Source organism: Streptomyces sp. NPDC016851 (assembly GCF_055562795.1).
This window is the reverse complement of the sequence record NZ_JBVHEP010000003.1, coordinates 113,165-170,835: the sequence shown is the minus strand read 5'-3', so window position 1 is coordinate 170,835 and position 57,671 is coordinate 113,165. Positions and strand designations below refer to the sequence as shown.

At 72.1% G+C, this 57,671-nt stretch carries 42 protein-coding genes, 1 pseudogene and 1 riboswitch (2 of these 44 running past the window's edge); of the genes and pseudogenes, 28 read left to right on the top strand and 15 right to left on the bottom strand.

Going from position 1 to position 57,671, the window contains the following annotated elements:
• The 4 genes from ACZ3I3_RS06000 to ACZ3I3_RS05985 all read left to right on the top strand — a co-directional run.
• Positions 1-727: the 3' portion of a polysaccharide deacetylase family protein gene (locus ACZ3I3_RS06000; RefSeq protein ID WP_467362940.1), read on the top strand. It extends 20 nt beyond the left edge of the window; only the last 727 of its 747 coding nucleotides appear in the window; the start codon falls outside the window, past its left edge; its stop codon occupies positions 725-727.
• 339 nt (positions 728-1,066) lie between these two features.
• Positions 1,067-1,375 (top strand): co-chaperone GroES, encoded by a 309-nt coding sequence (gene groES / locus ACZ3I3_RS05995; RefSeq protein WP_003974211.1) that lies wholly within the window; start codon positions 1,067-1,069, stop codon positions 1,373-1,375.
• A 116-nt stretch (positions 1,376-1,491) separates the two neighbouring features.
• Positions 1,492-3,117 carry a chaperonin GroEL gene (groL, locus tag ACZ3I3_RS05990; RefSeq protein WP_467362939.1) on the top strand — a complete coding sequence of 542 codons (1,626 nt, stop codon included), beginning with the start codon at positions 1,492-1,494 and terminating at the stop codon, positions 3,115-3,117.
• Between the two features lie 172 nt (positions 3,118-3,289).
• Positions 3,290-4,342, top strand: a complete 1,053-nt coding sequence (locus ACZ3I3_RS05985) for a hypothetical protein (protein WP_467362938.1) — start codon at positions 3,290-3,292, stop codon at positions 4,340-4,342.
• Positions 4,343-4,632: 290 nt separating this feature from the next.
• Here ACZ3I3_RS05985 and ACZ3I3_RS05980 read toward each other — a convergent pair whose 3' ends face one another.
• A complete protein-coding gene (locus ACZ3I3_RS05980) occupies positions 4,633-5,340 on the bottom strand; it encodes an ester cyclase (protein ID WP_467362937.1) in 708 nt (235 codons plus the stop codon).
• Between the two features lie 95 nt (positions 5,341-5,435).
• On the opposite strand from ACZ3I3_RS05980, the gene ACZ3I3_RS05975 reads away from it, so the two are divergent.
• The gene (locus tag ACZ3I3_RS05975; protein ID WP_467362936.1) at positions 5,436-9,041 is read left to right on the top strand and encodes a hypothetical protein; all 3,606 of its coding nucleotides are present in this window, start codon (positions 5,436-5,438) and stop codon (positions 9,039-9,041) included.
• On the opposite strand, the gene ACZ3I3_RS05970 is transcribed toward ACZ3I3_RS05975, so the two are convergent.
• Positions 9,010-9,783, bottom strand: a complete 774-nt coding sequence (locus ACZ3I3_RS05970; protein ID WP_467362935.1) for an SDR family NAD(P)-dependent oxidoreductase — start codon at positions 9,781-9,783, stop codon at positions 9,010-9,012. The two genes, ACZ3I3_RS05975 and ACZ3I3_RS05970, sit on opposite strands and share 32 nt — an antisense overlap.
• Before the next feature lie 119 nt (positions 9,784-9,902).
• A complete protein-coding gene (locus ACZ3I3_RS05965) occupies positions 9,903-10,571 on the bottom strand; it encodes an MOSC domain-containing protein (RefSeq protein WP_467362934.1) in 669 nt (222 codons plus the stop codon).
• 80 nt (positions 10,572-10,651) lie between these two features.
• On the opposite strand from ACZ3I3_RS05965, the gene ACZ3I3_RS05960 reads away from it, so the two are divergent.
• Positions 10,652-11,548 carry a LysR family transcriptional regulator gene (locus tag ACZ3I3_RS05960; RefSeq protein ID WP_467362933.1) on the top strand — a complete coding sequence of 299 codons (897 nt, stop codon included), beginning with the start codon at positions 10,652-10,654 and terminating at the stop codon, positions 11,546-11,548.
• A 108-nt stretch (positions 11,549-11,656) separates the two neighbouring features.
• Here the strand turns inward: ACZ3I3_RS05960 and ACZ3I3_RS05955 are convergent, their stop codons facing one another.
• Positions 11,657-11,986, bottom strand: a complete 330-nt coding sequence (locus ACZ3I3_RS05955) for a WhiB family transcriptional regulator (RefSeq protein WP_107455880.1) — start codon at positions 11,984-11,986, stop codon at positions 11,657-11,659.
• A 380-nt stretch (positions 11,987-12,366) separates the two neighbouring features.
• Here ACZ3I3_RS05955 and ACZ3I3_RS05950 point away from each other — a divergent pair, with 380 nt between their 5' ends.
• From ACZ3I3_RS05950 to ACZ3I3_RS05935, 4 genes are all read left to right on the top strand, one after another.
• A complete protein-coding gene (locus tag ACZ3I3_RS05950; protein WP_003948568.1) occupies positions 12,367-12,978 on the top strand; it encodes a response regulator transcription factor in 612 nt (203 codons plus the stop codon).
• 643 nt (positions 12,979-13,621) lie between these two features.
• Positions 13,622-14,209: a sigma-70 family RNA polymerase sigma factor gene (locus ACZ3I3_RS05945; RefSeq protein WP_010036508.1), complete on the top strand. Its 588-nt coding sequence runs from the start codon at positions 13,622-13,624 to the stop codon at positions 14,207-14,209.
• 154 nt (positions 14,210-14,363) lie between these two features.
• On the top strand, positions 14,364-15,869 hold the full coding sequence (guaB, locus tag ACZ3I3_RS05940; protein WP_356925116.1) for an IMP dehydrogenase: 1,506 nt from the start codon (positions 14,364-14,366) through the stop codon (positions 15,867-15,869).
• Positions 15,870-15,973: 104 nt separating this feature from the next.
• Positions 15,974-17,098 (top strand): GuaB3 family IMP dehydrogenase-related protein, encoded by a 1,125-nt coding sequence (locus ACZ3I3_RS05935; RefSeq protein ID WP_086844453.1) that lies wholly within the window; start codon positions 15,974-15,976, stop codon positions 17,096-17,098.
• A gap of 479 nt (positions 17,099-17,577) precedes the next feature.
• Here ACZ3I3_RS05935 and ACZ3I3_RS05930 read toward each other — a convergent pair whose 3' ends face one another.
• Positions 17,578-18,786 carry a nucleotide sugar dehydrogenase gene (locus ACZ3I3_RS05930; RefSeq protein WP_467362930.1) on the bottom strand — a complete coding sequence of 403 codons (1,209 nt, stop codon included), beginning with the start codon at positions 18,784-18,786 and terminating at the stop codon, positions 17,578-17,580.
• A gap of 290 nt (positions 18,787-19,076) precedes the next feature.
• Between ACZ3I3_RS05930 and ACZ3I3_RS05925 the strand changes: the two genes are divergently transcribed.
• Positions 19,077-20,783: a glycerol-3-phosphate dehydrogenase/oxidase gene (locus ACZ3I3_RS05925; RefSeq protein WP_467362929.1), complete on the top strand. Its 1,707-nt coding sequence runs from the start codon at positions 19,077-19,079 to the stop codon at positions 20,781-20,783.
• An 87-nt stretch (positions 20,784-20,870) separates the two neighbouring features.
• Here ACZ3I3_RS05925 and ACZ3I3_RS05920 read toward each other — a convergent pair whose 3' ends face one another.
• Positions 20,871-21,914 (bottom strand): serine hydrolase domain-containing protein, encoded by a 1,044-nt coding sequence (locus ACZ3I3_RS05920; protein ID WP_467362928.1) that lies wholly within the window; start codon positions 21,912-21,914, stop codon positions 20,871-20,873.
• Positions 21,915-22,098: 184 nt separating this feature from the next.
• Here ACZ3I3_RS05920 and ACZ3I3_RS05915 point away from each other — a divergent pair, with 184 nt between their 5' ends.
• The 8 genes and pseudogenes from ACZ3I3_RS05915 to ACZ3I3_RS05880 all read left to right on the top strand — a co-directional run bounded on the left by ACZ3I3_RS05915 (position 22,099) and on the right by ACZ3I3_RS05880 (position 37,135).
• Positions 22,099-24,144 carry a serine/threonine-protein kinase gene (locus ACZ3I3_RS05915; protein WP_467362927.1) on the top strand — a complete coding sequence of 682 codons (2,046 nt, stop codon included), beginning with the start codon at positions 22,099-22,101 and terminating at the stop codon, positions 24,142-24,144.
• 153 nt (positions 24,145-24,297) lie between these two features.
• Positions 24,298-26,838 (top strand): protein kinase, encoded by a 2,541-nt coding sequence (locus tag ACZ3I3_RS05910; RefSeq protein WP_467362926.1) that lies wholly within the window; start codon positions 24,298-24,300, stop codon positions 26,836-26,838.
• Between the two features lie 167 nt (positions 26,839-27,005).
• Positions 27,006-28,808: a serine/threonine-protein kinase gene (locus ACZ3I3_RS05905; RefSeq protein WP_467363364.1), complete on the top strand. Its 1,803-nt coding sequence runs from the start codon at positions 27,006-27,008 to the stop codon at positions 28,806-28,808.
• Between the two features lie 92 nt (positions 28,809-28,900).
• Positions 28,901-30,118 (top strand): annotated as a pseudogene (locus ACZ3I3_RS05900) (serine/threonine-protein kinase); the annotation flags it as partial.
• A 130-nt stretch (positions 30,119-30,248) separates the two neighbouring features.
• On the top strand, positions 30,249-31,898 hold the full coding sequence (locus ACZ3I3_RS05895; protein ID WP_467362925.1) for a serine/threonine-protein kinase: 1,650 nt from the start codon (positions 30,249-30,251) through the stop codon (positions 31,896-31,898).
• 61 nt (positions 31,899-31,959) lie between these two features.
• Positions 31,960-33,564: a serine/threonine-protein kinase gene (locus tag ACZ3I3_RS05890; protein ID WP_467362924.1), complete on the top strand. Its 1,605-nt coding sequence runs from the start codon at positions 31,960-31,962 to the stop codon at positions 33,562-33,564.
• 137 nt (positions 33,565-33,701) lie between these two features.
• On the top strand, positions 33,702-35,330 hold the full coding sequence (locus ACZ3I3_RS05885; protein ID WP_467362922.1) for a succinic semialdehyde dehydrogenase: 1,629 nt from the start codon (positions 33,702-33,704) through the stop codon (positions 35,328-35,330).
• 17 nt (positions 35,331-35,347) lie between these two features.
• Positions 35,348-37,135 (top strand): GMC family oxidoreductase N-terminal domain-containing protein, encoded by a 1,788-nt coding sequence (locus tag ACZ3I3_RS05880; RefSeq protein WP_467362920.1) that lies wholly within the window; start codon positions 35,348-35,350, stop codon positions 37,133-37,135.
• Positions 37,136-37,225: 90 nt separating this feature from the next.
• Here ACZ3I3_RS05880 and ACZ3I3_RS05875 read toward each other — a convergent pair whose 3' ends face one another.
• Complete coding sequence (locus ACZ3I3_RS05875) at positions 37,226-38,218, bottom strand: LAETG motif-containing sortase-dependent surface protein (RefSeq protein WP_467362918.1); 993 nt, start codon at positions 38,216-38,218, stop codon at positions 37,226-37,228.
• A 214-nt stretch (positions 38,219-38,432) separates the two neighbouring features.
• On the opposite strand from ACZ3I3_RS05875, the gene ACZ3I3_RS05870 reads away from it, so the two are divergent.
• Positions 38,433-39,569 (top strand): hypothetical protein, encoded by a 1,137-nt coding sequence (locus ACZ3I3_RS05870; RefSeq protein WP_467362917.1) that lies wholly within the window; start codon positions 38,433-38,435, stop codon positions 39,567-39,569.
• A 569-nt stretch (positions 39,570-40,138) separates the two neighbouring features.
• Here ACZ3I3_RS05870 and ACZ3I3_RS05865 read toward each other — a convergent pair.
• Complete coding sequence (locus ACZ3I3_RS05865; RefSeq protein ID WP_356925102.1) at positions 40,139-40,459, bottom strand: chorismate mutase; 321 nt, start codon at positions 40,457-40,459, stop codon at positions 40,139-40,141.
• Positions 40,460-40,747: 288 nt separating this feature from the next.
• On the opposite strand from ACZ3I3_RS05865, the gene guaA reads away from it, so the two are divergent.
• Positions 40,748-42,328 carry a glutamine-hydrolyzing GMP synthase gene (gene guaA / locus ACZ3I3_RS05860; protein ID WP_467362916.1) on the top strand — a complete coding sequence of 527 codons (1,581 nt, stop codon included), beginning with the start codon at positions 40,748-40,750 and terminating at the stop codon, positions 42,326-42,328.
• 4 nt (positions 42,329-42,332) lie between these two features.
• On the opposite strand, the gene ACZ3I3_RS05855 is transcribed toward guaA, so the two are convergent.
• Positions 42,333-42,806: a pyridoxamine 5'-phosphate oxidase family protein gene (locus ACZ3I3_RS05855; protein WP_467362915.1), complete on the bottom strand. Its 474-nt coding sequence runs from the start codon at positions 42,804-42,806 to the stop codon at positions 42,333-42,335.
• A gap of 221 nt (positions 42,807-43,027) precedes the next feature.
• Here ACZ3I3_RS05855 and ACZ3I3_RS05850 point away from each other — a divergent pair, with 221 nt between their 5' ends.
• Positions 43,028-43,822 carry a class II aldolase/adducin family protein gene (locus ACZ3I3_RS05850; RefSeq protein WP_356925099.1) on the top strand — a complete coding sequence of 265 codons (795 nt, stop codon included), beginning with the start codon at positions 43,028-43,030 and terminating at the stop codon, positions 43,820-43,822.
• Positions 43,823-43,834: 12 nt separating this feature from the next.
• Here ACZ3I3_RS05850 and ACZ3I3_RS05845 read toward each other — a convergent pair whose 3' ends face one another.
• Positions 43,835-44,731 (bottom strand): DUF4429 domain-containing protein, encoded by an 897-nt coding sequence (locus ACZ3I3_RS05845; protein ID WP_467362914.1) that lies wholly within the window; start codon positions 44,729-44,731, stop codon positions 43,835-43,837.
• A 225-nt stretch (positions 44,732-44,956) separates the two neighbouring features.
• On the opposite strand from ACZ3I3_RS05845, the gene ACZ3I3_RS05840 reads away from it, so the two are divergent.
• Together ACZ3I3_RS05840 and ACZ3I3_RS05835 are read left to right on the top strand one after the other, a co-directional pair.
• Positions 44,957-46,243, top strand: a complete 1,287-nt coding sequence (locus ACZ3I3_RS05840; RefSeq protein ID WP_467363363.1) for a hypothetical protein — start codon at positions 44,957-44,959, stop codon at positions 46,241-46,243.
• A gap of 160 nt (positions 46,244-46,403) precedes the next feature.
• The gene (locus tag ACZ3I3_RS05835; protein WP_467362912.1) at positions 46,404-46,934 is read left to right on the top strand and encodes a DoxX family protein; all 531 of its coding nucleotides are present in this window, start codon (positions 46,404-46,406) and stop codon (positions 46,932-46,934) included.
• Between the two features lie 55 nt (positions 46,935-46,989).
• On the opposite strand, the gene ACZ3I3_RS05830 is transcribed toward ACZ3I3_RS05835, so the two are convergent.
• Entirely contained in the window at positions 46,990-47,229 is a 240-nt protein-coding gene (locus ACZ3I3_RS05830; protein ID WP_467362911.1) for a hypothetical protein, read from the bottom strand.
• Complete coding sequence (locus ACZ3I3_RS05825; RefSeq protein WP_467362909.1) at positions 47,216-48,691, bottom strand: PspC domain-containing protein; 1,476 nt, start codon at positions 48,689-48,691, stop codon at positions 47,216-47,218. The genes ACZ3I3_RS05830 and ACZ3I3_RS05825 overlap by 14 nt, the downstream gene beginning before the upstream one ends.
• A gap of 177 nt (positions 48,692-48,868) precedes the next feature.
• Between ACZ3I3_RS05825 and ACZ3I3_RS05820 the strand changes: the two genes are divergently transcribed.
• Both ACZ3I3_RS05820 and ACZ3I3_RS05815 read left to right on the top strand, forming a co-directional pair.
• Positions 48,869-50,167 carry an ATP-binding protein gene (locus tag ACZ3I3_RS05820; protein ID WP_467362907.1) on the top strand — a complete coding sequence of 433 codons (1,299 nt, stop codon included), beginning with the start codon at positions 48,869-48,871 and terminating at the stop codon, positions 50,165-50,167.
• Positions 50,164-50,907 carry a LuxR C-terminal-related transcriptional regulator gene (locus ACZ3I3_RS05815; RefSeq protein ID WP_467362905.1) on the top strand — a complete coding sequence of 248 codons (744 nt, stop codon included), beginning with the start codon at positions 50,164-50,166 and terminating at the stop codon, positions 50,905-50,907. Before ACZ3I3_RS05820 ends, ACZ3I3_RS05815 begins: the two co-directional genes overlap by 4 nt.
• Before the next feature lie 17 nt (positions 50,908-50,924).
• On the opposite strand, the gene ACZ3I3_RS05810 is transcribed toward ACZ3I3_RS05815, so the two are convergent.
• The gene (locus ACZ3I3_RS05810; protein WP_467362904.1) at positions 50,925-51,992 is read right to left on the bottom strand and encodes a C40 family peptidase; all 1,068 of its coding nucleotides are present in this window, start codon (positions 51,990-51,992) and stop codon (positions 50,925-50,927) included.
• A 419-nt stretch (positions 51,993-52,411) separates the two neighbouring features.
• Here ACZ3I3_RS05810 and ACZ3I3_RS05805 point away from each other — a divergent pair, with 419 nt between their 5' ends.
• Positions 52,412-52,765: a hypothetical protein gene (locus ACZ3I3_RS05805; RefSeq protein WP_467362902.1), complete on the top strand. Its 354-nt coding sequence runs from the start codon at positions 52,412-52,414 to the stop codon at positions 52,763-52,765.
• Here the strand turns inward: ACZ3I3_RS05805 and ACZ3I3_RS05800 are convergent.
• Positions 52,743-53,756, bottom strand: a complete 1,014-nt coding sequence (locus ACZ3I3_RS05800) for an SLAC1 family transporter (protein ID WP_467362901.1) — start codon at positions 53,754-53,756, stop codon at positions 52,743-52,745. The genes ACZ3I3_RS05805 and ACZ3I3_RS05800 overlap by 23 nt on opposite strands.
• Before the next feature lie 110 nt (positions 53,757-53,866).
• On the bottom strand, positions 53,867-55,048 hold the full coding sequence (locus ACZ3I3_RS05795; protein WP_467362899.1) for a C40 family peptidase: 1,182 nt from the start codon (positions 55,046-55,048) through the stop codon (positions 53,867-53,869).
• A gap of 8 nt (positions 55,049-55,056) precedes the next feature.
• Positions 55,057-55,230: riboswitch (cyclic di-AMP (ydaO/yuaA leader) on the bottom strand.
• 289 nt (positions 55,231-55,519) lie between these two features.
• Between ACZ3I3_RS05795 and pcrA the strand changes: the two genes are divergently transcribed.
• On the top strand, positions 55,520-57,671 hold the 5' portion of the coding sequence (gene pcrA / locus ACZ3I3_RS05790) for a DNA helicase PcrA (RefSeq protein WP_467362898.1). 329 nt of this gene lie beyond the right edge of the window; only the first 2,152 of its 2,481 coding nucleotides appear in the window; it begins with the start codon at positions 55,520-55,522; its stop codon lies beyond the right edge, outside the window.

The window sequence follows — 57,671 nt, the reverse complement described above, 5'->3', positions numbered from 1 at the left end:
CGCCGTGGTGTGCGCGGGCGCGATCCTGCTGGCGGGCTGCGCCGGGGCCCCGGCGGAGCACACGGGCGCGGACGGCAGGGGCCGGTCCCCGGCACACGCGTCGAGCGACGTCCGCGGGCCGGACCGAGGCGACCGGGACAGTCTCCCGCCCGTCGTGGACCACGTCCGCACCCGCGACCGGGTGGTCTTCCTGACCTACGACGACGGCGCCGAGCGCGACCCCGGCTTCGTCACCCTCGTCCGCGAACGGCGGCTGCCGGTCAGCATGTTCCTCACGGACAGCGTCGTGGGTCCCGGCTACGGCCACTTCGCCCGCCTGCGCGCGGTCGGCGCGTCCATCCAGAACCACACCCTCGACCACCCCGCGCTGCGCGGCCTGCCCTACGCCGGCCAGCGCGCCGAGATCTGCGGCCAGCAGCACAAGCTCCGCTCCCGCTTCGGCATCCGCCCCCGCCTTTTCCGCCCGCCCTACGGCACGTACGACACCGCGACCCTGCGCGCCGCCGCCGACTGCGGCATCCGGGCGGTCGTCCTGTGGCGGGCGTACCTGAACCCCGACGGCACCCTGACGTACACCCGCGGCAAGCCCGCCCTGCGCCCCGGCGACGTCATCTCGGTGCCGTCCGGTGAGAGTGCGTCCCTCACGCTCACGGAACGGACTCGGCGCCTGCTGAGGGAGATCGAGGGCAAGGGGCTGCGGGTGGGGCGGCTGGAGGACTACCTCTGACGTCTCGGCCGGCGGTTTCGGTCAGCCCGTCCGGCGCTTGAGGACGAGGCCGTCCAGGCCGAAGCGGGGGCCCGGGGGCGGCAGCCCCCGGAAGACCAGGACACCGACGCCGGGCACCTGCACAAACGTACGGCGACCTCGGAACCGGCCGACGCGCCGCCGGCAATTGGCACTCCGCTTGACCGAGTGCTAATCGCAGTCATAGTCTCGGCTCTGGCACTCCCCACTGGAGAGTGCCAACACAGCGACGGGCAGGTCCGGCACCCGCGACGACGGATCCACCTGGTCGCCACCTCAGACAGTTAACCCCGTGAGATCTCCGAAGGGGGAGGTCGGATCGTGACGACCACCAGCTCCAAGGTTGCCATCAAGCCGCTCGAGGACCGCATCGTGGTCCAGCCGCTCGACGCCGAGCAGACCACCGCCTCTGGCCTGGTCATCCCGGACACCGCCAAGGAGAAGCCCCAGGAGGGCGTCGTCCTTGCCGTGGGCCCGGGCCGCTTCGAGGACGGCAACCGTCTTCCGCTCGACGTCTCCGTCGGCGACGTCGTGCTCTACAGCAAGTACGGCGGCACCGAGGTGAAGTACAACGGCGAGGAGTACCTCGTCCTCTCGGCCCGTGACGTGCTCGCGATCGTCGAGAAGTAATTCACCCCAAGCACATTGCTTTGAGCTGCGCCCCTGGCCCCCCGCGATCGATAAGAAGCCGGGCGCCCGGGGCGCAGTGCCGTTAACCCTGATTCCGGAAGAGGGCTCACGCTCCCATGGCGAAGATCCTGAAGTTCGACGAGGACGCCCGTCGCGCCCTCGAGCGCGGCGTCAACAAGCTTGCCGACACGGTCAAGGTGACGATCGGCCCCAAGGGCCGCAACGTCGTCATCGACAAGAAGTTCGGCGCCCCCACCATCACCAACGACGGTGTCACGATCGCCCGCGAGGTCGAGATCGAGGACCCGTACGAGAACCTCGGTGCCCAGCTGGTCAAGGAGGTGGCGACCAAGACCAACGACATCGCGGGTGACGGTACGACCACCGCGACCGTGCTCGCCCAGGCGCTCGTGCGCGAGGGCCTGAGGAACGTCGCCGCCGGTGCCTCCCCGGCCGCCCTGAAGAAGGGCATCGACGCCGCCGTCGCCGCGATCTCCGAGGACCTGCTCGCCTCGGCCCGCCCGATCGACGAGAAGTCCGACATCGCCGCCGTCGCCGGGCTGTCCGCCCAGGACCAGCAGGTCGGCGAGCTCATCGCCGAGGCGATGGACAAGGTCGGCAAGGACGGTGTCATCACCGTCGAGGAGTCCAACACCTTCGGTCTGGAGCTGGACTTCACCGAGGGCATGGCCTTCGACAAGGGCTACCTGTCGCCGTACTTCGTGACGGACCAGGAGCGCATGGAAGCCGTCCTGGACGACCCGTACATCCTCATCACGCAGGGCAAGATCTCCGCCATCGCGGACCTCCTGCCGCTGCTGGAGAAGGTCATCCAGTCCAACTCCTCCAAGCCGCTGCTGATCATCGCCGAGGACGTCGACGGCGAGGCCCTGTCGACCCTCGTCGTGAACAAGATCCGCGGCACCTTCAACGCCGTCGCGGTGAAGGCCCCCGGCTTCGGCGACCGCCGCAAGGCGATGCTGCAGGACCTGGCGGTCCTCACCGGCGCCACGGTCGTCTCCGAGGAGGTCGGCCTCAAGCTCGACCAGGTCGGCCTGGACGTGCTCGGCTCCGCCCGCCGCGTCACCGTCACCAAGGACGACACCACGGTCGTCGACGGCGCCGGCAACAAGGACGACGTGCAGGGCCGCGTCGCCCAGATCAAGGCCGAGATCGAGACCACCGACTCCGACTGGGACCGCGAGAAGCTCCAGGAGCGCCTCGCGAAGCTGGCCGGCGGCGTGTGCGTCATCCGTGTGGGTGCCGCCACCGAGGTCGAGCTCAAGGAGCGCAAGCACCGTCTGGAGGACGCCATCTCCGCGACCCGCGCCGCGGTCGAGGAGGGCATCGTCTCCGGTGGTGGCTCCGCTCTGGTCCACGCCGCCAAGGTCCTCGAGGGCAGCCTCGGCAAGACCGGCGACGAGGCCACCGGTGTCGCGGTCGTCCGCCGCGCGGTCGTCGAGCCGCTGCGCTGGATCGCCGAGAACGCCGGCCTGGAGGGCTACGTCATCACCTCCAAGGTCGCCGAGCTCGACAAGGGCCAGGGCTTCAACGCCGCCACCGGCGAGTACGGCGACCTGATCAAGGCCGGCGTCATCGACCCGGTCAAGGTCACCCGCTCCGCCCTGGAGAACGCCGCCTCCATCGCCTCCCTCCTGCTCACGACCGAGACCCTGGTCGTCGAGAAGAAGGAAGAGGAGGAGCCGGCGGCCGGAGGCCACAGCCACGGCCACTCCCACTGAGGCATGACGGCTGAGGGCTGACGGCGTCAGCCCGCCCGAGCCCGAGCGAAGGCCCGGCACCCCGGAGACGGGGCTGCCGGGCCTTCGCCGTGCCGTCCTCCGCCGGTCAGGGAACCGCGCCGGGGCCGGCGACGGTCTACCCACAGAGCAGTCGGATCATGAGGGGGTAGGGATGAACCAGGTGCTCTACGGGGAACGGTCCCGCAACCCGCTGGCGCGGACGATGCGGCTCACCGAGGACGGACTGCGCAGGGGCGGCAGGACGACCCCGCTGGACGAGCTGAACCTCGCCGCCATGGCAGAAGCGTTCCTGCGGGGCTGCTGGCTCGGGGGCGGGGGCGCCGAACGCCCCCTGGGGATGCTGCCCCAGGGCCCCGGCGTAGTCCCGGTCACCCGCGTGACCGGCACCACCACCCCCCTGAAGGCCCGTCAGGCTGCCGACTTCGCCCGCGCGCTGGGCGAACTGGCGGTACGCAGGTGCGGCGGGCCGGACCACGTGGCCGACCTCGCCGCACAGGCACAGGCGGAGGGCGTGCCGCTGTGGATCGCGCGCCGCCATGCGCCAGGCCCGGCCGGACGGGTGACCGTCGCCGTGGACCGGCGCTCGGTACGCGTGGACGTCTGGGGCCCGCACGCCCCCGCTGTGCGCCTGCGGGCACCGTACGGTTACCGCCCCGACACCGCCGACCGGGCCAACGGCCTGGTCATGACCGTCGGTGACATCACCGCACAGCTCGAACTGCGCAAGAAGGTGCGCAAGTCCAAGAGCAAGGTCGAGATCCGCCTGCCGGACCGGCTCTGGACCCTGCGCCGCGAGAACGCGGAGAGCTCGTGGCTGCTGCGCGACGACCAGCGGGTCGCGCTGCTGACCCGCCCCTCACGGTGGCCCGGCCCCCCGCCCGGCTCGGTGCTGCTGCCGCTGGCCGACGTGCACCACGAGAGCCCCGACCCCCTGGACGCCGTCATGGCCCACGCGGTCGCGGTGTCCTTCGGCCTCGGTGACACCACGGGCCTGGCCAGGTTCCGCGCCGTGAAATCCCGCCCTGCCAGGGACGGGGACACCTGGGACCGCCCCTGGTACAGCAACCTCGGCAGGGACCGCGACGACAACGAGCCCGGCGGCGGCGACGGCTGGGGCAGTGACGGCGGGGACGGGGGCGATGGGGGCGGGGGCGGCAGTGACGGCGGCGGTGGGGACGGAGGAGGCGGTGGCGGAGGCGACTAGCCGTCCGGCGGCCGTATCCCCTTCCGCGTCCTGAGCTCGGGTCCGGGTCCGCGCCCGGGACCGGAAAATCGTCCAGGGATGGTCATCCTCCCCTGACGACAGGTGCAGAATCCCAGTCGTCCCTCTGACACCGACGCCCGGAGTCTCGGCTGCGGCGGCTCCATGAGGCCCGGCCGCTGAACATCGAGGAGGCGGCAACAGCAGGCACTCCGACCAGGGTGTGGCCACCGCACACCCTGGCGTGTGCGCACCATCGCCGCGCGGATCGGCTGACCGAAGGAGTACCGAGGTCACAGCTCCGTAGGCTCCAGAGCCCCCAGCTGCTGCATCAGCCCCAGCCGGTCGTACTGCCACCAGCCCTCGGCGAGCTTCCCGTCCGGCGTGCAGCGGTGGATGGTCGTCCCGGTCATGGTGACGTCCTTCCCGGTCGGCGGAATCCCGAGGAAGTCACCCTTGTGCCTGCCCCGGAAGGTCCACCGGGTGCACACCCGGTCACCCTGGGCGATCTGGTCCTCGATCGTGAACGAGATGTCGAACCCGCCCCGCCACACCTCCACCTCACGCCGCATCGCGTCCAGCCCGATGACGTCGTGCACCCGGGCGGGATCGTGGTCGTGGTAGTCCTCGATGAACACGTCGTTCAACGCGGGCGCCGCACCCTGCCCCGGCGCCACCTCGAAGAACCTGCGCGCCGTGGCCGCGTTCAGCTGCTCGTCCCGCACCACGTCCAGGTCCGTGAACGTCGGCGCCTCGTCGCAGAGCGCCACCATGTCCTGGAAGATCCGGTCGGTCTCCGGAAGCCCGGAGTTGCGCATCGCGTCCTCGTACGACGGGAACTCCACGATCTCGACGATGTGCGAGGAGTCGGCCCGGTCCTTCGCCACCACACTGTGCGTAGCGGTCCGTTTCCCCTTGGTCTGCTCGACCCACCTGTCCATCAGCCGGTTCATCTCGTCGAGCCGGCTGGTCCTGCATTCGATGAGCTGTACGAAGGTCATGGCCTCGCCTCCGGCCCCCCTGGGTCCGGCTGAACAGCTCCATTGTCCCCGCGGGAGCCGCTCGTCGCCTCCCGGCCCTTTGGCATCATGAGGCCATGCGCTGGCGGGGGAAGCGGGGGGAGCGGTCGGTGGCCGCGGGTGGTGACATCGCCCTGGCCGTCACCGGCGATCACAACCGCATCCTGCTCGCCCCGGCGGTGCGTTCGGCGTACCGGGAGCAGGTCCGCCGCATCGCCCCGCCTCAACTGGTCGGCCGCGAGGAGGAGTTGGCCGAGCTGTCCGCCTTCGGCATGGCCGACTCCGGCCCGGCGTACGCCTGGTGGCGCGCGGGCGCCTGGGCCGGCAAGACGGCACTGCTGTCATGGTTCGCCCTGCATCCTCCGCAGGGCGTACGGATCGTGCCGTTCTTCATCACGGCTCGCCTGGGCGCCCAGAACGACGTCGCGGCGTACGTGGACGTCGTACTCGAACAACTGGCGGAGCTGGCCGGAGAGGCCCTGCCCGCCCACCTGACCGTGGCGACCCGCGAGGCCCACCTGCTGTACCTGTACGGCGCCGCCGCCCGCGCCTGCGCCGAGCGCGGGCAGCGCCTGGTCCTCCTGGTCGACGGCCTGGACGAGGACCGCGGCGTCACGACCGGCCCGGACGCCCACAGCATCGCGAGCCTGCTGCCCGCCCGACCGGAGGCCGGCATGCGGGTCCTGGTCGCCGGGCGGCTCAACCCGCCGCTGCCCGGTGACGTACCCGAGGACCATCCGCTGCGCGACCCCGCGATCGTACGGACGCTGTCGCCGTCCCCGTACGCCCGGGCGATCCGCGCGGAGGCGGAACGCGAACTGAAGCGGCTGATCGGGACGGGCGGCCTGGAGCACGACCTGCTGGGCCTGGTGGCGGTGGCGCGCGGCGGCCTGACCGCCGAGGACCTGGCCGCACTGACCGGCGCGGTTCCGTACCGGGTGCGCGATGTCCTGAGCACCCGGGCCGGCCGGACCTTCGGCCTGCGCGCCGACGTCTACCTGCTCGGTCACGAGGAGCTGCAGTCCCAGGCGGAGGAGATGCTCGGCCCGTCCGAGATGGACCTCTACCGTGCGAAGCTGCACACCTGGGCGGAGGAGTGGCGCGGGCGGGGCTGGTCGGAGGGGACGCCGGAGTACCTGCTGCGGGGGTACTTCCGGATGCTCCGGTCCACCGGTGACCTGGAGCGGATGCTCCTCTGCGGGGCGGACACCCGACGGCAGGAGCGCATGCTGGCCCTGACCGGCAGTGACGCGTCCGCCGTGACCGAGATCCACCTCACCGAGGACCTGATCATCGAGCGCGGTGCGCGCCGGCCGCTCGACTCGCTGCGCCTGGCGATCCACCGGGAACGGCTGGTCGACCGCAGCGCGGGCGCCCCGGACTCCCTGCCGCACGCCTGGGCCCTGGCCGGGCAAACCGGCCGGGCCGTCGCACTGGCACGCAGCCTCCCGAACGGCCGTCGCCGGGCCATGGGCCTGGCCGCCGTCGCCGACGTGCTGCTGGATCGGGGAGACGGCGACGGGGCACTGGAACTGCTCGCCGAGGCGGAGCAGGCCGCGCGCCAGGGCGAGGGGCAGAGCCGGGACGACCTGGCGCGCTGCACGGTGGCGGGCCTCTTCGCCCGGGCCGGGCAGTTCGACCGGGCGGCAGCGCTGGCGCGGACGGTCAGCACGCAGTACTTCGATGTCCACACGTACGTTCAGGTCGGCGAGGCCTGTCTCGCGGCCCAGCGGTGGGATCTCGCACAGGACCTGGTCGACGGCGCGCCCAACGAGGAGTGCCGCACCGGTATGGAGAACACCGTGATAGCGGCCCACGCCGCCGCAGGCCGGCACGCCGAGGCGGAGGCGATGGCGAGGGCCACCGCACCGGGTGCCCGGGCCGGCGCGCTGATCACCCTGGCGTCCGCACTGCGCGAGTCCGGGCAGCACCGACGCGCTGACGCCCTCTGTGCCGAGGGCGTGGCGGGGGCGCGGGACCGTGCGGAACCCGAAGACGTGGTGGACCTCCTGGCCGAGGCAGGTGAGTTCGACCAGGCCGAGACGTTCCTGTCCGGCCTGCACGTCGAGTCGGGCCGCTGGGAGGCCGCGGAGAAGCTGGCCGGGTGGCTGGCGTGGGCCGGGGAACTCGACCGGGCCGAGGCACTGCTCGACACGGTCGGCCCGGGTCGTGACCACCACGTGCTGCGGGAGGTGGCACAGGCCCGGGCGAGAGCCGGGCGGTACGAGCAGGCCGAGGAACTGGCCCGGCAGATCCCCGCCGCAGATGTCGCGTCGGCGGCGCTGTGCTCGATCGTGCGCATCATGGCGGACGGGGGCGAGGCCGACCGCGCCTGGTCGTTGGCACGCTCCCTCGGCCCGCGGACGGAGGGCCCGTCAGCCCTCTACGAGGTCGTCGAATCCCTCGCACAGCACGGAGACCCGGACCGGGCCCGGGCTCTCGCCGACTCCCTGGCGGTGGAGCACACGCACGCGTCCGTCGAAGTGGCTGCCGCGCTGGCGCGGACGGGACGGAGCGAGGAGGCCGCGCGGCTCCTGCTGGACCTGGAGAGCCGGACCCGAGTGCTCCATCCGCTGACGGCCGCCCGGAAACTCGGCGTCGCCGCCACGGCTCTGGCCGAAGCGGGGCACCGGGAAGCGGCGCTCGCGGTGCTCGACGGGACCGAGCCGCTGGTCACGGACCGCCGGAGCGAACTCCACGGCTCGCCGGGGGAGTACGGCTTGGCCCTGCGGCAGCTGGTCGCCGCTCGCACGGCCACCGGACAGCTGGACCGGGCGGAGACGCTGGCAGCGCGGGCATCCGACGACTACGAGCGGCGAAACCTCCTGGCCCCGGTGGTGCAGGGATGGGCCAGGTCCGGTGAGGTGGACCGGGCCGTAGCGGGGATGACGGCCGAGGCCGAGGAGGACTCCGCACTCGCGGGAATCCTGGCGCCGCTGGACATGCCATTCGCTCGCGGTCTGGCCGAAGCCGGCCATGCCGCACGGGCCGAGGCCCATGTGCGCGAGAACCCCCGGCCCGGCGCCCGTACCTCAGCACTCTGCGAGCTCGCCGTGACGTTTGCCGAAACGGGTCACCTCGACAGGGCACGGCGCATCGTCGACGAAGTGATCACGCTCGCGGGCGCGTACGACCGCCCCTCCACGATGGACCTGAGCCCTCTGGTCAGGGCCCTGGCCGCGGCGGGGGAGACCGAGGCCGCCCAGGCCGCGCTCGACGCCATGCCGCCACCGGGTCCGCCGAGCGGTTCCGCCTGGTACATCGGGGTCGTAGCCGTGGCCGAGGCCCTGACCGCCCTCGGGTACCACGAGCGTGCCCTGGAGGTGCTGCACACCATCGAGGACCCGTACGACCGCGCTCAGGGGACGCTCGCCCTGGTCTACGCGCTGGCCGCGTCGGGAGAGTACGCCCGCGCCGAGGAACTCGCACGGACGCTGTCCGCTCCCGCGACGCTGTCCAGGGCCTGGGCGCGCATCGCGGCCGCCACGACCGACGGCGAACAGGCCCGGCGCCTGGTTGCCCTGGCCCTCCAGGGCGGTGAGTGGGTGTCGGCCCTGCCCGCCCTCCTCAGGCAGGCACCGGACGTGGTCCCGCTCGTGGTGGAGGCGGCCGCCGCGATGAAGTCCGCCTGCGGGCAGCACACCGGGGCTCCTACTGAGGCCCGTACTTCCGGCCCGTCTTAGACGACACCGCCCCGAGCACCCCCCGCGGCACCAGCTTCGCCGCCCCCATCAGCGCCTTGTAGCGCGGGTCCGGGATCGACACCGTCTTCCCGCGCGCCAGGTCGTGCAGGGCCGCCGCCACCAGCTTGTCCGCGTCGAGCCACATCCAGGCCGGGATGTTGTCCGTGCCCATGCCGGCCCGCGCGTGGAACTCGGTGCGCACGAAGCCGGGGCAGAGCGCCATCAGCCGTACGCCGCTGCCGGCCAGGTCGCGCGCGGCGCCCTGGGTGAACTGCACGACCCAGGCCTTGGACGCGCCGTACGTGCCCCGCGGGACGAACGCGGCCACCGACGCGACGTTCACGACGCCGCCGCGGCCGCGCTCCCGCATGGCCTCCGTCGCCGCGGACGTCAGCCGCAGCACCGCCTCGCAGTGCACCTTCAGCATCCGCAGCTCGTCGGCCATGGGGACGTCCAGGAAACGGCCCTTGTTGCCGAATCCGGCGTTGTTGACCAGCAGGTCGACGGGGTTCTTGCGGTCGCCCAGCCGGCCGGCCACCGACTCGATGCCCTTGTCCTCGGCGAGGTCGGCCGTCAGCACCTCCGCCTCGATGCCGTGCCGGTCGTGCAGCTCGGTCGCCTGCTCCCGGAGCCGCTTGGTGTCGCGGGCCACCAGCACGAGGTTGTGCCCGTCCGCCGCCAGTCGCCGCGCGAACGCGGCCCCGATGCCTGCCGTCGATCCCGTAATCAGAGCCGTTGTCATGGCAGAAGGTTAGTGACCTGGACCATGTGCATCCGCTTGCCTGCGGGGGTCCCGCCGGTGAAGGGTCGGTGGAGACCCGCACGGCGAGCGGCCCGTGAGGGCCGATCGGCGAGCAGCCGTCAGACCCCGCGCTTCTCCGCGTACTCCCGCGCCAGCCTCAGGGACTCCGGGTGCAGCGCCTCACCCGCCGGCAGCAGCCGCGGCAGCAGCGTCCGCTCGGTGGTCACCGCCCGGAACTGGAGGGCCACGGTCACGTCGTGCTCCGGCCGGTGCACGATCTCCACGGGGTCGCCGGCCCGAATCTCGCCGGGTTCGATCACCCGCAGATACGCCCCGGGCGCGCCCCGCTGCGTGAACCGCTTCACCCACTGCTTCTCGTCCAGATGGCCCTGGAACGTGCGGCACGGGATCCGCCCGCAGGTGACCTCCAGCACCACCTCGGGCCCCACGCGCCAGCGCTCGCCGATCAGCGCGCCGGACACGTCGAGACCTTGTGTCGTGAGGTTCTCGCCGAACGACCCGTCGGGCAGCGTCCGGCCCAGCTCGCGTTGCCACGCGTCCATGTCCTCGCGCGCCATCGCGTAGACCGCCTGGTCGTCGCCGCCGTGGTGCTCCAGCTTGCACACCGCGTCCCCGGCCAGCCCGCTCCCGCCGACGCCCTTGGGTCCGGGCGCCGAGACCCGCACCGGCCCGTCCACCGGCCGCTTGTCGATTCCGGTCACACCCTCCGGGTTGTCCGTGTACGGCACGGGCTTGGCGCGACCCAGATTCAGAGACAGAAGCTTCATGCCCGCACGGTAGGGGAACCGGCCCCAAAGCGTCGACGCATTATTGGGAGCGGCTTCAAAGGGTCGCTTATCCTCGAAGAGTGATCGAAGCCCGTCATCTCCGTGTCCTGCGCGCCGTCGCGGCCACCGGCTCCTTCTCCGCCGCGGGCCGCGAACTGGGGTGCACCCAGCCCGCCGTCAGCCAGCAGATGAAGGCCCTGGAAGCATCCGTCGGCACGCCTCTGCTGATCCGCACGGGACGCGAGATGCGCCTGACCCAGGCCGGCGAGGCGCTGGTGCGGCACGCCGCCGGGATCCTCGCCGGGCTCACGGCCGCGGAGGAGGAGGTCGCCGCCATCGCCGGGCTGCGCGCGGGCCGGGTCCGGCTCGTCTCGTTCCCCAGCGGCAGCTCCACGCTCGTGCCGACCGCCCTCGCCGCTCTGCGCGACGCGCACCCCGGCACCCGGGTCTTCCTGGAGGAGGCCGAACCGCCCGCGTCCGTCGGCATGCTGCGCGAGGGCGACTGCGACGTGGCGCTCGCCTTCCGCTACGAGGGGGCGGCGGGCGCCGAGGAGTGGGAGGACCTGGTCGTACGGCCGCTGTTGTCGGACCGGCTCGTCGCACTCGTTCCGGAGCGGCACCGGCTCGCGGGCGCGCAGTCCGTCGCGATCGGCGAACTCGCGCGGGAGCCGTGGATCGCGGGCTGCCCGCGCTGCCGCGGCCAGCTCGTCGAGGTGTGCGCGGCGGCCGGCTTCACCCCGCGCATCGACTTCGCGACCGACGACTACCCCGCGGTCGCCGGCCTGGTCGGCGCCGGTCTGGGCGTGGCCGTGCTGCCCCAGCTGGCCATCGAGTCCGTACGGCCCCGGGGAGTCCGGACCGTGACGCTGGAACCGGCGGTGCGCCGGGAGATCGTCGCGCTCACCCTGCCCGACCTCGCACAGGTCCCGGCCGTGGCGGCGACGCTCGGCCAACTGGCACGGGCCGCCCGCCGCTAGTCACGGCGCAGGCGCGTCCGGCCACAGCGCAGGCGTGTCCGGCCACCGCGCAGGCGCGTCAAAAACCGACGGCACGCGCGCGCGTGCCTGTCTCGCAGAAACGTTCCTTCAGTTGTTCGAGGCGGCGTGCCCGCCGGATGCCGACGCCGACACCAGCCGGTTGCGCGCCCGCCCCATCAGCTCTTCGCGCTCGTCCTCGGTCAGCCCGCCCCACACGCCGTACGGTTCCCGCACCGCCAGCGCGTGGGCGGCGCACTCGGCACGCACAGGGCACCTCATGCAGACCTCTTTGGCCGAGTTCTCGCGAGCGCTCCGAGCCGCACCGCGCTCGCCCTCCGGATGGAAGAAGAGCGAGCTGTCCACCCCGCGACAGGCAGCCAGCAGCTGCCAGTCCCACAGGTCCGCGTTCGGTCCGGGAAGGCGGGAGAAATCTGCCATTACGTGACCCCTTGTAGCCGTTCTGGGCGGATCTGGTGTCCACGACCGTACAACTACGATCTAAGGAGATGAAAATATGACTCATTGCGAATCTAGCTCCAGACACTGGCAAAGCGGAAGAAATGGATCCGAACGGGGCATAGGTTGTGATGAAAGTTCGAGGGTCTGTTGCGCATGTCTGCACCGTGTCCGGCCCCTCACGTAGAGTGCCGAAGATGTCAGCCGCCCCCGTAACTCTTTCGAGTGACCGTCGTTGAGAGTGCGAGGCGGTTGAAGGAACAAGCGCTCGGGCAGGCGTCCGAGGCGGTCGACCGCACAGGTGACGATTTCGTACCAGCCTGGAGGCTCAAGGTGACGCGCATCAGCTGCGGAGGGCGGCCATGACTTCCGTCCTCGTCTGCGACGACTCCCCGCTTGCCCGAGAGGCGCTCCGCCGCGCGGTCGCGACCGTGCCCGGCGTAGAGCGCGTGACGACGGCGGCCAACGGCGAGGAAGTCCTCCGCCGCTGGGGGGCCGACCGCTCGGACCTGATTCTGATGGACGTACGCATGCCCGGCCTGGGCGGCGTCGAGACGGTCCGGCGGCTGCTGTCCGCCGACCCCGGTGCGCGCATCATCATGCTCACCGTCGCCGAGGACCTGGACGGTGTGGCCCTCGCGGTCGCCGCCGGTGCCCGCGGCTATCTGCACAAGGACGCCTCGCGCGCGGAGCTCCGCGCGACGGTGACGCAGGCCCTGGCCGACCCGACCTGGCGGCTCGCCCCGCGCCGGCTGCGCTCGGCCGAGATGGGCGCCGCGCCGACGCTCACGGCGCGTGAGATCCAGGTCCTCGAAGGCATGAGCCACGGCCGCTCGAACGCCGAGATCGGCCGCGAGCTGTTCCTCTCCGAGGACACCGTCAAGACGCACGCCCGGCGCCTGTTCAAGAAGCTCGGCGCCTCGGACCGGGCCCACGCCGTGGCGCTCGGCTTCCGGTGGGGTCTGGTGCGCTAGGGGATGTCCGCAAGGTCCCGCCTGCCCCGCGGTACCCGGCACGCACTCTCGCCGCACCGGTCGAACACCCGCGTACAACCAGTACGCGGGCGTCCGCCCGGCATGCCGAGAGCACGCACCGGACGCCGCAGGGCCCGCCCTCCGGGCGGACGACGGGACTTCACGGACACCCCCTAGGGCCTGTCCTCCGGATCGGGTCGTCTTCGACGCGCGGGCTCCGGCCGGAGCCGGAGAGCGGGGGCATGTGGATGCCCCCGCGCGAGCCGTACACGCGGGTGCCGAGGCCGACGGCCGACGACAGCCTCGGAGCGGATCCATCCCCGCCCGGGCGGGGTCGGGAGCGCGGCAGGGCGCACGCGAGAACCCACGGCCCCGGTGTGATCCGAAAGGCGGGTCCCAGCGGTCGCAGTGGGGGCACGGAATGCCAGGTCGGCGGGGGTGGACCCGGGGTCCGCCGGGAGCCCGCTGCTCGTTTCGCCGCGGATGCCGCATCCTTGAGGGTGTGGAGTTCCTCGGGGACGAGTCGGTCGAGCGGAAGGGGAGGGCGCAGGGGATGAGTTCCGGCGCACCTGCTCATAACGCTTCGGTGCACAACAACGGGCGCGGTGCCACGGACCCGGCGGCCGCAAGGCACCATGGACCGATGCGCGACGACGAGGCGGTCAATGCCCAAGGGGCGATCGGCGCGCTCGTCCACCGCGCCGTCGACGGGGACGAGCAGGCCACGCACGACCTGCTCGCCCATGTCCACCCCCTGGCCCTGCGCTACTGCCGCACCCGCCTGTCCCGCCTCCCGGGCGACGCCCGGCACTTCGTGGAGGACCTCGCCCAGGAGGTCTGCGTGGCGGTGCTCCTCGCACTGCCCCGCTACCGGGACACCGGGCGCCCCTTCGAGGCGTTCGTCTTCGCCATCGCCGCCCACAAGGTCGCCGACCTCCAGCGCGCGGCGATGCGCCACCCCGGCTCGACGGCCGTCCCCTCCGACGAGATGCCGGAGCGGCCCGACGACTCCCTGGGACCGGAGGAGCGCGCCCTGCTCAGCAGTGACGCGGAATGGGCCAAGAAACTGCTGGCCAACCTGCCCGAGAATCAGCGGGAGCTGCTGCTGCTGCGGATCGCGGTGGGCCTCACGGCCGAGGAGACGGGCCAGATGTTGGGAATGTCACCCGGCGCGGTCCGGGTGGCGCAGCACAGGGCGCTGAGCCGGCTGCGGGCGCTGGCCGAGCAGTAGCCCTCGGGAACAATCACCCTCTGTTGAACAGGCGGTGCGCAGCTTCCGTACGAACATACGAAGCCCGGAGCCAGGCGGAACCGTGGAATGAGACAGCTGCGCTTCCCGTTAGCATGGACATCCGCACCGATCAAGGCCATTTGGGGAAGGTGTCATGACTGCCAACGTCGACGGAGTGCCCGGTAAATTCGCGACACTCGGGCTGACCTACGACGACGTGCTGCTGCTGCCGGGTGCATCCGAAGTGCTCCCCAACGCGGTCGACACCTCGTCCCGCATCTCCCGCAACGTGCGGGTCAACATCCCGCTGCTGTCCGCCGCCATGGACAAGGTGACCGAGTCGCGCATGGCGATCGCCATGGCCCGCCAGGGCGGCGTCGGCGTCCTGCACCGCAACCTCTCCATCGAGGACCAGGTCAACCAGGTCGACCTGGTGAAGCGGTCCGAGTCCGGGATGGTCACCGACCCGATCACGGTGCACCCGGACGCGACGCTCGGCGAGGCCGACGCCCTGTGCGCCAAGTTCCGCATCAGCGGCGTCCCCGTCACCGACGGCAACGGCAAGCTGCTCGGCATCGTCACCAACCGCGACATGGCCTTCGAGACCGACCGCTCCCGTCAGGTGCGCGAGGTCATGACCCCCATGCCCCTGGTGACCGGCAAGGTCGGCATCTCCGGCCCCGACGCCATGGAGCTGCTGCGCCGCCACAAGATCGAGAAGCTTCCGCTGGTCGACGACGCGGGTGTCCTCAAGGGCCTCATCACGGTCAAGGACTTCGTCAAGGCCGAGCAGTACCCCAACGCGGCCAAGGACGCCGAGGGCCGTCTCCTCGTGGGCGCCGCCGTGGGCGCCAGCCCCGAGGCCCTGGAGCGGGCCCAGGCGCTCGCCGCCGCCGGTGTGGACTTCCTGGTCGTCGACACCTCGCACGGCCACAACAGCAACGCCCTCAGCTGGATGTCGAAGATCAAGTCGAGCGTCGGCGTCGACGTGATCGGCGGCAACGTCGCCACGCGCGACGGCGCCCAGGCGCTGATCGACGCGGGTGTCGACGGCATCAAGGTGGGCGTCGGCCCCGGCTCGATCTGTACCACCCGGGTGGTCGCCGGTATCGGTGTCCCGCAGGTCACCGCCATCTACGAGGCGTCCCTCGCCGCCCGTCCGGCCGGTGTGCCGCTGATCGGTGACGGCGGTCTGCAGTACTCGGGCGACATCGGCAAGGCGCTCGCCGCGGGCGCCGACACGGTCATGCTGGGCAGCCTGCTCGCCGGCTGTGAGGAGTCCCCGGGCGAGCTGCAGTTCATCAACGGCAAGCAGTTCAAGTCGTACCGCGGCATGGGCTCGCTCGGTGCGATGCAGTCCCGCGGCCAGGCCAAGTCGTACTCCAAGGACCGCTACTTCCAGGCCGAGGTCGGCTCCGACGACAAGCTCGTGCCCGAGGGCATCGAGGGCCAGGTGCCCTACCGCGGCCCGCTGGCCAACGTGCTGCACCAGCTCGTCGGCGGTCTGCGCCAGACGATGGGCTATGTGGGCGCCGCCTCCATCGACGAGATGGAGACCAAGGGCCGCTTCGTCCGGATCACCTCCGCCGGTCTCAAGGAGAGCCACCCGCACGACATCCAGATGACGGTCGAGGCACCCAACTACAGCCGTAGTAAGTAGTCCCCAGGCCTGCCGAGGGCGGTTCCGGAGCATCCGGGGCCGCCCTCTCCATGCCCGTCGGCGATACTGGAAGACGCTGAAACGCAAAGGGAAAGGCCACCAACGTGACTGAGATCGAGATCGGGCGCGGCAAGCGCGGCCGCCGGGCGTACGCCTTCGACGACATCGCCGTCGTCCCCAGCCGCCGTACGCGGGACCCGAAGGAGGTCTCGATCGCCTGGCAGATCGACGCCTACCGCTTCGAGCTGCCGTTCCTGGCCGCCCCCATGGACTCGGTCGTCTCCCCGGCCACCGCCATCCGCATCGGCGAGCTCGGCGGCCTCGGCGTGCTGAACCTCGAAGGTCTGTGGACGCGCTACGAGGACCCGCAGCCGCTGCTCGACGAGATCGCCGAGCTGCCCGCCGAGGCCGCGACCCGGCGCCTCCAGGAGATCTACGCCGCGCCCATCAAGGAGGAGCTGATCGGCGCGCGGATCAAGGAGGTGCGCGACTCGGGCGTGGTCACGGCCGCGGCGCTCTCCCCGCAGCGCACGGCCCAGTTCTCCAAGGCCGTCGTCGACGCGGGCGTGGACATCTTCGTCATCCGCGGTACGACGGTCTCGGCGGAGCACGTCTCCGGTTCGCACGAGCCGCTGAACCTGAAGCAGTTCATCTACGAGCTGGACGTCCCGGTGATCGTCGGCGGCTGCGCCACGTACACCGCCGCCCTGCACCTGATGCGCACCGGCGCGGCCGGCGTGCTGGTCGGCTTCGGCGGCGGCGCCGCGCACACCACGCGCAACGTGCTGGGCATCCAGGTCCCGATGGCCACCGCGGTCGCCGACGTGGCCGCGGCCCGCCGCGACTACATGGACGAGTCCGGCGGCCGGTACGTGCACGTGATCGCGGACGGCGGTGTCGGCTGGTCCGGCGACCTCCCCAAGGCGATCGCCTGCGGCGCCGACGCGGTCATGATGGGCTCCCCGCTCGCCCGCGCGACCGACGGGCCGGGCAAGGGCAACCACTGGGGCATGGAGGCCGTGAACGAGGAGCTGCCGCGCGGCCAGAAGGTCGACCTCGGCACGGTCGGCACCATCGAGGAGATCCTCACGGGTCCGTCCCACACCCCCGACGGCTCGATGAACCTCTTCGGCGCGCTGCGGCGGGCGATGGCCACGACCGGGTACAGCGAGCTGAAGGAGTTCCAGCGGGTCGAGGTGACGGTGGCGGACTCGCAGCACCGGCGGTAGTCGGTAGCCCCAGGACGGGACGAGGAAGGGCCTGGTCACTCGAGTGAGTGACCAGGCCCTTTCGCGTGCCCAACTGGCCCTGGCGGGGCGCGTGTTGGCGTAGGGGGGCGCGTGGTTGCGCCCATGGGACGCCACCGCAAGCCCACCCGCTGGGACCGACTCCGTCTTCGGATGGTGCAGTGCCGGAGGAGGTGGATCTTGCGACTTTTCGGATGGTGAGCGGCCGCCCCTATGGAAACTAGGGGCGGACACTCCGTGATCCATCCAGGAGCCTGCCGCAGTGCCCTCTGCGGTGGGCTCCACCTTGCTTCGGATGGTGAGCGGCCGCCCCCAAGAGAGCTAGGGGCGGACACTCCGTGATCCATCCAGAAGCCTGCCGCAGTACCCCCTGCGGTGGGCTCCGCCGTCTCCCAAGGTACTGGCGGCGGGGTGCCCCGCGCCACCAGCCCAGGGGGCTCAGCGCCCCCACGCGCCCCTCTTCACAACCGATGCGCCGCCCCCGTGGGCGCCGCCCCCCGCGTGTCCAGCAGCAGCTGCGCCTTCACCGACAGGCCTTGCAGGTCGTAGGTGCGGTGCTGCTGGAGGAGGATGGTCAGGTCCGCGTCGGCTACCGCCTCGTAGAGGGAGTCCACGCGGGGGACGGGGCGGTCCAGGACGCTCCAGGCGGGGACGTACGGGTCGTGGTAGCTGACCGAGGCGCCCAGTTCCATCAGGCGCAGGGCGACCTCCTGGGCGGGCGTGCCGTGCAGGTCGGCGAGGTCGGGCTTGTAGGTGACGCCCAGGAGCAGCACGCGTGCGCCTCGGGCCGACTTGCCGTGCTCGTTGAGGAGCGTGGCGGCGCGCTGGACGACGTAGCCGGGCATGCGGCTGTTGACCTGCTGGGCCAGTTCCACCATGCGCAGAGTGCGGCCGCCCTGGGTGGTCAGGTCCTGCGGGACGGCGTGGCCGCCGACGCCGGGGCCGGGGCGGAAGGCCTGGAAGCCGAACGGCTTGGTCTCCGCGCAGCGCACGACGTCCCACAGGTCGACGCCCAGGTCGTGGCAGAGGACGGCCATCTCGTTGACGAGGGCGATGTTGACGTGCCGGTAGTTGGTCTCCAGGAGCTGCACGGTCTCCGCCTCGCGGGGTCCACGCGCGCGTACCACCTTGTCGGTGAGCCGTCCGTAGAAGGCGGCGGCCGACTCCGTGCAGGCCGGGGTGAGGCCGCCGATGACCTTGGGGGTGTTGGCGGGCGTGAAGTCGCGGTTGCCGGGGTCGACGCGGCTGGGGGAGTAGGCGAGGTGGAAGTCGCGGCCCGCGCGCAGACCCGATCCCTCTTCGAGGAGGGGGCGCAGGCATTCCTCTGTCGTCCCTGGGTACACAGGGGACTCCAGAATCACAGTGGTGTGGGGGCGCAGATGCGCGGCCAGGGTGCGGGCGGCCGCCTCCAGCTGGCTCAGGTCGAGTCCGCCGTCCGCGCCCCGCGGGGTCGGTGCGCAGATGACCGCGGTGCGCACCCGGCCGAGCTCGGCGGCGTTCGTGGTCGGCCGGAAGCCCCCCGAGAGCATCCGGCGCTGTTCGGCGGCGCTGAGGGAGCCGGCCTCGGGGCCGGTCCGGTAGCCGATGGTGGCGACGCCTGCGGCGACGGCGGCCTGCGCCAGGGGCAGGCCGTACGGGCCGAGTCCGATGACGGCGAGATCTGCGGGCATGGCGTGGCCGTCCTTCCCGATAGCCGAAGTGGGACAGGTACGCAAGCCCTGTGGACAGGACGGGCGAGCGCAATGTCAGACTAGGAGTAAATATGACCGATATGCGGGATTGCTCGCCCGAGTTTCGGTGAGTGTTCCGTGGGCGTTGTCCACAGGCTTGTGGCCCGTGGTGGCTGAAGTCGGGCAAGACGGTCAGAATTTGGGCATGGGATACGGACGGGGTCTCACCCGACGGGTGCGGCCGGCGCGACCGAGGCGGCACCAGCCGTCGCGATGAGCGGGAGGCAGCGGTGAGGACAGCGACACTCGGGCCGGCGCAGCGCGTCGAGTCACTCGCATCTATGGCCGAGCGCGAGCTGGACGTGCTGGTGGTGGGCGCAGGCGTGGTCGGTGCGGGCACCGCCCTGGACGCCGCGACCCGGGGCCTGTCCACGGGACTGGTGGAGGCGCGCGACTGGGCGTCCGGCACCTCCAGCCGGTCCAGCAAGCTGATCCACGGCGGCCTGCGCTACCTGGAGATGCTCGACTTCGCGCTCGTCCGGGAGGCGCTGAAGGAACGCGGCCTGCTGCTGGAGCGGCTCGCCCCGCATCTGGTGAAGCCCGTGCCGTTCCTGTACCCCTTGCAGCACAAGGGCTGGGAGCGGCTGTACGCAGGGTCGGGCGTCGCGATGTACGACGCCATGTCGATGGCCCGGGGTCATGGCCGGGGCCTGCCCGCGCACCGCCATCTGACCCGCTCTCACGCCCTGCGCGTGGCGCCCTGTTTGAAGAAGGACGCGCTGGTCGGGGCGCTGCAGTACTACGACGCCCAGATGGACGACGCCCGGTACGTGACGACCCTCGTGCGCACGGCGGTGGCGTACGGTGCGCAGGCCGCCAACCGCGCGCGGGTCACAGGGTTCCTGCGCGAGGGCGAGCGGGTCGTCGGCGCGAAGGTGCAGGACGTCGAGGCCGGCGGCGAGTACGAGATCCGCGCCAAACAGGTCGTCAACGCGACCGGCGTGTGGACGGACGACACCCAGGCGATGGTCGGGGAGCGCGGCCAGTTCCACGTCCGGGCGTCCAAGGGCATCCATCTGGTCGTACCGCGCGACCGGATCCACTCCACGACCGGGCTGATCCTGCGCACGGAGAAGTCCGTGCTGTTCGTCATCCCCTGGGGCCGGCACTGGATCGTCGGCACCACGGACACCGACTGGGACCTCGACAAGGCCCACCCGGCCGCATCCAGCGCGGACATCGACTACCTGCTGGAACACGTGAACTCGGTGCTCGCGGTGCCGCTCACCAGGGATGATGTCCAGGGCGTGTACGCGGGCCTGCGGCCGCTGCTGGCGGGCGAGTCGGACGCCACCAGCAAGCTGTCGCGTGAGCACACCGTGGCGCATCCGGTGCCCGGGCTCGTCGTCGTGGCGGGCGGCAAGTACACCACCTACCGGGTCATGGCCAAGGACGCGGTGGACGCGGCGGTGCACGGGCTGGACATGCGTGTCGCCGAGTGCGTCACCGAGGACGTGCCGCTGCTGGGCGCCGAGGGCTACCGGGCGCTGTGGAACGCGCGGGCGCGGATCGCCGCCCGGACCGGACTCCACGTGGTGCGGGTGGAACACCTGCTGAACCGGTACGGGACGATGACCGAGGAACTCCTCGCGCTCATCGCCGAGGACCCGTCTCTGGGCGAGCCCCTGTCGGCGGCCGACGACTATCTGCGCGCCGAGATCGTCTACGCGGCCTCGCACGAGGGGGCGCGGCATCTGGACGACGTGCTGACCCGGCGGACGCGCATCTCCATCGAGACCTTCGACCGGGGCACGCGCAGCGCACGGGACGCCGCCGAGCTCATGGCGCAGGTCCTCGGCTGGGACAAGGACCAGATCGAGCGCGAGGTGCAGCACTACGAGAAGCGGGTGGAGGCCGAGCGTGAGTCGCAGCGCCAGCCGGACGACCTGACGGCGGACGCGGCGCGGCTGGGGGCGCCGGACATCGTGCCGCTGTAGGCGGCTGTTCCCGCGAACCGGGCGGCGCGTTCGACATCACCCGAACGAGTGTCAGAAACCGGGATCTCCGTTCGGAACCCGGTCGTTCTACGAGGTGCGGGGGCAGAACTCGGCCGCGAGCACCGCGGGTTCGAGACCGGGATCGGCTATCGCGTCCGTGTTCACGCGGAAGGTGAGGACACGCCGGCCGTCGACGGTGGCTGCGGTGCGCACGTAGCTGCCGGATATGTGCCCGTTGTGTCCCCACACCGTCGTGCCGCACGGCAGTTCCTCGGGAAACAGGCCCATGCCGTACGCGCCGTGTGCGGCACGGGTGTCGAGCATCTCGCGCAGCCAGTGCGGGGGCACCAGCCGCCCGCCGAGCAGGGCCGAGTAGAAGCGGTCCAGATCGGCGAGCGTGGACACCAACTCGCCCGCGGCGCCGGCCACCCGCGGGTCGAGATCGGTGACGTCGGTTCCGTCGGCGGCGTAGGCGTGGCCGTGCGGAGAGGGCAGCGAGGAGCGGGATCCGGGGAAGGAGGTGCCCGTCAGACGCAGAGGAGTGATGATGCGGCGCTCGGCCTCCGTGGCGTACGAGCGGCCGGTGACCTGCTGGACGACCAGGCCGAGCAGGACGTAGTTGGTGTTCGAGTAGGAGAAGCGGCCGCGTTCGGCCGGGGGGTGGGTGAGTGTGATGCGTATGGCCTGACGGGGTGTGACGGGTGCGGTTCCGCCGGTGTCCCTGGTGTAGTCGTACAGGCCGCTGGTGTGGGTGAGCAGGGAACGCACGGTCAGCGCGCGGCCGTCGTTGCCCGCTCCCCGCACCAGGCCCGGCAGGTGCTGCTCCACGGTGTCGGACAGCGACAGCCGGTGCTCGGCGGCCAGTTGCAGCACGACCGTCGCGATGAACGTCTTCGTGACGCTGCCGGCACGGAAACGGTCCGACCGGGCGATTCCCTGCCCGGCCTGGGCATAGCGGGTGGTGGCCCCCTCCCGGGCGAGCAGGGCCGCGGCCGGTGCCCTCCCCTGGGTCACCAGCAGCGGAAGCACCGCGTCCGTCGGCGGAGCCGAGAGAGCCGACGAGTCGGCCGGAAGCAGGCCGAGGAGGGCCACGGACACAGGCAGGGCCAGCAAGGTCCGAAAGGGCGGCACGCGGGCTCCTCCCTGGTCGGGGCGTCGGGGGCCCATCATGCAAGGCGGCGCGCCGGGCGCCGCGCCCGGGTTCCGGGTGGGCGGGGCCGAGGGGGCGTTTCACCAGGGGGCCCCTGGGGCGCTGGGCACTTGTCGGGTGAGAGACAATGGAGGCTCTGTCAGGGCGGGTTGTATGAGGGGACGCATGTCGGAGGCGGAGCGGGCGGGCACATCTCGTCAGGACACTCGTCAGGACAACAGGGAGCGTCTCCTCGCGGGGCGTTACCGGCTGGGCGAGGTGCTCGGCCGCGGTGGCATGGGCACGGTATGGCGGGCCCAGGACGAGACCCTGGGGCGGACGGTCGCCGTCAAGGAGCTGCGGTTCCCGTCGAACATCGACGAGGAGGAGAAGCGGCGGCTGATCACGCGGACGCTGCGCGAGGCCAAGGCGATCGCGCGGATCCGTAACAACAGCGCCGTGACGGTCTTCGACGTGGTCCAGGAGGACGACCGGCCCTGGATCGTGATGGAGCTCGTCGAGGGCAAGTCGCTCGCCGAGGTCATCCGGGAGGACGGCCTCCTCGAACCGAAGCGGGCCGCCGAGGTCGGGCTCGCCGTCCTGGACGTGCTGCGCTCCGCGCACCGTGAGGGCATCCTGCACCGCGACGTGAAGCCGTCGAACGTGCTCATCGCCGAGGACGGCCGGGTCGTGCTCACGGACTTCGGCATCGCCCAGGTCGAGGGCGACCCGTCCATCACCTCGACCGGCATGCTCGTCGGCGCGCCCTCCTACATCTCCCCGGAGCGGGCGCGCGGGCACAAGCCGGGCCCGGCGGCCGACCTGTGGTCGCTCGGCGGGCTGCTGTACGCGGCGGTGGAAGGCACACCGCCGTACGACAAGGGGTCGGCCATAGCGACTCTCACGGCGGTGATGACCGAGCAGTTGGAGGAGCCGAAGAACGCCGGCCCGCTGAAGGACGTCATCTACGGGCTGCTCACCAAGGACCCCGCCCAGCGGCTCGATGACGCGGGCGCCCGGGCGATGCTGAACTCGGTCATCCACGCCCCCGCGCCGGCCGAGCCGGAGCCGATGGACGCGACGAAGGTCGTGCCGCTTCCGGCGCAGCCGGACAAGTCCTCGCGCAAGGGGAGCGCGGCGGGTTCCGGGAGCAAGCGGAGCGAGGAACCCGGGGAGCGGCTGCGCGGAGCGCTGCGTTCCGTGCGCAAGGCCGCCGTCGGGACGGCCGGGGCGTCGGCCGCGTCCCGGACCCGGTCCGAGGAGGGCATGTCCTCTTCCGGACCGGAGGGCGCGAAGGCCGGGGACGGGGACGCGGGTGCGTCCGTGTCGACGCCCGGTTCGAAGTCGGGTTCGACGTCGGGTTCGGCGTCGGCCTCGGGGGCGGCTGCCAGTGCCGGGGCCGGAGCACAGGGGGCGAAGGCGACGTCCGAGGGCCGGAGTTCGGGGTGGCCCGTCATGCCGCGGCCGGACCTGCCGCCGCGGCCCGCGCCCAGGGCGCCGCTGACCGACGTGGTGCCGCGGCGCACCATGGTGATCATCGCGGCGGTCGTGGTGCTCGCCGTGATCGGCACGGTGCTCGCCATCGCGCTCAGCGGAGACGACAAGGACGCGAAGGGGTCCGCCGGAGGGAACGGCGGCAAGGCCGTCGCCACAGCGCCCAGCAGCGCCGACACCAAGGGCGACGAGAGCGACGGCACGCGCACCGACAGCGCGGCGACGCAGCCCACGCCGTCGGCGCCCGCCTCGAACGGCACGCCCGGCGACCGGGCGAGCGAGTCCTCCGCCGGCGGCAAGGGCACCGTCGCGGTGTCGACGCACCAGGGCAGCCAGGGATACTCGATCGGTCTGCCCAAGGGGTGGAAGTACGGATCCACGGGTGCCGCGGGCGACCGGTTCACCGGGCCCAACGGGCAGAAGCTGCTCATCGCCTGGACCTCCACGCCCAAGGGCGACCCGGTGGCGGACTGGAAGAGCCAGGAGCGCTACATGCAGCGCGCGCAGTACAAGAAGATCCGAATAGAGCCGGTGGACTACCGCGGCTGGAACACGGCCGACTGGGAGTTCACCTACGTGGAGAGCGGCACCAAGTACCGGACCATCGACCGGGGTTTCGTCGTCGACGACCGGCAGGGCTACGCGCTGATGTACACGGCGAAAGCAGCCGGCTGGGGCGATGAGCTGCGCAAGCAGACCTGGCGGACGCTGACCAAGACCTTCGAACCCAAGTCCTGAGCATGAGCGGCCCCGGGTTTGGGGAGTGAGATCTGGCATCCCCACATTGCGGGTTGCCTGCGGCACGTATCGTAAATGTTTGCGGACCGTGCGCAGCCGGAACGGACCGTGGGGCGAACGGATGTGACCGACCAGGCTGCCGGGGGAGGCATCGTGGACGACTATGCGGGACGGGTGCTCGCCGACCGCTACCGCCTGCCGCTGCCGCCGTCCGACGAGTACGAACTCACCGAGTCCCGGGCCTTCGACACCTACAGCGGACAGGAAGTCCTGGTCAGGGCAGTGCCGTTGCCGGAGGTGGTCGAGGCGGAGGTCCTCGACGCGGAGGGGCTGCCCGACGGCTTCACGGCCCGTGACGGTGGTGCGCGCAGGCCCGGCGCCCGTGCGGGCATCCGGCGGCCCACGGACCCGGTGGTCCGGCGCGCGGTCGAGGCCGCGCAGGCCGCGGCGGCCATTCCCGACCATCCCCGGCTCGACCAGGTCTTCGACGTGTTCGCCGAGGGCGGCTCGCTGTGGATCGTCAGTGAGCTGGTGGCCGCGCGTCCGCTGGCGGCGCTGCTCGCCGAGAAGCCGCTGACGCCGTACCGGGCGGCCGAGGTGGCCTCCGACGTCCTCATGGCGCTGCGGGTGCTGCATGCGCACGGCTGGGTGCACCGGAACATCACCGCGCGGACGGTCCTCGTCTGCGACGACGGCCGGGTGATGCTGACCGGACTGGCGGTGGGCGCGGCGGAGGAGGCGCTGTGCGGGTACGACCCCGTACCGGCTCCGGCCCTCGGCGAGCCCGGCCAGGAGACCGGGGGCGCCGGGACGGCCGAGGGCGTCGGCGGTCCGGGCGGTGCCGGTGGCTCGGGAGCCGTCGGCGGCCCGGGTGTCGCCGGTGTACCGGGCGGCGGTGGCGCGGGTGATCCCGAGGCCGCGCGGCGGGCCGCCATAGAGGCTCGGGAGGCCCGAGGGCTGCCGCCGGTCGGAGCCGATGCGGGGAGCGGGGGCTTGCCCGTGCCGGCCCGCAGGAGCGAGGACGACAGCGCGGACCCGCGTGCCGCGCGAGCCGGGGCGATCGCGGCCTACCGGGCGGGTGCCCGGGCCGCGGCCCGGGTCCACGAGACGCAGCAGAACGGCCGGGCGGCGCTGCCCGGCGCCCGGCCCGCCCCGGACGGCGGACCCGGGCCCCACACCAACGGCTCGGCGCAGTCGCCGTACGTCCCCGGGCAGAGCACGGGGTCCGGTGGGACCGCGCCGGGGCAGATAGCAGACCCCTACGGCGTGAGCGGTGCCCCCCGGACGACCGCCTGGCACGGTGCCACGCCCCGCGGCGGAACGGGCGGTGCGCCCTCGCCGGGGCAGGAGCAGACGGCGCTCCCCCCGGCCCCGGAGCCCGCCGCCTCCAGCGAGCCCACCCGGTGGGACGACCTGGTCGCCCACACCCCCGCGCCCCGGCGCGGCCCGGCCACGGCGCTGGCCGCCGAGCGGGCGCGGCAGGCGCGGATGGCCGTGGTGGGCCCCGTGACGGAGCGCTGGGCGCCGGAGCAGGCCGGACCGGTGCACGAGAACTGGCAGTTGGCCGCGCCGATCGGCCCCGCCACCGACCTGTGGGCGCTCGGCGCGCTGCTCTTCCGGGCCGTGCAGGGGCATGCGCCCTACCCGGAGGAGTCGACGGCCGAGCTGGTGCAGATGGTGTGCGCGGAACCGCCCGCGTACGCCGAGGAGTGCGGGCCGCTCCGGCCGGTCGTGGAGTCGCTGCTGCGTCAGGACCCGACTGAGCGCCTCGACTTCGAGGAGCTGCGCGGCTGGCTGCGCTCGCTGGTGCGCTCGGCGCCCGAGCCGGAGGCCGGTGTGCATGTCGTCGCGGCGCCGCCCGTCGACGCGAGCCGGCTGCCCGTCGTACGGCGCCGGGGCGAGCTCGTGCGCAGGCGGCGGGCCGGACTGCCCGCGCACCACGGACGGCACAAGCGGGCCAAGAAGGAGTCCCGGTCACCGCACCGCCTCGGCCGCACCCTGCTCCTGCTCGTCCTGCTCGTGATGGCCGCGGCGATCGCCTACGCCATGCTCTTCATGCCCAAGTCGCAGACCGACGGCGCGCAGGGCACGGACCGCACCGGTGCCGCCGGTGAGGTCAGCCAGGCGCCCGAGCCGGAGGCCAGCGGCGAACCCCGGCCCGACCGGGCGTCACCCGGGCCGGAGAAGAGCCCGTCGACATCGGCCGGTTCCACGCAGACGCAGACCACCGGCTCCGAGGTCGCCGACGGCTTCACCCTGCGCAAGGACTCGGCGGGCTTCCAGGTCGCCGTCGCCAAGGGCTGGGACCGCGCGCCGCGGGGCGGCAGCGGCCAGGTCGTCTACGCGAAGGGCGACTTCGAGCTCATCGTCGTACCGGGCCGGGACAGCGCGTCGGAGTTCGGCAGCGATCCGATGGTCTACCAGCGGGAGAAGGAGCGCGAGTTGCAGCCGTACCGCGACTCCAGCTGGGCCACCTCCACCGGGCTGAAGACGATCGAGGTGGGCGGGCGGACCATGGCCGAGGGGCAGTTCACCTGGAGCGGCGACGACGGGGGCGAGCTGTACGTGCGCAACCTGGCGATGCTGGTCGACGGGCGGTACCACGTGGTCCAGGTGCGCGGACCGGAGTCGGAGCGGGACGAGGTGACGCGGCTGTACGAGCAGGCGGCGGCGACGTACAAGGCGACGAAATGATCTCCTGACGCGACGGCCGTGCACCGGCGTTCACCTCACCGTTCCCTCCTGTCCCAGGCGGCGACAACCGTCACAGTGCGGTCACCGTGGTACCCCGCTTGTTCCCTGGGGGAGGGCGGGTCCTTAGTCTGACCCTGTCAAGACCATTGCGGGGCAACGTGAATCAGATGCAGGGCCTGCTCGTCGCGGGCCGCTACCGGCTCGCCGACTCCATCGGCAGTGGCGGCATGGGCCGGGTATGGCGAGCACATGATGAGGTGCTGCACCGGTCCGTCGCCATCAAGGAGCTGACGGCCGCCCTCTACGTCTCCGAGAGCGAGCAGGCCATCCTGCTGGCGCGCACCCGGGCCGAGGCCAGGGCCGCCGCGCGGATCAACCACTCCGCGGTCGTCACGGTGCACGACGTGCTGGAGCACGACGGCCGCCCGTGGATCGTGATGGAGCTGGTCGAGGGCCGCTCCCTGGCCGACGCGGTCAAGGAGGAGGGGCGCGTCGAGCCGCGCGAGGCGGCGCGCATCGGCATGTGGGTGCTGCGGGCCCTGCGCGCCGCGCACACCGCCGGCGTCCTGCACCGCGACGTCAAGCCGGGCAACGTCCTCCTCGCCCGGGACGGACGTGTCCTGCTCACCGACTTCGGCATCGCCCAGATCGAGGGCGACACCACCATCACCCGGACCGGAGAGGTCGTCGGCTCGGTCGACTACCTGGCACCCGAGCGCGTGCGCGGCCACGACCCGGGCCCCTCCTCCGACCTGTGGGCGCTCGGCGCGACGCTCTACACGGCGGTCGAGGGCCGCTCGCCGTTCCGCCGCACCACCCCGCTGACCACCATGCAGGCCGTGGTCGAGGAGGAGGCCGCCGGGCTTCAGCACGCGGACGCGCTCGCGCCGGTCATCACCGCCCTGCTGCGGAAGGATCCGGCCACCCGGCCCGACGCGTCCGAGGCCGAGCAGATGCTCGCCGAGGCTGCGGAGGGGCGGCGGCCGAGCGGGGCGCAGGCGTATGTGCCGACGCAGTACGGGGGACCGTCGGGACCGTCGCCGTACCGGGACGCGCACAGCGGCCCGGGCACGTCCGGAACCAACCCTTCAGGCACGTACCCCTCCGGAACCAACCCTTCAGGCACGTACCCGTCCGGCACGGGTACAGCCGCTGCAGGCTCGGGTTCGCACACCGGGACGCCGCTCCCGCCGCCGGCCGGGACGCCCGCCGGCGGGACGCCGACAACCGGTGCCGCCACGGCCGGCACCGTGGCAGCCGGGGCCTTCGCCACCGGGCACGGGACGCCCGATCCCACCATGGTCGGCCCGATGGCGGCGGGTTCGCGGCCGGCCGGTCCGGGCCGGCGCCGCCGGCTTCGCACCCTCGCCCTCGTCGTCGCTCTCGCCGCCATCATCGGCGGAGGCACCGCGGTGGTGCTCCAGCAGTGGAACGAGAGCCGGCAGGCGTCGGACTCCGCATCCGGTACGACCCGCACGGAGCGGCCCGGGGGCTCGGTGCCCGACGGCTGGACCCGCCGCGACGACCCCGTGGGTTTCAGCCTCTACCTGCCCAAGGGCTGGAAGCGTCAGACCTTCGGCCCGCAGGGCGAGCTCAAGCAGATCGACTACACGCCCGACGGCGGCCGGCACTTCGTCCGGATCGCCGTCGACACCTCCCCGGACTTTGCCGACCCGTACGCCCACCAGCTCGACCTGGAACAGCAGTTGCAGCGGCTGGTCCACTACAAGCGCGTGAAGCTGGAACGCAACGTCTACCGTGACCGGGACGGCGCGCTGTGGGAGTACACCTGGACCGCGCAGGCGAAGGACACCAAGTTCCCCGGTCCGCGCCGCGCCATCGAGGAGACGTACGTCGCCCGCGACGGCACCGAGTACGCGCTCTACATGTCGGCACCCGCGCAGGACTGGGCGAAGGCGCGCAAGCAGTTCACGGCGCTGTTGCAGGGCTGGCACGAGAAGACCCCCTGACGCGGGAGGCCCCCTGACCCAGGCCCGTGTGTTTCGGCCACCCGCAGGCCGCTGCCCCGGAGCCCGTCCCTCCGTTGGGGCATGATTGCCGCATGGGGACCGAGGGGCACAACATGCGTGTCATCGCGGGCCGTTACCGGCTCGAGGCGAGGCTCGGGCGCGGTGGCATGGGCGTGGTCTGGCGGGCGACCGACCAGTTGCTCGGCCGGGGCGTAGCCGTCAAGGAACTCCCCTTCGACGAGACGCTCTCCGCGGCGGAAGCGCGCCGGCAGCGGGACCGTACGCTGCGCGAGGCGCGGGCCGTCGCCCAGCTCAGCCATCCGCACATCATCGTCGTCCATGACGTCGTCGAGGACGACGAACGCCCGTACATCGTCATGGAGTTGATCGAGGGCGGCTCGCTCGCCGACCGGCTCGCCACCGAAGGCCCGGTCGAGGCCGCGGAGGCCGCACGGATCGGCATCGCCCTGCTCGGCGCGCTGCGCGCCGCGCACGCGGCCGGGGTGCTGCACCGCGACCTCAAGCCCGACAACGTGCTGCTGGAGGCCGGTACCGACCGGGTCGTGCTCACGGACTTCGGCATCGCCCAGGTCGCGGGCGCCCCGACGCTCACCGAGAACGGTTCCTTCGTCGGCTCGCCCGAGTACACCGCGCCCGAGCGGATGTCGGGCGTCAGGACCGGGCCCGAGTCCGACCTGTGGTCGCTGGGCGCGCTGCTGTGCGCGGCCCTCAGCGGCGAGTCGCCGTTCCACCGGGACTCGCTGGGCGGCGTCCTGCACGCGGTCGTCGTCGGCGACATACGCCCGCCCGCACAGGCCGGTCCGCTCCTGCCCGTCGTCCAGGGCCTGCTGGAGCGCGACCCGGACCGGCGGCTGGACGCGGACCGGGCGGAGCGGATGCTGCGGGCGTTCCGCGAGACGGGCAGTACGCCGCAGGCTCCGCCGCCCGGGTACGCGCCGGCGGTGCAGGACGCCTCGTACGGACGGCCGCAGGACGGCGCCGATCGGCAACCGCAGATGCCGCCGGTGCCACCGAGGGACCTGCCCGGCCCGGACCGGCGGTACGAGCAGGTGCTCCGGCAGCCCACGCGCCGGGTGCTCGTGGCCGCGCTGCTGGTCGCCGCCATGGCCGGGGCCGGTGTGTCGGCGGCGGCGCTGCTTATGGAGGAGGGTGGCGGGGACGGCGGCCGCACGCCGAAGAGCACCGCGCCGAGGACGCCGTCGGCCGGCCCGTCGTCCCACGGCACGCGCACTCCCAGCACTCCCGCGGCCACCGGCGCCACCACGACCGCCGCCCCCTCGCCCTCGCCCTGACGTGGCGTGCGGCCGATGAGCCACGTACCGGACAAAGAGGAGATAGCGCCCGGATCACGTCACGGGTCTGTGACCGGGACGCGTCCGTGCTGGATGCGCAAGCGCTTGGCGCGATATGGATGACCTCATGAGCAGCAACGGGGGAGCCCGATCCGGGGCCGACGAGCCAACGAGTTTCGCTCTGCAACCACCGACTCCGCCGGTGCCGGTGCCAGGGAACCCGTACGCGACGCCCACCCAGGTCGTGTCCACCGAGGCCGTGCCGCCCCAGTCGGCGGCAGCGGTCCAGGATCCCGGAGCCGGGCGGCTCATCGCCGGGCGTTACCGGCTGATCGCCAAGCTCGGGCACGGCGGCATGGGCACGGTGTGGCGTGCCAAGGACGAGACGGTGGACCGGGAGGTCGCCGTCAAGGAACCCCGCGTCCCGGAGCATCTTCCCGAACGCGAACGCGCCAACGCCTTCGAGCGGATGCGTCGCGAGGCACGTGCCGCGGCCCGGCTCGATCACCCGGCGGTGGTCGACGTCCACGACGTCGCGGTCGTGGAGGGGCAGCCGTGGATCGTGATGGAGCTCGTGCGGGGCCGTTCGCTGGGCGACGCGCTCCAGGAGGGCACCCTGTCCGCGCGCGAGGCGGCCCGGATCGGCCTGGAGGTGCTCGGCGCGCTGGAGGCCGCGCACGCGGCGGGCATCCTGCACCGCGACGTGAAACCGGACAACGTGCTGCTCGGCAGCTACGACCGGGTCGTCCTCACCGACTTCGGCATCGCACAGATCGAGGGCGAGACCAATCTGACCGACACGGGCGGCTTCGTCGGCTCGCCCGAGTACATCGCGCCCGAGCGGGTGCTGGGCCAGCGCCCGGGTCCGGCCAGCGACCTGTGGTCCCTCGGCGTGGTGCTGTACGCGGCGACGGAGGGCGTCTCGCCGTTCCGCCGCAGCAACACCCCGGCCACGCTCCAGTCCGTCCTCAACGCCACGCCCGCGCCGCCGGCCTCCGCCCAGGGCCCGCTCGCCGAGGCCATCACCGGCCTGCTGCACAAGGACCCGGCCCGCCGCCCGGACGCCGCCCGGGTGCGTGCCCTGCTGGAGGCCGCCGCGAACCCGCCGGCGGTCCAGGCGACCCAGGTCGTCCCCATGACGGGCGGTCAGGGTCGAAGACTCCGGCTCGGTCGAAAGGGGTGGGCCGGACTCGGTGCGGCGGTCGTCGCGGCGGCGGTGACGGCGTACCTGGTGCTCGCGAACCCGTTCGCCGGGCCGCTGCCCGAGGGCTGGACGACACGCCAGGAGAAGGACCTCGCCGCGTCGCTGGCCGTCCCCGGCGACTACCAGCGGACCCTGCCCGACCGGCAGTCGGACCAGGTGCACGGGGTCAGGTACACCGACTGGAGCGGCAGCATCTGGGTCGGCCTGACGCTCGCAAAGAAGTCGGAGGACACCGGCCGCACCATCGCCGGCTCCGCGGCCGCCGAGATGTACGACGACGACACGGGGTTCAAGGACACCGGCAACTACGGCCTGGACATGCCCGAGAACCCGAAGACGGCTCCCAAGGACACCACCTACAGGGGGAAGAAGGCCGCCGAGAACACCGTCACGTATTTCACCGACGACACCGAGAACTCCCGTCCCCGCGAGCTCAGGATCTTCTACTACCGGACCTCCGGCGGCGACATGTACAAGCTCACCGTCAGCTACCCGGGCAAGGGCGACTTCACCGAGCGCGGGCAAGAGGTGGCCGACACGGCGATCGCGAACCTGGACATCGACGGGACCTGAACCGGTGTCCCGCCACTGCCTCGCGTCGACAAGGAGCCGCCCCGCGGGGTACTGATGGGGCATGAGCAACGACGGGGGCGGGACGGGCGCCCAGGGCCGGTCGGTCGCTGGGCGGTACCGGCTGATCGAGCGCATCGGCTCCGGCGGGACGGGCACCGTCTGGCGGGCCTACGACGAGCTCGTGCAGCGGGAAGTCGCCGTCAAGCAGCCCCGGTTGCCGGGCGAGCCGGGCGACCCGGGCGACGGCCACCGGCGTGCGGCCCACCGGCTCTACCGGGAGGCCCGCGCCGCCGCCCGCGTCGACCATCCCGCCGCCGTCACCATCCACGACGTGGTCGTCGAGCCGGAGCGGCAGCCGGACGCACGCGCCGGGCGGGCCGATCGTCCCGGCCGGCTCGGACGCGACGGGCTGGACGCGGTCGACGCGGTGCTCGACGGACTCCCCTGGATCGTCATGGAGCTGGTGCCGGGCGAGTCCCTGCACGAGGTGCTCCGGCGCGGCCCGGTCGAGGCGCGCGAAGCCGCCCGGATCGGCCTCGCCGTCCTCGGTGCCCTGCGGGCCGCGCACTCCGTCGGCATCGTGCACCGGGACGTGAAACCGGCCAATGTGCTGCTCGGCCCCCACCAGCGGGTCGTCGTCACGGACTTCGGCACCGCCCACATGCAGGGCGAGGAATCGCTCACGGCCGGCGCGGAGTTCGCCGGCTCGCTGGAGTTCGTCGCACCCGAGCGGATGTCCGGCCGCATCGCCGGGCCCGCCTCCGACCTGTGGTCCCTGGGCGTCCTGTTGTACGCGGCCGTCGAGGGGGAGTCCCCGTTCCGCCGGGACACGCCGGAGGCCACGCTCGCCGCGATCCTCGCCCCCGAGCCGCCCGAACCGAAGCAGGCCGGACCGCTCGGGCCGCTGATCGCGCGGCTGCTGGTGCGGGACCCCGAACAGCGGCCGGACGCCGAGGAGGTCGCGAAGGCGCTGGAGGCGGTGGCCGGCCCGTGGCCGGCGGCGGAGGAGATACCGAAGGCGCCGAAGGAGACACCGAATGGGGAGTTCGCGGACACAGGGCAGTTCACGGACGTACGGCAGTCCGTGGACGCACCCCCGAAACGCCAGAGCCTTCTCCGCCCCGGCCCCCTCGCCCTGATGAGCGCACTGCTCGCCGGCGGCATGGGCGCCGCCACCCGCCTCGGCGACACCGGCGGCACGGAGACCGCCGAAGCCACGGAGATCTGGACCCCGCACCGCGATCCGGACCTGGCGGCCGTACTCCACCTCCCGAGCCACTACCGCGAACTCGACCGGACCGGCAGCGTCACCGACCAGCCCCGCACGGTGCTCTACGGCGACGAACAGGGCGGCACCGTCCAGATCCGCCTCCTCCTCTGGGACCGGGCCCCGGGCTCCCCGATGGACCAGGTCCGGAACGCACCCGTCGTGCGGGGGGACACGCGGTACTCCCGCACCAGCGTCCAGGGCTACGAGGCCGCCCTCGCCGACACCGCCTACCACCTGGACGAGGACCCCAGGCGGGTCATGCGGGTGCTGATCCGCACCGACGACGACCGCATGTACGAACTGCGCGTCGACATGCCCACGGGCACGCCCGAGGAGAAGGAAGGCACCTCGGTGTTCGAGGGTGCCCGGGACCGGCTCGGGATCGTAAAAGGCTGAATCACACCAACTGGTCACCGCACAACGGCCTGATCAGCGCGTTCGTTGCCAGCAGCCACTGGCACCTTGTGTGCAGTCGGTGAAGCCGTATTACCGACGGGTACCCAAAGGCTCCGCCGGGGCATACCCTGCGGCTCATGACGGACGCGCACGCCCCGGAGAAGACCGGCACGGCACTGGCCGGCACGAACCCCCTCGCCCCCGCCCCGGAGGGCGCCCGCACCGCCGCCGACGTGGTCACCCCCGAGCTGGTCGCCCAGCTCACCAAGGGCGTGGCCGGATCCGGCCGGACCGCCAACCACACGCCGTTCACCGGTGAGAAGCTGGCCGACCTGCCCGAGTCGACGCCCGAGGACGTGGCGAGGGCCTTCGAACTGGCCCGCGCCGCCCAGGCCGTGTGGGAACAGACCCCGGTGCGGCAGCGCGCGGCCGTCCTGCTGCGCTTCCACGACCTGGTGCTGGAGCGCCAGGCCGAGGTGCTCGACCTGATCCAGCTGGAGACCGGCAAGGCCCGGTTGCACGCCCATGAAGAGGTCCAGGCCGTCGCGGTCGCCGCCCGGCACTACGGCCGCAAGGCCCCCGCCTATCTCCGCCCCAAGCGGCACGCCGGTGCCATGCCGACCCTCACCAAGGTCATCGAGCGGCGCCACCCGCGCGGTGTCGTCGGCCAGATCGCGCCCTGGAACTACCCGCTGGAGCTGTCGGTCGGCGACGCGCTCCCCGCCTTCGTCGCGGGCAACGCGGTCGTCATGAAGCCCGACACGGAGACCTGCCTGACCGCCCTGTGGGCCCGTGACCTGCTGATCGAGGCCGGACTGCCCGCCGACGTCTTCCAGGTCGTCCTCGGCGACGGCCCGGTCGTCGGTCCGGAGGTCGTCCGGCACGCCGACTACGTCTCCTTCACCGGCTCCACCCGCACCGGCCGCGAGGTCGCCCAGGGCGCCGCCGCCCGGCTGGTCGGCGTCTCCCTCGAACTCGGCGGCAAGAACGCCATGCTGGTGCTGGAGGACGCCGACATCGAGAAGGCCGCGGCCGGTGCCGTCCGCGCCTGCTTCTCCTCGGCCGGCCAACTGTGCATCTCCATCGAGCGGCTCTTCGTCCACGAGTCGATCGCGGACGCCTTCCTGGAGCGCTTCGCCGCCCGCACGAAGGCCATCCGCCTCGGCACGTCCCTGGCGTACGGCGCCGACATGGGCTCCCTGGTCGGCGAACGCCAGTTGGAGACCGTCACGCGGCACGTCGAGGAGGCGGTCGCCAAGGGTGCGAAGGTCGTCGCGGGCGGTGTGGCCCGACCGGACATCGGCCCGTACTTCTTCGAGCCCACGATCCTCGACGGGGTCGCCACGGACATGTCCGTCTGCACGGAGGAGACGTTCGGCCCGGTGGTCTCGGTCTACCGCTTCACGAGTGAGGACGAGGCGATCGAGCGCGCCAACGCCACGGCGTACGGCCTGAACTCCTCGGTGTGGACGAAGAACGGCCGGCGAGGCCAGGAGGTCGCCGCCCGTCTGCGCACCGGCACCGTCAACATCAACGAGGGGTACGCCCCCGCGTACGGCAGTGTCCAGTCGCCGATGGGCGGCATGAAGGACTCCGGCCTCGGCCGCCGCCACGGCGCCGAGGGCATCCTCAAGTACACCGAGGCCCAGACGGTCGCCCACCAGCGAGTCCTGCCGATGGCCCCCTCGCTGGGCATGGACGACGAGAAGTACGCCCAGTTCATGAGCAGGAGCCTGCGCCTGATGAAGGCGTTCCGGTTCCGGTGATGCAGCGAGGAGAGCACGTGCCTCAGGACGCTTACGACTACGACGTCATCGTGGTCGGCTCCGGCTTCGGCGGCTCGGTGACCGCCCTGCGCCTCACGGAGAAGGGCTACAAGGTCGGCGTCCTGGAGGCCGGCCGCCGCTTCACCCGTGAGTCCCTCCCGAAGAACTCCTGGGACCTCAAGAACTACCTCTGGGCGCCGAAACTCGGCATGTACGGCATCCAGCGCATCCACCTCCTGGGCAACGTCATGGTCCTGGCCGGTGCGGGCGTCGGCGGCGGCTCCCTCAACTACGCCAACACCCTCTACGTCCCGCCCAAGCCGTTCTTCGAAGACCCCCAGTGGCGGGACATCACCGACTGGCAGGAGGAGCTGAAGCCGTACTACGACCAGGCCCGGCGCATGCTCGGCGTACGGCTCAACCCGACCATGACCCCGTCCGACGTGCACCTGAAGGCCGCGGCGGAGCGCATGGGCTGCGGTGACTCCTTCCACCTCGCACCCGTCGGCGTCTTCTTCGGTGACGGCGAGGACGCGGACGGCACGGCGAAGGCGAAGCCGGGCCAGGAGGTGCCCGACCCCTACTTCGGCGGGGCGGGTCCGGCCCGCAGGGCCTGCGCGGAGTGCGGCGAGTGCATGACCGGCTGCCGCCACGGCGCGAAGAACACCCTCAACGAGAACTACCTGTACCTCGCCGAGAAGGCGGGCGCGGTCGTGCACCCCCTGACGACGGTCGTCTCGGTCACCGACGACTCGCGCGGCGGGTACGCGGTCGCCACCCTGCCCACCGACGACCGCCGCAAGGCCAAGGGCCGGACCTACAGGGCCCGCCAGGTCGTCCTCGCCGCCGGCACGTACGGCACCCAGACGCTCCTGCACCGCATGAAGGCCGGCGGCCAGCTGCCGCACATCTCGGACAAGCTGGGCGGGCTGACCCGCACCAACTCCGAGGCCCTGGTCGGCGCCCAGACCGACGACCGGCGCTACCGCAAGGCGCACGGCGCGCCGAAGGCCGACTTCACGCGGGGCGTGGCCATCACGTCCTCGATCCACCCGGACGAGAACACCCACATCGAGCCCGTCCGCTACGGCAAGGGCTCCAACTCGATGGGCAGCCTGTCGATCCTCCAGGTCCCGTACGCCGGAAACAACTCGGGCACCTCACGGGTCCTGGGCTTCCTCGCCCACGCGGCGAAACACCCCTTGCTGGTGCTGCGCTCCCTGTCCAACCGCCGCTGGTCGGAGCGGACCATCATCGGCCTGGTGATGCAGTCGCTGGACAACTCCCTGACGACGTACCTCAAACCGTCGGGCGTCGGCCGCGGCCTGCTCACCGCCCGCCAGGGCCACGGCGCTCCCAACCCGAAGCAGATCAAGGCGGCCACGCAGAGCGCGTCGGCACTCGCCGCCGAGATCAACGGCTTCGCGGGCTCGAACGTCGGCGAACTGATGGGCACCCCGCTCACGGCCCACTTCCTGGGCGGCTGCCCGATCGGCGACTCCCGCGAGACCGGCGTGATCGACCCCTACCACCGCCTCTACGGCCACCCGGGCATCTCGGTGGTCGACGGCGCCGCGGTCTCCGCCAACCTGGGCGTCAACCCGTCCCTCACCATCACCGCCCAGGCCGAGCGGGCCATGTCGTTCTGGCCCAACAAGGGCGAGCCCGACCCGCGACCCCGGCAGGGCGCGGCCTACGAGCGTCTCCAGCCGGTCGAGCCGAAGTCCCCGGCGGTCCCGGCGGAGGCGTTCGGCGCGCTGCGGCTGCCGTTCCTCGGCCTGCCGGCCGTACCGCCCAAGAACTGACCCGCGGCGGACAGCAGAAGAGGGACCTGCGCCCCCCTCCGAGCGCAGGTCCCTCTTCCGCTTGTGCAACGGCCTGCCGGCCGCTGTGGCTTACGCCTGGACGCCGGCCTTGCGGCGACGCACGACGAAGATCGCGCCGGCACCGGCCACGACCGCGGCACCGCCGACGAGGCTGATCATCGGCAGGGCGGAGCTGGAACCGGTCTCGGCGAGGCTGCCGGTGACCTCCGGCGTGTTGCCGCTCGGCTTCTCGTCGGTGACGGGCGCCTTGCCGCCCTCGGTCGGCTTGGTGCCACCGGTGTTCGTACCGGCCGCGACGATCTGGAACTTGTACGAGACGTCACCGAAGCCGACGCACTCGCCGTCGTTGTCGCCGTAGATCGTCGCGCCGAGCGAGAAGCCGGCGCCGACCGGGGCGGACGGCTTGACGTTGAGGCGCAGCGGGATGTTGACCTGGTACTCGGGCTTCAGCTCGTCGGTGTAGCCGACGTAACCGACCGCGTAACCGCCCTCGTTGAGGTCGACCCAGATCTTGTCCTGGGGGTCCCAGGCCTGGAGCTGGACCTGCTTGCTGGAGAACAGCTCCTCGCCGTTCTTGTCGGGGGACGCCCCGGCGAAGAAGTCGAGGTCGTTGAGCGTGGAGTCGGAGTTGTTGGCCACGTTCAGCGAGAACTTGTGCCAGCCGCTGCCCGCGGCGATCTTGCCGGGCAGGCCGGTGATGCTGACGTCGACCTTGGTGTCCTCGCACACCGAGGGCTCGGGGTCGGGGGACTCCGACTCCTCGGGCTCGGAGGCGCTCGGGGCCGGGGAGGACTCGCTGGTGGACGGGCTCGGCGACGTGGACGTCTCGGGAGAGGACGCGCTGGTCGAGGGGCTCGGCGACGTGGACGTCTCGGGAGAGGACTCGCTGGTGGACGGGCTCGGGGACGTGGATGCCTCGGGAGCGGACTCGCTCACGGACGTGCTCGGCGTCGGCGTCGGCGTCGTTTCGTCGGTCGCGTACGCGGCCGGTGCCGCGAGCAGTGCGACCGGGGCTATGACCGCCGTAGCGGCCGCTGCTGCCATGGCGCGGCGAAGCTTCATGAAGACCTCGGAGAGTCCGGGCGTACCGCAGGATGCGGCACGGACGTTGGGGGAGGCCTCCGCGTGTGGGGCGCGGGAGTGCCCTTGGTTCGGCAGGTTTGATCCGTGAAACCTGTGAATGGTTGTGCTGGCATTCACAGAATTTTTATGTGGCCTGAGTCACACTCAAGACCTTCTTGTGAAGGCGCCGCCCGCCCGCTTAGATCTTGACTTCGTGTCTGAAAAGCCGTCCGACGATGAGCCGTCGGCCTCGGAGCTCCCCGACGACGTCTGGGAGCAGTTCATCCGCGACGCCGAGCGGAACAGCCATGCCCCAGCCCCGAAGGAGCCGTCCGCGCGGGCGCGCATGGTGACCGAGCGCCTGCGACAGCAGGAGGCCCGGGGCGAGTCGCCTCCCGGGTGGCGGACGGGCCCGGCCTGGCAGGAGATGAACGGCCGGGCGGCGCGGCGCCGCAAGCTGTGGGCCGTCCTCGGCGTGCCCCTCGCCGTCGCCGTGGCACTGGTGGCGCTGAAACCGTCGCTGCTGCCCGGCGACCCCTTCGGCACGCACGAATCGTCGGCCGCGGCCTCACCGCTGCCCGACGAGACCGCGGCCCCCAGCGCCGCGCCCGGGGCGTCGGACCCCGAAAAGCCCACCCTGGACAAGCCGTTCGCCGGCTCCCCGGCGCTGCGCTGGGCCGACGGCGAGGCCGGCATCGTGCTGCCCGAGGCCAAAGCCGTCGGACCGGTCCCGAAGGACCGTGTGGAGCAGGCGCTGAAGCTGACGAAGAAGCTGCTGGTGGGCGCCAACCTCGACCCGAAGGCGGTGCGCGGCGCCCGCCCCGAGGCCGCGCTCTCCGTGCTCGACCCCAAGCAACCCGACGTCCTCGACGACCTCGCCACCGCCCTGCGCTCCCCGAGCAGGAAGCACGACCCGGTGACGCTGTTCAGCCGCTTCGACCCCGACGAGGTGCGTCCGGTCGGCGACGTGATCAAGACCCGCGGCCGCATGACGTTCGAGAAGGGGACACACGGGGGCGTCGCCGTGCGCGCCGACTACACCTTCGTCTACCCCGTCGTACGGGCCGACGGCCCCACCGAGGTCACCCGCACCATCGTGCGCCGGGTGCTCGACGTCGAACTCGCCGACCCCGAGCGGTACCAGGTCACCGAGGGCCGGCTGCTGCTCCTGGAGTACGACCAGGAGATCGGCAACTCCTCCTGCGACGTCCACGACGGCTATCTGCACCCGGAGTTCCCGTCGAGCCGGCCCACGGGCGCGGCGCCCAGCGGGCCGACGACGGATCCGTACGACCGGAGCAAGGGCATCGACCGCGACCCGGACGAGTGCGGGACGGTCTCGCGCACCTGACGGCCTTCGGGGCGACGACGCGCCTCGGGACGACTGCCGGCGCAGAGCGAAGGGCCCCGCGGGGTGGAGCCGCGGGGCCCTTCTTCTCGTCAGCACCGACGTCAGGGCAGCGCCGGTGCCTGGAAGCGGCGCCGGGGGGTGCGCCGCTGGTCTGTACCTCTGGCAATGGGGCAATGCGGGTGCCCGCGGGGGGACTTGGGCTGTCTACGCATCGTGCTGGATGAACGCGGCGCCCGCAACCTTTCGATCCAGCCTTGTGCATTTCTGCAAGGTCCGCCGGCCGGCCCCGGGCGTCCCCGGAGCCGACCGTTCTCTTGGGTGACCGGGCTGCTGTCCCCTGCCGTCCGGTCACTTCCCTGGAGCGAGGTCCCACGACGCACGGCACGATCCGTGCGTCTCATCGCTCCAGCGAGCCACGCGTGGTTTCTCTCGGGCCCGCGCCTGGCTGGCACGGACACCGGGACCAACGAAGCGGCCCGCGGGACGGTCACGCGCCGTACGGGTGAGAAGGGGGCGCACGCCTGTCCGGGGAACGTCTTTCCTAGGAGGTCTTTCCTGGGAACGGGGTTTCAGATCCGGCCCCGGCACAGCTCCAGCAGGGTCATCGCGAGGGCCGTGCCCGGCTTGCCCAGCGCCTCCCGGTAGCGGCCGAGGACCTCCATCTCGCGGGAGAGGTTCACGCGCCGGCCGCCGGAGGAGATCCGGGCCTCCTGGATGACGGCCGAGACCGCCGCCCGTTCCTGGATCAGGCCGATGATCCGGTCGTCCAGAGCGTCGATGCGCTCACGCGCGCCGCTGATCACGCCGGCGGCCTCGGGGGTACGGGCACCGGTCACGTCGGTGGCGTTCATGGGGGCTCCTTGTCGTCGAGGAGTGCCCCGGAGCGGCAAGGCCCGGACGACGGCAGACGCCCCGGACCTTGTCGGCCCGGGGCGCCTGGGAAGTCGCTTGTCAGGTGCTCAAGCAGCACGACCATGGCAGCCGGCGGGCCGGGTGCCATAGGTAAAGACGAACGTCTGGTGCTGGAGCATGGGGCAAGTATGCCCCGCTCCCCGGGGGCGTCCAACCCGGTTCGCATCCTGAGACGGCCCCGGCTCCCGGCGCCCGGACGACGCCCCCCGGCACCCCGGTAGAATCGGGTGGCACAAGACCCCCGCCCCACCGCCGGAAGGCACCCTGTGTCATCAGCGACTCCCGCTGCCAGCGCCGCCGACACCGTCCTGGTCGTCGACTTCGGCGCGCAGTACGCCCAGCTCATCGCCCGTCGTGTCCGCGAGGCGCGGGTCTACAGCGAGATCGTGCCGAGCACCATGCCGGTCGCCGAGATGCTCGCCAAGAACCCCGCGGCGATCATCCTCTCCGGCGGCCCGTCGTCGGTGTACGAGGAAGGCGCGCCCCGCCTCGACCGCGCGCTCTTCGAAGCCGGCGTCCCCGTCTTCGGCATGTGCTACGGCTTCCAGCTCATGGCGCAGAGCCTCGGCGGCACCGTCGACAACACCGGAGCCCGCGAGTACGGCCGCACCGACCTGCACGTCTCCAAGTCGTCCTCCACCCTCTTCGAGGGCACCCCCGCCGAGCAGGCCGTCTGGATGTCGCACGGCGACGCCTGCTCCGCCGCCCCCGAGGGCTTCTCCGTCACGGCCTCCACGGACGTCGTGCCGGTCGCCGCCTTCGAGAACGACGAGAAGAAGCTGTACGGCGTCCAGTACCACCCCGAGGTGATGCACTCCACGCACGGGCAGCAGGTGCTGGAGCACTTCCTGTACCGGGGCGCGGGCCTGACCCCGTCCTGGACCACGGGCAGCGTGATCGAGGAGCAGGTCGCCGCGATCCGTGAGCAGGTCGGCGACAGGCGCGCCATCTGCGGGCTGTCCGGCGGCGTGGACTCCGCGGTCGCCGCGGCCCTCGTCCAGAAGGCCATCGGATCCCAGCTGACCTGCGTGTACGTCGACCACGGCCTCATGCGCAAGGGCGAGACCGAGCAGGTCGAGAAGGACTTCGTGGCCGCGACCGGCGTGCAGCTGAAGGTCGTGGACGCCGAGGAGCGGTTCCTCAAGGCGCTCGCCGGGGTCTCCGACCCCGAGGAGAAGCGGAAGATCATCGGCCGCGAGTTCATCCGGGTCTTCGAGCAGGCCCAGGCCGAGATCATCGCCGATCAGGGCCCGGCCGTGGAGTTCCTCGTCCAGGGCACCCTCTACCCGGACGTCGTCGAGTCCGGCGGCGGCACCGGCACCGCCAACATCAAGTCCCACCACAACGTCGGCGGCCTCCCCGAGGACCTCGAGTTCAAGCTCATCGAGCCGCTGCGCAAGCTCTTCAAGGACGAGGTCCGCATGGTCGGCCAGGAGCTCGGCCTGCCGGACGAGATCGTCCAGCGCCAGCCCTTCCCCGGCCCCGGCCTCGGCATCCGGATCGTCGGCGAGGTCACCAAGGAGCGCCTGGACCTGCTGCGCGAGGCCGACGCCATCGCCCGCGAGGAGCTGACGGCGGCCGGCCTCGACCGGGACATCTGGCAGTGCCCGGTGGTCCTCCTCGCGGACGTCCGCAGCGTCGGCGTCCAGGGCGACGGCCGTACCTACGGCCACCCGATCGTCCTGCGGCCCGTCTCCTCCGAGGACGCGATGACCGCCGACTGGTCGCGCCTGCCGTACGACGTCCTCGCGAAGATCTCGACCCGGATCACCAACGAAGTGCGTGACGTCAACCGCGTCGTCCTCGACGTGACCTCGAAGCCGCCGGGGACGATCGAGTGGGAGTGACCCCTTACGTGCGCTTGATCGTGCGCAAGGGCTCGCCGGGCGTCCAGAGCTGGACGACGAGGAACTTGTCGTCCTCGACGTAGGTCCGTACGACCTCCGTGAGCTCGGTCCGGAAGAGGTGGAACGGCTCCGGCGGTTCCACCTCTTCGACGTACCGCGCCTTCGTCTCCACGTCGTCGACCTCGATCGCCCGCCCGCTGATCCGCACGTCGCCGCCGCCCATGCCCGTGCCCTCCCCGGGGTTCGCCTGGAGCGCGAAGCGCGGGTCACGGCGCAGGTCGAGCGCCTTGAGCGAGTCCGGCATCATGCCGAGCCACAGCTCGCCGTTCAGGAACCGCACCTCCAGGCCGCTGGTGCGGGGCGAGCCGTCCTTCCGGAGGGTGGCGAGGACGTGGTGGGTGTAGGCGCCGAAGCGCTTCTCGACGGTGTCGGCCATGTCCGGTTCGGTGGTGGCGAAAGCCGCCCAGTTCACTGTCATGGGGAGAGTGTCGCGCCGAAATCCGACATCTTCTGTCGGCTATTCGTGGGGTCGGGGAGACCGGGGGCGAAAGGGGTGCGCACGGGTGCGCACAGGTGCTCGCGGGTACTCACGAGGCGTTCGCCGGTGCGCTGGTCTCATCTTCACCAAACGGTTCTGTTCTTTCCGACCCGACCGGCGGTAGCTTCCGCCCCGTACGTAGAACCATCGCTGGAGGACCTATGCACGGGCCCACCCCGCCCCTGCCGCTGCCCACCGACCGGCTGCGGTTCGCGATGCCGCCCATGCACGAGTCGGTGGAGGACGAACGCCGGCACCGCAAGGAACGGCTCGCGGGCGCCCTGCGGATCTTTGGGCGGCTCGGCTACGAGGACGGCGTGTCCGGGCACATCACCGCCCGCGACCCCGAGTACACCGACTGCTTCTGGGTCAACCCGTTCGGGATGCCCTTCCGGCACGTCACCGTGAGCGACCTGGTGCTCGCCAACCAGGACGGGCAGGTCGTCGAGGGCGGCTACCACGTCAACCAGGCCGCCTTCACCGTGCACGCCCAGGTCCACGCCGCCCGCCCCGACGTGGTCGCCGTCGCCCACTGCCACTCGGTGCACGGCCGGGCGCTCGCCGCCCTCGGCGAACTACTGGAGCCGATCACCCAGGAGAGCTGCGCCTTCTACGAGGACCACACGCTCTACGACGCCTACACCGGCGTCGCCGTCGACGCCGAGGAGGGGCGGCGCATCGCGGCCGCGCTCGGCTCCCGCAAGGCGCTCGTGCTGCGCAACCACGGGCTGCTGACCGTCGGCGACTCGGTGGACGCCGCCGCCTGGTGGTTCGTGTCGATGGAACGGTCGTGCCAGGTGCAGCTGACCGCGCAGGCCGCCGGTCGGCCGGTCCGCATCGACCACCGGATGGCGGTGGCGACGCGGGAGCAGTTGGGGGGCGACCTGGTGGCGTGGATCAACTATCAGCCGATGTGGCAGGAGGTCAGCCGGAGCGAGCCGGATCTGCTGAGCTGAGCAGCCGGCCCTTCAGAAGCCGCGGAGCACCACTGCCTTCGTCCTCGCGAACTCCTCGTCCGTGAGCACACCCTCCCGGTACAGCTCGCCCAACTCGCGGAGGCGGCGCAGCAGTACGTCGTGGTGGTCGGCCGCGGGCGGAACGGCGCCGGCCGGGCGGGAGCCGCGCGCGCCGTCCTCGTGGTCCCCGGCCGCGGCGCGGGTGGACGGGTGCGGCAGCCGGGCGGTGACCGCCGTCGCCACGAGCGCGGTCAGCAGGTCGCGGCGGACGCTGCCCCACAGGTCCAGGGCGTACGGGTCCTTCTCCGGCGGCAGTTTCGAGAACACCGTCTCGCGGGTCACGAAACGCAGGAAGCCGTCCTCGTGACCGGAGTTCGGCAGCCATTCGACCCGCACCAGGTCGCCCAGGTCGATGACGCGCGGGCCGGTGGCGCGCTTGACCCGCTCGGACGTGTCGGCCCAGTCGATCCGCACACGCAACCCGTCGAAGGAGACCGTCCCGTCGGACGAGCGCACCGACACCGGAACCGGTGGGCCCGGCAGCAGATAGGCCTTCGCCGGTTCCTTCGGGACCTGGTCGAGAAGGAGCGCGCGGCGGATCTCCTCGGCGACGTACTCGGCGACCCCCGTCCGGTCGACGTCCACCGCCAGCCGGTACGGATCGGCCGCCTCCGGCAGCCGCCCGCCGGTCGCCTGGAGCAGCGGGTCGGCGCCCTCCCGCAGCCGCAACCGGAGCCGCCCGCGTTTGCGTTCCACTTCGAGGACGACACCCGAGACCGCCTCCAGCGGCACGGCGATCTCTCCGTACGTCTGCCGGAACAGCGGCACCGAGCGGTGCAGACCGGGCGTGATCCGGACCGTACTGCCGTCGAAGGCCCAGGTCCCGTCACGCTGGATGATCTCGGCCATAAGGGAATTCTCGCAGCCGGGTCAACCGGCCGCGCCGAACTTCACCCGTGTTGACCAGACCGGGCGGACGCGGACCAGGTGGTGAAGGGATAATCCGCTGTCGTCGCACGGGAGTTGTGCAGCGGTGTTTCCGGGGTCCGGAAGACCGACGGTGGTTGGGTCGCGGGAAGGCGGGCGTCGGGCGTGACGGTGCGCGAGGCGGGACAGGGCGGTGCGCCCGGAGGTATGCAGGTCGGGGTGCACGGCGGGGTGCACGGCAGTGTGAACGGCGGTGTGCACGGAGGCGGGTGCGCCTGCGGGGACTGTCCGCACGGGGCGCGTGAGGGGCATCGGAGGGCCGTCGCCGCGTTTCTGCGCAGGCGCGACGAGTTCGCGGCCGGGCAGGGGCTGCCGGCCGCGGTGGCCCACTCCGCCTCGGCCTCCCGGCAGTGGGTCTCGGAGGAACTGGCGCAGTCCGCGGAACTCGTCGCCGAGCGCGGCCGGGCCGAGGGCCGGGCCTGGCTGGCCGGCCTCTGGCGCCGCACGGCGGGGGTCGTGTGGGCGGCCGTCGTGCTGTTGCTGCTCGGGCAGGCCCTCACCGCGGTCGGCGCGGGCTGGACGGCGGCCCGTACGGCCGGGCTGGCCGCCGCGCTGGTGGTCGCCGGGGCGCTGACGGCGGCGTCGTGGTTCCACCGGGCGAAGGGCGGTGCGCTGGCGCCCCTCATCGGTGAGGACAACCGGCTGTCCACCTCCCGTACGGTCGCCGGGGCGTGGGTGCTCTTCGTGGCCTACTCGGTGCTCGTGCTGGCCGCGCGGCTGGCGGGCGCCTCCCGGCATGCCGACCGGGACGCGCTGATCTCCGGGCTGGAACTCGCCCGCGGGGCCGGGATCGTGACCGTGCTCGCCGTGGTGTGCGGGATCGCCGTGCTCGTGCGGCGGGTGGTCGGGCTGCGAGTGCTGGGCCAACGGCTCCAGAAGGTGCCGGCCGACCGGCCGCGAGCCGCCGACCTGCTGACGGACGACGCGGGGCGGGGCACCTTCGCCGACATCCAGTACGTCGTGATCAGCGCCGTCGCCCTGGTCTTCGCGGCGGTACGGCTGGCCCGGCGGCCGGACCAGTTGCCGGATCTGCCGTGGGGGCTGGCGGTGGTCGTCCTGGTGTCGGCGGCGACGTACCTGGCCGGCAAGTACGCGGAGGGGGGCCGGCCGGTCATCCTCTCCGTCGTGCGGTCACGGGAGGCGGGGGACCTGGACGGGCCGATCCGCACGGGTGACGACATCGAGATCCGGGGCGCCGGGTTCGTACCGCCGGGTGCGCAGGGCGCGGACCGGCTGGCCCGGATGGTCGTCCGCGTCGGTGCCGTGCACGTCCACGTCCCGTTGGTGCCGGTGCCCGGGGGTTTCGACAACCCGACGGACACACTGCTGACCGTGCCGGTACCGGCGGACGTGGAGCCGGGACGGGTGGAGGTACAGGTGGTCACGGCGGCGGGGGTGGAGACGAACCGGTACGCGGTCGACGTGACGGAGTGACGGCTGCCCGGCCCCGGCACCCACGCCGGTCACCCGGGAGCGCCGGCTGCCTGGCCGCCAGTAACAAAAGCCGCCGCACAGGATTGAGCGGGGTCGGTTTGTCGTACGTATGGTCGTTGAGGGGGTCTCGGCACCGGCGGGCGAGAGGCGGCTAGCAGCGATGACTCACGGCATGAGAACGGACACGCACACCCCCCACTTCGGCAGCGGAGGAGACTGGCGGGACACCGCCGTCCGCTACGCCCTCCTTCCCCTACGGGTCTTCCTCGGCGTCACCTTCATCTACGCCGGCCTGGACAAACTCACCGACAGCGCCTTCATGCAGGACTCCGGTTCCGGCTCGATCGGCGACATGATGCGCGCCGTCCGCGACTCCTCCGCCATCCCCGCCCTGGTGGACCTCTCACTGAAGAGCCCCGTCGGATTCGGGTACGCCATCGCCTGCGGCGAACTCGCCGTCGGCATCGGCACCCTGCTCGGCCTGTTCGCCCGGCTGGCCGCACTCGGCGGCGCGCTGATCTCCCTCAGCCTGTGGCTCACCGTGAGCTGGGCGTCCGACCCGTACTACTACGGCAACGACCTCGCCTACCTCATGGCCTGGATCCCCCTCGTGCTCGCGGGCGCTCCCCTGTTCTCCCTGGACGCCGCCTTGCGGTCGCGGCGACGGCAGAGGACAGGGGACTACCGGTAGCGCACGCCCGTGGGCTGTGCGGCGGCGTGGTCTGTCGTCAGACGGTGGCCTGTCGTCAGGCGGCCATGTCCGGGCCGGGCTCGTCGGTGGTACGGCCCGACCCCCGGCGCCGGCGTATCCGGCCCGTCAGGAACGCCACCGCGCCGGCCAGGAACAGCCCGCCCGTGACGAGGGGTATCGCCACGAACCACGGCGTCTCCCAGGCGCCGCCCGCGTCTCCCGCGTAGAGGACGCCCACGAGGATGAGAACGGTGCCGGCGACCAGCTTTCCCGGCTGGAGTTCATGACGCAGCACGGGCCACCTCCGCCTGTCCCATGCCGACCTGGAGATCCAGGTCGATGGTTCCCGACTTCTTGACGCCCTGGGCGGGGGAGAGGGTTATCTCCTTGTGCTGGCCCGGTTTCACGTCCACGTCCTTCGTGTCGTCGCCCGGCAGCTGCAGGTCTCCGAGCCCTACGTCGACGGTCAGCCGCACGGTCACGTCCTCGGGCACCACCACCTTCACCCGGCCCACACCGACATCGGCGCGGGTCGTGACCGTCCTGTTCCGGTCCACGTCCACCCTCGACAGGTCCAGGGTGCCGACGCCCGTGCCCAGGTCGTACTGCCGGTGTACATCCGCCACCGTCGTGGGCTGCCAGGTCGTGCGGGTCCACTGCGTGCCGATGTCCTCGGGCAGCGCCGCCGAGCCGGCGAGCAGGCCCGCCGTGACGATCGCCAGGAGGATCGAACCCGCGCCGGTCCGCCCCAGGAAGGCGCTGACCGCTATGCCCAGGCCCAGAACGGCGAGCGCGCAGGACAGGCCGGTCTGCACACTCGTGCCGAGCGGGTGGTGGTCCCAGGTCAGGTTCGTGCCCAGAGCGCCCGCTAGCAGGGCCAGCAGGAAGACCCAGCCGCCGATCCAGCGGGGGCCGCGCGGCTGGGGCGGCCGGGTGCGCGGGACGGGTATGTCCTCGCGGTCGGGGGCCTCGGTGCCGCGGCTGATGTTGATGGCCGCGGCGACGTCCAGGTCGCGGGTGTCGCGCGGGCCCCAGAGGTAGCCCGTACCGCCGATGTGGGTGCCGTCCTTGACGATGGGGTCGCGCCACCAGGACGGGTAGGTGATGAACACCGGCGGCGCCTGGGGTTCGGGCGGGGCGTCGGCGACGGCCTGGGCGGCCAGCGGGTCGGGGCTGGGGGCGCCGCGCTGGCGCGACCAGTAGCCGGCGCCCGCGAGGAGGAGGGAGAGGACGACGGCGAAGGTCAGCACCCCGCCGTTTTCCAGCATGGTCAGGAACACGCCGCAGCCGACCAGCGCGAACAGCACCGCTGTCAGCGCCTGGCCGTCGACGCGGCCGGTCAGCAGCTTGCGCACCTCGTTCTCGTCCTCGTCGTCGTAAGGCACGACGAGCCAGGCGAAGCCGTAGAAGAGCAGGCCGATGCCGCCGGTGGCGGAGAGCACCGCGAGGGTGATCCGGAAGATCACCGGGTCCAAGTCGCACTGCCGCCCGAGCCCGGCGCAGACACCGGCCAGGGCCTTGTTACGGCGGTCGCGCCGGAACCTGTGCGGCGGCCCGGGCGGGGCTTCCCCCGCGGGGCCCGCCGCGTCGGGCGAGGCTCCCTTCTGCTCTCCCGCGCCCGCGGGCCCGTGCGCGCGCGGAGGCGCGGGGGAGCCGGCGCCCGCGGCGGGCGCGGCATCCTGCGGCCCGGCGCCCGGTGCGGGGCGCGGGCCGGAGCCGGGTCCCGGACCCGTCGCGGCGTGCTCGTGATCGGTCATAGGTCCATGGTGACGGGCGCGGCGGCGCCGCGGCAGCCGGAATGACCCTGGCCCGACCCTGATATCGGCCCTGAGGGACGGCTCGGGAAGCGTTCGAAGGCCCGGATCCGGAGATCAGGGGAGTCTCCGGGACCGACCCTGATGCTCCGGCCTGCCGGCCGTGTGACCATCAATGGCATGTCGGAAGCCGCAGCAGCGCCACTCGCCGAACCGCGGCCGCCGCGCAAGCTCTACCGCAGCAGTGACGGACGCTGGCTCGGTGGTGTGGCGCGAGGGCTCGCCGGGCACCTCGGGCTGCCCGTGATCTGGGTACGGCTCGTCTTCGTCGGCCTGTTCATGGCCGACGGCCTCGGTGCGCTGCTGTACGCCGCGTTCTGGTTCTTCGTCCCGCTCGGCATCGGAGGCGTCGAGGCGCAGAAGCAGAAGCCGCCGTCGCTGGTCGCCTCGGAGACCTCACCCGACGGCCGCCGCAGACTCGTCGCCCGCAGGCCCGACAAGGGCCAGATCGTGGCCCTGCTCCTCATGGTCGTCGTGGCCATGGTGTTCGTGGGCAATGTGAACCTCAGCGGCGGGGCCAGGGCCTATCTCTGGCCGGCGGTGCTCGTCGGCGCGGGCGTCGCCCTGGTCTGGCGGCAGGCCGACAACGCCCGCCGGGCCCGCTGGGTCGAGGTCGGCCGCCGCCGGCGCACCCTCACGCTGCTGCGCTCGGTGGGCGGCGTGCTGCTGGTGACGGCCGGCGTCTCCGGCATCTTCGTCCTGCAGGGCTCCGCCGCCCACCTCGGTTCCGTCCTGCAAGCGGCCCTCGCGGTCCTCGTCGGGATAACGCTTCTCGCCGGGCCGTATCTGGTGCGCATGACCCAGGACCTCTCCGAGGAGCGCCTGATGCGCATCCGCGCCCAAGAGCGCGCGGAGGTCGCCGCGCATGTGCACGACTCGGTGCTGCACACCCTCACCCTGATCCAGCGCAACGCGGAGAACGCGGGCGAGGTGCGCCGCCTCGCCCGCGCCCAGGAGCGCGACCTGCGCACCTGGCTGTACAAGCCGGAGGGCACCGGCAAGGAGGAGGCAGACGAACCCACCACCCTCGCCGACGCCGTGCGGCGCAACGCGGCCGAGGTGGAGGACAAGCACGGCGTGCCCATCGAGGTCGTGGTCGTGGGCGACTGCCCGCTCGACGACAGAATCAGCGCGCAGATGCAGGCCGCGCGCGAAGCAATGGTGAACGCCGCCAAGTACGGTGGCGAGGGCGGAGCCGTACAGGTCTTCGCCGAGGTCGAGGGGAAGACGGTCTTCGTGTCCGTCCGGGACCGCGGCCCCGGCTTCGACCTCGACTCGATACCCGCCGACCGGATGGGTGTCAGAGAATCGATCATCGGCCGCATGGAGCGCAACGGCGGTACGGCGCGACTGCGCGCGGTGCCGGACGGCGGCACGGAGGTCGAGCTGGAGATGGAGAGGGCGGAGAAGACGTCATGAGCGACCCGACCGAGGCGAACGGTACGGCGGGATCGGCGGAGGCGCCCGGGCCCGCGGAGTCGGACGGCGGCACCGGCGGGCGCCGCGTGCGCGTGGTCCTCGTCGACGACCACCGCATGTTCCGTACGGGGGTCCAGGCCGAGATCGGCCAGACCGAGCAGACCGGTGTCGAGGTCGTCGGCGAGGCCGCGGACGTCGACCAGGCGGTCACGGTCATCACCGCGACCCGGCCCGAGGTGGTCCTCCTCGACGTGCACCTGCCCGGTGGCGGCGGTGTCGAAGTGCTGCGCCGCTGCGCCCCGTTGATGGCCGACGCCGAGCAGCCCGTCCGTTTCCTGGCGCTGTCCGTGTCGGACGCCGCCGAGGACGTGATCGGCGTGATCCGCGGCGGGGCCCGCGGATACGTCACCAAGACGATCACCGGCACGGACCTCGTCGACTCCATCTTCCGTGTCCAGGAGGGCGACGCGGTCTTCTCCCCGCGACTGGCCGGGTTCGTCCTCGACGCCTTCGCCTCCACGGACGCGCCGCCGATCGACGAGGACCTGGACCGCCTCACCCAGCGCGAGCGCGAGGTGCTGCGGCTCATCGCCCGGGGGTACGCGTACAAGGAGATCGCCAAGCAGCTGTTCATCTCCGTGAAGACGGTCGAGTCGCATGTCTCGGCGGTCCTCCGCAAGCTCCAGCTCTCCAACCGGCACGAGCTGACGCGCTGGGCGACGGCCCGCCGCTTGGTGTGACCCCGGGCGCCGCCCTGTCACACCACCCGGGTGGCGCCCGTGAACGGCATCTCGTCGAGCGGGGCGACCCGGACCGGGGCGGACGGGTTCGGGGCGTGGATCATCCGGCCGTTGCCCACATAGATGCCGACGTGACTGATGCCGGCGTAGAAGAACACCAGGTCCCCCGGGAGCAGTTCGGAGCGGGAGACGCGGCGGCCGGCGTCGATCTGGGAGTACGTCGTGCGGGGCAGGGAGACGCCCGCGGAGCGGTACGCGGCCTGGACGAGGCCCGAGCAGTCGAAGGCGTTCGGGCCGGTCGCGCCCCAGACGTAGGGGCTGCCGAGCTTCTGGTAGGCGTAGGACACGGCGGCGGCCGCGCGGGAGTTGGGCGCCTGCGCGCCGGCGGACCCGGGGGTGGCCAGGCGGTCACGTGCACCCGCCGAGGAGCGTGAGGCGCGGTCCGTGCCCCTCGTGTCGCCGATGCGGGCACGTTCCTGCACGGTGAGCCGGGACAGCAGCTGACGCGCCGAGCCCAGCTTGCCGGTGATCGTCTTCTTGTGCCGTCTCAGCTCCGTCTGCCGCGATTTCAGGGAGGTCAGCTCGATGTGGGCGGCACCGCGCAGTTGCTCGATCTCCCGGAGCTGCCGACGTACGCGCGCGACGTCGGCCTGCTGCCGGTTTCCGGCCCGCTCGGCGAACTCGGCGTTGTCGAGGTACCGGTCGGGGTCGTCGGACAGCACGAGCTGGAGCGCGGGGTCGAGACCGCCCGCGCGGTACTGGGCGGCGGCGACCGAGCCCAGCGCCTCGCGGGCGGAGTTGAGCCGCCCCTCCTTGCGTGCCGCCTGGTCCTGGAGGTCCTTCAGCCGCTGTCCGGCCGCCTCGGCCTTCTCCTTCGCGCCGTTGTACTTCTCGGTGGCGACCTCCGCCTCCTGGTACAGCTCGTCCACCTTGGCCTTGACCTGGCCGGGGGTGAGCTCGGGTTCGGCGTGTCCGGTGCCGTCGAAGCCCGTCGCGGTCGCCGCGCCCGCGAGGGCGATCGTGGCGGCCGTACGGGCCGTGTTGCCGCTCGCGGAGCGCCGGCGGGGCTTGCGGTGCGCTGCCACCTGGGGGCCACGTCCTTTCCTGCGACCGCCGACGGGTGCGTACGGCCGCCGGGGGAGCGGACGGGCGGCGCGCGTCCGGCGGCGGCCCGCACAGGGGAAGCGGACCGCCGCCGGACCTTTCGGCGGTGGTGTCCGACTGCCGCCCCTGGCCCGGGCGGCGGTGGGGAGCCGGGCACCTGGTGGAGGACGCTAAACCTCGCCGCGGCGGCCCGGTGGCGGGTGCGCGGAAGTGTCCCGAGAGGACCGGCGGTGACCGTATGCGACCGTGATCTCGTCTCGCCGCCGTCGACTTAACTCAGCGTGATGACCGATGCGCCGAATCACGGGCGCGGGGCGGCGGACGGGTGCTATGGGGCGCATATATGCATCCGACGGGCCGGTGCGGGCGGCTGTGGAGCCCCTGATTAGGCTCCGGCCTCATGGACGTACTCATCCACCTCTTCGTCGGCCTCCACATCATCGGCATCGCGGCCCTCCTGGGCGGTTTCCTCACCCAGATGAAGGCGATGGGCGAGGGCACCGCCCGCTACACCCCCGCGATGCTGCACGGCGCGCTGACGATGCTGGTCACCGGTGTGATCCTGGTCGGCCTCAACCAGGCCGACGACCAGTCCGTGAACAACATCAAGATCGGCGTCAAGCTGGCCCTTCTGATCGTGATCCTCGGCCTGGTCTACGTGAAGCGGGACGACGAGAAGGTGGACAAGGGCCTGTTCGGCCTGGTCGGAGCGCTGACCGCGGCGAACGTCTTCATCGCCGTGCTCTGGACCTGACCCGCCCGGGCGCGGCATAGGCCCGGGCGGAGGCGAGCGCCCAGACGGTGGCCCCGAGCCACGCGGCCACCGCGATCCACAGCAGCACCTCCCCGAGGCCGTCGAGCCAGGAGACGTCGAGGGCGGCGGCGACGGCCAGGGTCGCCGCCGCCGTCTTGGCCCAGGTGAACACCGTCGCCCAGCGGCGGATGTCGGTGCGGGGGCGGGGGCGCAGGAACTCGGCGGCGAGCAGGACGGCGCAGCAGGCCAGTGTGAGCACGAGCAGTACGACGGTCACATCGCGCAGGACGCCGCGGTCGTCGACGTTCCACAAATACAGGCGCGCGCTGTCGGAGCTGATCAGACGCGCCCCGGCCAGCGCCGACAGGGCGAGCGCCCCGCCCGCGAGCCAGTGGTCGCCGCGCCCCTCGGCCACCTGCCGCACATCGAAACGGGCCAGGGCGAGGACGTACAGCACGAGCCCCAGCCAGAACAGCACCAGCGCCGCGTGCGCGAGCCAGGCCGCCGACTCGGCCGCGGCGAGCGTGGCACCGAGCACGGCGAGCCCCTGCGTGGCCATGCAGCGCGCGAACACCGTCCCGGGTCTGCGCCGCTCGCCGTCCTGCACCGGGAGGGCCAGTGGCACGGGCCAGAGCAGCACGGCCAGCACCAGCAGGGTCGCGGCCAGGGACTGCGAGCCGGCCACCGAGATGCCGGTGCCCAGGACGGCCGTCGCCGCCACGGTGGTGAGGGCGGCCGTCGCCACGGTGTCCACCAGGCCGGGCACCCCCGCGTACGCCCGCCATCTCGTGCCCGCCAGCAGCAGCCGCAGCGTGAAGTCCGCGGCGAGCAGCAGCCACGCCGCGCAGGCCAGACCGAGGGCGATACGGGAGAGGCCGCCGTACCCCGCCAGATCCAGACCGACCGACAGGGTGCCGGTCGCCAGCACGGCGGCGCTGGCGGACGGCGCGCGCTGCGCCCACCAGGCGGTGGAGGGGGAGGGGCCGGACATGGGCCCGATGCTAGGAGGCGCCGCGCGCGTTAAGAGCGGGGCACGCGCGCGGGCGCCTCAAAAACGCGAGAGCGCCCCCACACGCGCGTGCCCTCCATGACGTACGGGCGTCAGGCCGGCCGCACCACGCTGTGGATCGCCGACTCGCCGTCGTAGTAGATCGACTCCTCGCGCACATAGGTGCCGGGCTTCGGGGCGTGGATCATCATGCCGTTGCCGATGTAGATGCCGACGTGGGTGACGTCGTCGTAGAAGAAGACCAGGTCACCGGGCCGGGCGTCGGCCAGCGGGACCGTGGTGCCGGCGTTGACCTGGTCGTAGGTCGTGCGCGGCAGGGTGACGCCCGCGGCCTTCCAGGCGGCCTGGGTGAGCCCGGAGCAGTCGTAGGAGCCGGGCCCGACGGCGCCCCAGACGTACGGCTTGCCGATCTGGGCGCGGGCGAAGGCGAGCGCCTTCTCGGCCTTGGTGGCGTACGAGGAGTCGGCCGGGGCCGTCGAGGTGGACGAGCCGGAGCCCGTGGACGAGTCCGTGGACGAGGAGCCGCTGTCCTGCTGCTGGGCGGCCTGCTCCTGCGCCTGCTGCTGCGCGGCCTGCTGCCGGGCCAGCTCGGCGGCCTTGCGGGCGGCCTCCTGCTGCTTCTCCCGCTCGATCGCCGCGAGCCGTGCCTTCTCCTCGGCGGTCAGCTTCGACAGCAGATCGCGCGCGTCGGCGAGCTTCCGCTGGACGGTGGCCTTGGCCGTCTTCAGGTCGCCCTGGGTCTCGGTGAGCGTCTCGAGGCTCTCGGTGGCCTCCTGGCGCTTCTTCATCGTCTCGGACTGCTGGGTGACGTAGTCGTCGACCGCGACCTTCTGACGGCCGGTCATCCGGTCCATCAGCTGGGTCTGGTCGAAGTAGTCCTGCGGGGTGTCCGCGAGCAGGAACGTCGCCGTGTCCGGGGCGGAGGCGCCGGTGCGGTACTGGGCGGCGGCGAAGGAACCGAGTTCCTCCCGTGCCTCGTTGAGCTTCTGGGCGCGCTTGGCGACGTCGTCGAGGAGGGTGTCGACGCGCTTGCGCTGCTTGGTGGTCTTCTCCTTGGCCGAGTTGTACTTTTCGGTCGCCGACTCGGCCTGGCGGTACAGGTCGTCGACCTTCTTCTCGACTTCCTCGAGACTCGGCTTGTCGTCGGCCTCGGGGGCGGCGTTGGCCGACTGGGACAGCAGGGCGACGGACGTGAGGGCCGCCGTTGCCAGGGCGGGGGTCCGTATGCCTGCGACGCGCGTACCAGCGGGACGCGACTTGCGGTGCGACGCCAAGGGAGGCGACTCCTTCCGTGCTCCGCCTACCGGGTTAGCTGTCGGGTTCGGGCGGGTACATCGGAAGGGTTGCCCTACGGCCGTCTCCGCGAAGGGAGTCCGGCCGATTCACCCCAGAGTTCTCGGTTGGGTCCCCGGCTCCGGCTGCCGCTGCGGCACACCGGACTCGGCGGAGGCCGCGCGGCCCGGCGAGGTTCGCCGGTGGGGGTCGTGCGGCCTGCCCGCACGGTAGCCAACTCGTGTGGCCCTTGTGAAGGTTGATGGGCGATATGCCCGATACATTTTCGTGACCTTAGCCGAGGGCGTCGCCGAGAGTCATCGGCGGCGGAGGTTTGGTCATGAGTTCGTCATAATTGTGACGGCGTAGCGGGCTGTGATCGTGCGGGGATGCACGGTGACGAGGGGATCCTTTCGGCGATGTTCTCAGGGCGGCGGCGGGCTGTCAGTGGTGCGCCCTAGACTCGGAGAGCGATGAGCAGCCTCTTTGACGACAGCTTCCTGGCGGACCTCCAGGCCCAGCGGGGCCCCGCGGACGAGCCCCCGCCGCCACCCGAGGACGATCACGTACCGGAGCCGGTTCCGGACGATCTGTTCGGCGGGAAGTTCGACGTGCCCCCGGACCGGGACGCCTACTACCGCGACGGCGCGCCGCGCCCGCCGGTGGACACCGCCGCCCTCCTCGAGGGGCTGAACGACAACCAGCGCGCCGCCGTCGTCCACTCCGGCTCCCCGCTGCTCATCGTGGCCGGCGCCGGCTCCGGCAAGACCCGTGTGCTCACGCACCGCATCGCCCACCTGCTCGCCGAGCGGGGCGTGCACCCGGGCCAGATCCTCGCGATCACCTTCACCAACAAGGCCGCCGGCGAGATGAAGGAGCGCGTCGAGCAGCTCGTCGGACCGCGGGCGAACGCGATGTGGGTGATGACCTTCCACAGCGCGTGCGTGCGCATCCTGCGCCGCGAGAGCAAGAAACTCGGCTTCACGTCGTCGTTCTCGATCTACGACGCCGCCGACTCCAAGCGCCTGATGGCCCTGGTCTGCCGCGACCTGGACCTCGACCCCAAGCGCTTCCCGCCGAAGTCCTTCAGCGCCAAGATCAGCAACCTGAAGAACGAGCTGATCGACGAGGAGGACTTCGCCGCCCAGGCCACGGACGGCTTCGAGAAGACCCTCGCCCAGGCCTACGCGATGTACCAGTCGCGGCTGCGCGAGGCGAACGCCCTCGACTTCGACGACCTGATCATGACGACGGTCAACCTGCTGCGCGCCTTCCCGGACGTCGCCGAGCACTACCGCCGCCGCTTCCGCCACGTGCTGGTGGACGAGTACCAGGACACCAACCACGCCCAGTACGCCCTCGTCCGGGAACTCGTCGGCACCTCCGAGCACCCCGTCGACGTCCCGCCCGGCCCGGACGACGTACCGCCCGCCGAGCTGTGCGTCGTGGGTGACGCCGACCAGTCGATCTACGCCTTCCGCGGCGCGACGATCCGCAACATCCTCCAGTTCGAGGAGGACTACCCGGACGCGACGACGATCCTGCTGGAGCAGAACTACCGCTCCACCCAGACGATCCTCAGCGCGGCCAACGCGGTCATCGAGCGCAACGAGTCCCGCCGCCCCAAGAACCTGTGGACCAACGCGGGCGCGGGCGCCACGATCACCGGCTACGTCGCCGACACCGAGCACGACGAGGCGCAGTTCGTCGCCGACGAGATAGACCGCCTCACGGACGCGGGTGAGGCGAAAGCCGGCGACGTCGCCGTCTTCTACCGCACCAACGCCCAGTCCCGCGTCTTCGAAGAGATCTTCATCCGCGTCGGCCTGCCCTACAAGGTCGTCGGCGGCGTCCGCTTCTACGAGCGCAAGGAGGTCCGGGACGTCCTGGCCTACCTGCGCGTGCTGGCCAACCCGGAGGACTCGGTGCCGCTGCGCCGGATCCTCAACGTCCCCAAGCGGGGCATCGGTGACCGTGCCGAGGCGATGATCGACGCCCTGTCCCAGCGCGAGAAGATCAGCTTCCCGCAGGCGCTGAAGCGCGTCGACGAGGCGTACGGCATGGCCGCGCGCTCCACCAACGCCGTCAAGCGGTTCAACACGCTGATGGAGGACCTCCGTACGATCGTCGAGTCCGGCGCCGGACCGGCCACGGTGCTGGAGGCCGTCCTGGAACGCACCGGGTACCTCGCCGAGTTGCAGGCCTCCACCGACCCGCAGGACGAGACCCGGATCGAGAACCTCCAGGAACTCGCCGCCGTCGCCATGGAGTTCGAGCAGGAACGCGGCGAGGAGGAGCGGGGCACGCTGTCGGACTTCCTCGAACAGGTCGCCCTGGTCGCCGATTCCGACCAGATCCCCGACGAGGAGGACGGCGACGGCGTCATCACGCTGATGACCCTGCACACCGCCAAGGGCCTGGAGTTCCCGGTCGTCTTCCTGACCGGCATGGAGGACGGCGTCTTCCCGCACATGCGCGCCCTCGGCCAGGCCAAGGAGCTGGAGGAGGAGCGGCGCCTGGCGTACGTCGGCATCACACGCGCGCGGGAGCGGCTGTATCTGACGCGGTCCACCCTGCGCAGCGCCTGGGGCCAGCCCTCGTACAACCCGCCCTCCCGCTTCCTGG

Coding starts and splice junctions, on each gene's coding strand:
- groL (WP_467362939.1), top strand. CDS start 1,492: ATGGCGAAGATCCTGAAGTTCGACGAGGACGCCCGTCGCGCCCTCGAG.
- ACZ3I3_RS05985 (WP_467362938.1), top strand. CDS start 3,290: ATGAACCAGGTGCTCTACGGGGAACGGTCCCGCAACCCGCTGGCGCGG.
- ACZ3I3_RS05980 (WP_467362937.1), bottom strand. CDS start 5,340: ATGACCTTCGTACAGCTCATCGAATGCAGGACCAGCCGGCTCGACGAG.
- ACZ3I3_RS05975 (WP_467362936.1), top strand. CDS start 5,436: ATGCGCTGGCGGGGGAAGCGGGGGGAGCGGTCGGTGGCCGCGGGTGGT.
- ACZ3I3_RS05970 (WP_467362935.1), bottom strand. CDS start 9,783: ATGACAACGGCTCTGATTACGGGATCGACGGCAGGCATCGGGGCCGCG.
- ACZ3I3_RS05965 (WP_467362934.1), bottom strand. CDS start 10,571: ATGAAGCTTCTGTCTCTGAATCTGGGTCGCGCCAAGCCCGTGCCGTAC.
- ACZ3I3_RS05955 (WP_107455880.1), bottom strand. CDS start 11,986: ATGGCAGATTTCTCCCGCCTTCCCGGACCGAACGCGGACCTGTGGGAC.
- ACZ3I3_RS05950 (WP_003948568.1), top strand. CDS start 12,367: ATGACTTCCGTCCTCGTCTGCGACGACTCCCCGCTTGCCCGAGAGGCG.
- ACZ3I3_RS05945 (WP_010036508.1), top strand. CDS start 13,622: ATGCGCGACGACGAGGCGGTCAATGCCCAAGGGGCGATCGGCGCGCTC.
- guaB (WP_356925116.1), top strand. CDS start 14,364: ATGACTGCCAACGTCGACGGAGTGCCCGGTAAATTCGCGACACTCGGG.
- ACZ3I3_RS05930 (WP_467362930.1), bottom strand. CDS start 18,786: ATGCCCGCAGATCTCGCCGTCATCGGACTCGGCCCGTACGGCCTGCCC.
- ACZ3I3_RS05915 (WP_467362927.1), top strand. CDS start 22,099: ATGTCGGAGGCGGAGCGGGCGGGCACATCTCGTCAGGACACTCGTCAG.
- ACZ3I3_RS05905 (WP_467363364.1), top strand. CDS start 27,006: ATGCAGGGCCTGCTCGTCGCGGGCCGCTACCGGCTCGCCGACTCCATC.
- ACZ3I3_RS05895 (WP_467362925.1), top strand. CDS start 30,249: ATGAGCAGCAACGGGGGAGCCCGATCCGGGGCCGACGAGCCAACGAGT.
- ACZ3I3_RS05890 (WP_467362924.1), top strand. CDS start 31,960: ATGAGCAACGACGGGGGCGGGACGGGCGCCCAGGGCCGGTCGGTCGCT.
- ACZ3I3_RS05885 (WP_467362922.1), top strand. CDS start 33,702: ATGACGGACGCGCACGCCCCGGAGAAGACCGGCACGGCACTGGCCGGC.
- ACZ3I3_RS05875 (WP_467362918.1), bottom strand. CDS start 38,218: ATGAAGCTTCGCCGCGCCATGGCAGCAGCGGCCGCTACGGCGGTCATA.
- ACZ3I3_RS05855 (WP_467362915.1), bottom strand. CDS start 42,806: ATGACAGTGAACTGGGCGGCTTTCGCCACCACCGAACCGGACATGGCC.
- ACZ3I3_RS05850 (WP_356925099.1), top strand. CDS start 43,028: ATGCACGGGCCCACCCCGCCCCTGCCGCTGCCCACCGACCGGCTGCGG.
- ACZ3I3_RS05845 (WP_467362914.1), bottom strand. CDS start 44,731: ATGGCCGAGATCATCCAGCGTGACGGGACCTGGGCCTTCGACGGCAGT.
- ACZ3I3_RS05840 (WP_467363363.1), top strand. CDS start 44,957: ATGCAGGTCGGGGTGCACGGCGGGGTGCACGGCAGTGTGAACGGCGGT.
- ACZ3I3_RS05835 (WP_467362912.1), top strand. CDS start 46,404: ATGACTCACGGCATGAGAACGGACACGCACACCCCCCACTTCGGCAGC.
- ACZ3I3_RS05825 (WP_467362909.1), bottom strand. CDS start 48,691: ATGACCGATCACGAGCACGCCGCGACGGGTCCGGGACCCGGCTCCGGC.
- ACZ3I3_RS05820 (WP_467362907.1), top strand. CDS start 48,869: ATGTCGGAAGCCGCAGCAGCGCCACTCGCCGAACCGCGGCCGCCGCGC.
- ACZ3I3_RS05815 (WP_467362905.1), top strand. CDS start 50,164: ATGAGCGACCCGACCGAGGCGAACGGTACGGCGGGATCGGCGGAGGCG.
- ACZ3I3_RS05805 (WP_467362902.1), top strand. CDS start 52,412: ATGGACGTACTCATCCACCTCTTCGTCGGCCTCCACATCATCGGCATC.
- ACZ3I3_RS05800 (WP_467362901.1), bottom strand. CDS start 53,756: ATGTCCGGCCCCTCCCCCTCCACCGCCTGGTGGGCGCAGCGCGCGCCG.